Annotated in this window: 54 protein-coding genes and 1 other annotated feature (2 of these 55 only partly in view); of the genes, 15 read left to right on the top strand and 39 right to left on the bottom strand. The window is 28.3% G+C overall.

Translation table 11 applies throughout. The features are described 5' to 3' along the window. Positions 1-567: the 5' end (the start) of an isoleucine--tRNA ligase gene (gene ileS, locus ACZJV1_RS00545; protein WP_463651105.1), read on the bottom strand. It extends 2,544 nt beyond the left edge of the window; the window shows 567 of its 3,111 coding nt (coding positions 1-567); it begins with the start codon at positions 565-567; its stop codon lies off the left edge, out of view. Positions 568-749: 182 nt separating this feature from the next. Continuing rightward, positions 750-1,011: a binding site (T-box leader), on the bottom strand. Between the two features lie 294 nt (positions 1,012-1,305). Between ileS and ACZJV1_RS00540 the strand changes: the two genes are divergently transcribed. Next, positions 1,306-1,524 carry a (2Fe-2S)-binding protein gene (locus tag ACZJV1_RS00540; RefSeq protein ID WP_016206921.1) on the top strand — a complete coding sequence of 73 codons (219 nt, stop codon included), beginning with the start codon at positions 1,306-1,308 and terminating at the stop codon, positions 1,522-1,524. Positions 1,525-1,607: 83 nt separating this feature from the next. Here ACZJV1_RS00540 and ACZJV1_RS00535 read toward each other — a convergent pair whose 3' ends face one another. Beyond that, positions 1,608-1,790 carry a hypothetical protein gene (locus ACZJV1_RS00535; RefSeq protein ID WP_460288524.1) on the bottom strand — a complete coding sequence of 61 codons (183 nt, stop codon included), beginning with the start codon at positions 1,788-1,790 and terminating at the stop codon, positions 1,608-1,610. A gap of 170 nt (positions 1,791-1,960) precedes the next feature. Between ACZJV1_RS00535 and ACZJV1_RS00530 the strand changes: the two genes are divergently transcribed. Then, positions 1,961-3,136 carry a class I SAM-dependent rRNA methyltransferase gene (locus ACZJV1_RS00530; protein ID WP_463651104.1) on the top strand — a complete coding sequence of 392 codons (1,176 nt, stop codon included), beginning with the start codon at positions 1,961-1,963 and terminating at the stop codon, positions 3,134-3,136. 266 nt (positions 3,137-3,402) lie between these two features. Here ACZJV1_RS00530 and ACZJV1_RS00525 read toward each other — a convergent pair whose 3' ends face one another. From ACZJV1_RS00525 to ACZJV1_RS00465, 13 genes are all read right to left on the bottom strand, one after another. Further along, positions 3,403-4,083, bottom strand: coding sequence for a hypothetical protein (locus ACZJV1_RS00525; protein WP_463651103.1), 681 nt, complete (start codon positions 4,081-4,083; stop codon positions 3,403-3,405). Between the two features lie 66 nt (positions 4,084-4,149). Further along, complete coding sequence (locus ACZJV1_RS00520) at positions 4,150-4,341, bottom strand: hypothetical protein (RefSeq protein ID WP_463651102.1); 192 nt, start codon at positions 4,339-4,341, stop codon at positions 4,150-4,152. A 407-nt stretch (positions 4,342-4,748) separates the two neighbouring features. Next, a complete protein-coding gene (locus tag ACZJV1_RS00515; protein WP_463651101.1) occupies positions 4,749-4,871 on the bottom strand; it encodes a hypothetical protein in 123 nt (40 codons plus the stop codon). A 739-nt stretch (positions 4,872-5,610) separates the two neighbouring features. Beyond that, complete coding sequence (locus ACZJV1_RS00510; RefSeq protein WP_463651100.1) at positions 5,611-5,931, bottom strand: hypothetical protein; 321 nt, start codon at positions 5,929-5,931, stop codon at positions 5,611-5,613. 97 nt (positions 5,932-6,028) lie between these two features. After that, on the bottom strand, positions 6,029-6,421 hold the full coding sequence (locus ACZJV1_RS00505) for a hypothetical protein (protein ID WP_463651099.1): 393 nt from the start codon (positions 6,419-6,421) through the stop codon (positions 6,029-6,031). A gap of 206 nt (positions 6,422-6,627) precedes the next feature. Continuing rightward, positions 6,628-7,740, bottom strand: a complete 1,113-nt coding sequence (locus tag ACZJV1_RS00500; RefSeq protein WP_463651098.1) for an HlyD family secretion protein — start codon at positions 7,738-7,740, stop codon at positions 6,628-6,630. After that, positions 7,727-8,224, bottom strand: a complete 498-nt coding sequence (locus tag ACZJV1_RS00495; RefSeq protein ID WP_463651097.1) for a hypothetical protein — start codon at positions 8,222-8,224, stop codon at positions 7,727-7,729. The genes ACZJV1_RS00500 and ACZJV1_RS00495 overlap by 14 nt, the downstream gene beginning before the upstream one ends. Next, positions 8,211-10,478 carry a peptidase domain-containing ABC transporter gene (locus ACZJV1_RS00490; protein WP_463651095.1) on the bottom strand — a complete coding sequence of 756 codons (2,268 nt, stop codon included), beginning with the start codon at positions 10,476-10,478 and terminating at the stop codon, positions 8,211-8,213. The genes ACZJV1_RS00495 and ACZJV1_RS00490 overlap by 14 nt, the downstream gene beginning before the upstream one ends. 274 nt (positions 10,479-10,752) lie before the next feature. Further along, positions 10,753-11,472 (bottom strand): LytR/AlgR family response regulator transcription factor, encoded by a 720-nt coding sequence (locus ACZJV1_RS00485; RefSeq protein ID WP_463651094.1) that lies wholly within the window; start codon positions 11,470-11,472, stop codon positions 10,753-10,755. A gap of 481 nt (positions 11,473-11,953) precedes the next feature. Then, positions 11,954-12,790 (bottom strand): CAP domain-containing protein, encoded by an 837-nt coding sequence (locus ACZJV1_RS00480; RefSeq protein WP_463651093.1) that lies wholly within the window; start codon positions 12,788-12,790, stop codon positions 11,954-11,956. A gap of 581 nt (positions 12,791-13,371) precedes the next feature. Beyond that, on the bottom strand, positions 13,372-14,103 hold the full coding sequence (locus ACZJV1_RS00475; protein WP_463651092.1) for a 2-phosphosulfolactate phosphatase family protein: 732 nt from the start codon (positions 14,101-14,103) through the stop codon (positions 13,372-13,374). 53 nt (positions 14,104-14,156) lie between these two features. After that, positions 14,157-15,080, bottom strand: coding sequence for a tRNA modification radical SAM protein MnmL/YtqA (mnmL, locus tag ACZJV1_RS00470; RefSeq protein ID WP_460288538.1), 924 nt, complete (start codon positions 15,078-15,080; stop codon positions 14,157-14,159). An 82-nt stretch (positions 15,081-15,162) separates the two neighbouring features. Further along, positions 15,163-16,275: a hypothetical protein gene (locus ACZJV1_RS00465; RefSeq protein ID WP_463651091.1), complete on the bottom strand. Its 1,113-nt coding sequence runs from the start codon at positions 16,273-16,275 to the stop codon at positions 15,163-15,165. Positions 16,276-16,407: 132 nt separating this feature from the next. Here ACZJV1_RS00465 and ACZJV1_RS00460 point away from each other — a divergent pair, with 132 nt between their 5' ends. Continuing rightward, positions 16,408-17,466 (top strand): YkvI family membrane protein, encoded by a 1,059-nt coding sequence (locus tag ACZJV1_RS00460; protein WP_463651090.1) that lies wholly within the window; start codon positions 16,408-16,410, stop codon positions 17,464-17,466. A 59-nt stretch (positions 17,467-17,525) separates the two neighbouring features. Here ACZJV1_RS00460 and ACZJV1_RS00455 read toward each other — a convergent pair whose 3' ends face one another. The 8 genes from ACZJV1_RS00455 to murI form a co-directional block, all read right to left on the bottom strand. Beyond that, positions 17,526-19,301, bottom strand: a complete 1,776-nt coding sequence (locus tag ACZJV1_RS00455; RefSeq protein ID WP_463651089.1) for a heme NO-binding domain-containing protein — start codon at positions 19,299-19,301, stop codon at positions 17,526-17,528. 130 nt (positions 19,302-19,431) lie between these two features. Further along, positions 19,432-20,835: a peptidoglycan-binding domain-containing protein gene (locus tag ACZJV1_RS00450; protein WP_463651088.1), complete on the bottom strand. Its 1,404-nt coding sequence runs from the start codon at positions 20,833-20,835 to the stop codon at positions 19,432-19,434. 62 nt (positions 20,836-20,897) lie between these two features. Next, a complete protein-coding gene (locus ACZJV1_RS00445; RefSeq protein ID WP_463651087.1) occupies positions 20,898-22,703 on the bottom strand; it encodes a S8 family peptidase in 1,806 nt (601 codons plus the stop codon). Positions 22,704-22,829: 126 nt separating this feature from the next. Next, positions 22,830-23,510 (bottom strand): helix-turn-helix domain-containing protein, encoded by a 681-nt coding sequence (locus tag ACZJV1_RS00440; protein WP_463651086.1) that lies wholly within the window; start codon positions 23,508-23,510, stop codon positions 22,830-22,832. Beyond that, complete coding sequence (locus ACZJV1_RS00435) at positions 23,503-23,880, bottom strand: DUF3783 domain-containing protein (protein ID WP_411169402.1); 378 nt, start codon at positions 23,878-23,880, stop codon at positions 23,503-23,505. Before ACZJV1_RS00435 ends, ACZJV1_RS00440 begins: the two co-directional genes overlap by 8 nt. A 30-nt stretch (positions 23,881-23,910) precedes the next feature. Next, a complete protein-coding gene (locus ACZJV1_RS00430; protein WP_411169401.1) occupies positions 23,911-24,435 on the bottom strand; it encodes a peptidylprolyl isomerase in 525 nt (174 codons plus the stop codon). Positions 24,436-24,577: 142 nt separating this feature from the next. Then, positions 24,578-24,847 (bottom strand): STAS-like domain-containing protein, encoded by a 270-nt coding sequence (locus ACZJV1_RS00425; protein WP_463651085.1) that lies wholly within the window; start codon positions 24,845-24,847, stop codon positions 24,578-24,580. Positions 24,848-24,996: 149 nt separating this feature from the next. Further along, a complete protein-coding gene (murI, locus tag ACZJV1_RS00420; protein ID WP_411169399.1) occupies positions 24,997-25,770 on the bottom strand; it encodes a glutamate racemase in 774 nt (257 codons plus the stop codon). A gap of 181 nt (positions 25,771-25,951) precedes the next feature. Here murI and ACZJV1_RS00415 point away from each other — a divergent pair, with 181 nt between their 5' ends. The 3 genes from ACZJV1_RS00415 (at position 25,952) to ACZJV1_RS00405 (ending at position 31,067) form a co-directional block, all read left to right on the top strand. Beyond that, entirely contained in the window at positions 25,952-27,709 is a 1,758-nt protein-coding gene (locus ACZJV1_RS00415; protein WP_463651084.1) for a MutS-related protein, read from the top strand. A gap of 236 nt (positions 27,710-27,945) precedes the next feature. Continuing rightward, positions 27,946-29,841 carry a type I glutamate--ammonia ligase gene (locus tag ACZJV1_RS00410; RefSeq protein WP_463651083.1) on the top strand — a complete coding sequence of 632 codons (1,896 nt, stop codon included), beginning with the start codon at positions 27,946-27,948 and terminating at the stop codon, positions 29,839-29,841. 128 nt (positions 29,842-29,969) lie between these two features. Beyond that, positions 29,970-31,067: an HD-GYP domain-containing protein gene (locus ACZJV1_RS00405; RefSeq protein ID WP_463651082.1), complete on the top strand. Its 1,098-nt coding sequence runs from the start codon at positions 29,970-29,972 to the stop codon at positions 31,065-31,067. A gap of 27 nt (positions 31,068-31,094) precedes the next feature. Here ACZJV1_RS00405 and ACZJV1_RS00400 read toward each other — a convergent pair whose 3' ends face one another. From ACZJV1_RS00400 to ACZJV1_RS00390, 3 genes are all read right to left on the bottom strand, one after another. Then, complete coding sequence (locus ACZJV1_RS00400; protein ID WP_463651081.1) at positions 31,095-31,385, bottom strand: hypothetical protein; 291 nt, start codon at positions 31,383-31,385, stop codon at positions 31,095-31,097. 177 nt (positions 31,386-31,562) lie between these two features. After that, a complete protein-coding gene (gene carB, locus ACZJV1_RS00395; protein WP_463651080.1) occupies positions 31,563-34,769 on the bottom strand; it encodes a carbamoyl-phosphate synthase large subunit in 3,207 nt (1,068 codons plus the stop codon). A 13-nt stretch (positions 34,770-34,782) separates the two neighbouring features. Beyond that, positions 34,783-35,832, bottom strand: coding sequence for a carbamoyl phosphate synthase small subunit (locus ACZJV1_RS00390; RefSeq protein WP_463651079.1), 1,050 nt, complete (start codon positions 35,830-35,832; stop codon positions 34,783-34,785). A 507-nt stretch (positions 35,833-36,339) separates the two neighbouring features. Here ACZJV1_RS00390 and ACZJV1_RS00385 point away from each other — a divergent pair. Next, positions 36,340-37,071, top strand: coding sequence for an ABC transporter ATP-binding protein (locus ACZJV1_RS00385; protein ID WP_463651078.1), 732 nt, complete (start codon positions 36,340-36,342; stop codon positions 37,069-37,071). Further along, on the top strand, positions 37,064-38,248 hold the full coding sequence (locus tag ACZJV1_RS00380) for an ABC transporter permease (protein ID WP_411169391.1): 1,185 nt from the start codon (positions 37,064-37,066) through the stop codon (positions 38,246-38,248). The genes ACZJV1_RS00385 and ACZJV1_RS00380 overlap by 8 nt, the downstream gene beginning before the upstream one ends. 123 nt (positions 38,249-38,371) lie before the next feature. Here ACZJV1_RS00380 and ACZJV1_RS00375 read toward each other — a convergent pair whose 3' ends face one another. From ACZJV1_RS00375 to ACZJV1_RS00365, 3 genes are all read right to left on the bottom strand, one after another. After that, positions 38,372-38,650, bottom strand: a complete 279-nt coding sequence (locus tag ACZJV1_RS00375; RefSeq protein WP_463651077.1) for a hypothetical protein — start codon at positions 38,648-38,650, stop codon at positions 38,372-38,374. Positions 38,651-38,664: 14 nt separating this feature from the next. After that, positions 38,665-39,453: an SDR family NAD(P)-dependent oxidoreductase gene (locus tag ACZJV1_RS00370; protein WP_411169389.1), complete on the bottom strand. Its 789-nt coding sequence runs from the start codon at positions 39,451-39,453 to the stop codon at positions 38,665-38,667. A 181-nt stretch (positions 39,454-39,634) separates the two neighbouring features. Next, positions 39,635-41,029: an NCS2 family permease gene (locus ACZJV1_RS00365; protein ID WP_411169388.1), complete on the bottom strand. Its 1,395-nt coding sequence runs from the start codon at positions 41,027-41,029 to the stop codon at positions 39,635-39,637. Between the two features lie 356 nt (positions 41,030-41,385). Between ACZJV1_RS00365 and ACZJV1_RS00360 the strand changes: the two genes are divergently transcribed. Together ACZJV1_RS00360 and ACZJV1_RS00355 are read left to right on the top strand one after the other, a co-directional pair. Continuing rightward, complete coding sequence (locus tag ACZJV1_RS00360) at positions 41,386-41,781, top strand: hypothetical protein (RefSeq protein ID WP_411169387.1); 396 nt, start codon at positions 41,386-41,388, stop codon at positions 41,779-41,781. 14 nt (positions 41,782-41,795) lie between these two features. Then, positions 41,796-42,194 carry a hypothetical protein gene (locus ACZJV1_RS00355; RefSeq protein ID WP_411169386.1) on the top strand — a complete coding sequence of 133 codons (399 nt, stop codon included), beginning with the start codon at positions 41,796-41,798 and terminating at the stop codon, positions 42,192-42,194. Positions 42,195-42,229: 35 nt separating this feature from the next. Here ACZJV1_RS00355 and ACZJV1_RS00350 read toward each other — a convergent pair whose 3' ends face one another. Further along, a complete protein-coding gene (locus ACZJV1_RS00350; RefSeq protein WP_463651076.1) occupies positions 42,230-42,880 on the bottom strand; it encodes a SanA/YdcF family protein in 651 nt (216 codons plus the stop codon). A gap of 52 nt (positions 42,881-42,932) precedes the next feature. Continuing rightward, positions 42,933-43,403 carry a GNAT family N-acetyltransferase gene (locus ACZJV1_RS00345; protein ID WP_460288552.1) on the bottom strand — a complete coding sequence of 157 codons (471 nt, stop codon included), beginning with the start codon at positions 43,401-43,403 and terminating at the stop codon, positions 42,933-42,935. Between the two features lie 280 nt (positions 43,404-43,683). Between ACZJV1_RS00345 and ACZJV1_RS00340 the strand changes: the two genes are divergently transcribed. Genes ACZJV1_RS00340 through ACZJV1_RS00330 form a run of 3 tightly spaced genes read left to right on the top strand, consistent with a single transcriptional unit; the run spans position 43,684 to position 46,664 of the window. After that, positions 43,684-44,433, top strand: coding sequence for an ABC transporter ATP-binding protein (locus ACZJV1_RS00340; protein ID WP_460288605.1), 750 nt, complete (start codon positions 43,684-43,686; stop codon positions 44,431-44,433). 12 nt (positions 44,434-44,445) lie between these two features. Next, positions 44,446-45,564: an ABC transporter permease gene (locus ACZJV1_RS00335; RefSeq protein ID WP_411169384.1), complete on the top strand. Its 1,119-nt coding sequence runs from the start codon at positions 44,446-44,448 to the stop codon at positions 45,562-45,564. Beyond that, positions 45,561-46,664, top strand: a complete 1,104-nt coding sequence (locus ACZJV1_RS00330; RefSeq protein ID WP_463651075.1) for an ABC transporter permease — start codon at positions 45,561-45,563, stop codon at positions 46,662-46,664. Before ACZJV1_RS00335 ends, ACZJV1_RS00330 begins: the two co-directional genes overlap by 4 nt. Positions 46,665-46,713: 49 nt before the next feature. On the opposite strand, the gene ACZJV1_RS00325 is transcribed toward ACZJV1_RS00330, so the two are convergent. From ACZJV1_RS00325 to ACZJV1_RS00315, 3 genes are all read right to left on the bottom strand, one after another. Continuing rightward, the gene (locus ACZJV1_RS00325) at positions 46,714-47,958 is read right to left on the bottom strand and encodes a glutamate-5-semialdehyde dehydrogenase (RefSeq protein WP_463651074.1); all 1,245 of its coding nucleotides are present in this window, start codon (positions 47,956-47,958) and stop codon (positions 46,714-46,716) included. A 26-nt stretch (positions 47,959-47,984) separates the two neighbouring features. After that, entirely contained in the window at positions 47,985-48,794 is an 810-nt protein-coding gene (proB, locus tag ACZJV1_RS00320) for a glutamate 5-kinase (RefSeq protein WP_463651073.1), read from the bottom strand. Between the two features lie 75 nt (positions 48,795-48,869). Next, on the bottom strand, positions 48,870-49,937 hold the full coding sequence (locus ACZJV1_RS00315) for an AI-2E family transporter (protein ID WP_463651072.1): 1,068 nt from the start codon (positions 49,935-49,937) through the stop codon (positions 48,870-48,872). A 215-nt stretch (positions 49,938-50,152) separates the two neighbouring features. On the opposite strand from ACZJV1_RS00315, the gene ACZJV1_RS00310 reads away from it, so the two are divergent. After that, complete coding sequence (locus ACZJV1_RS00310; protein WP_460288558.1) at positions 50,153-51,514, top strand: YjiH family protein; 1,362 nt, start codon at positions 50,153-50,155, stop codon at positions 51,512-51,514. Positions 51,515-51,691: 177 nt separating this feature from the next. Here ACZJV1_RS00310 and ACZJV1_RS00305 read toward each other — a convergent pair whose 3' ends face one another. The 5 genes from ACZJV1_RS00305 to ACZJV1_RS00285 form a co-directional block, all read right to left on the bottom strand. Further along, positions 51,692-53,059, bottom strand: a complete 1,368-nt coding sequence (locus tag ACZJV1_RS00305; RefSeq protein WP_463651071.1) for a DUF4179 domain-containing protein — start codon at positions 53,057-53,059, stop codon at positions 51,692-51,694. Continuing rightward, positions 53,046-53,591: a sigma-70 family RNA polymerase sigma factor gene (locus ACZJV1_RS00300; protein WP_463651070.1), complete on the bottom strand. Its 546-nt coding sequence runs from the start codon at positions 53,589-53,591 to the stop codon at positions 53,046-53,048. The genes ACZJV1_RS00305 and ACZJV1_RS00300 overlap by 14 nt, the downstream gene beginning before the upstream one ends. A 227-nt stretch (positions 53,592-53,818) precedes the next feature. Continuing rightward, entirely contained in the window at positions 53,819-54,589 is a 771-nt protein-coding gene (locus ACZJV1_RS00295) for an ABC transporter ATP-binding protein (protein ID WP_463651069.1), read from the bottom strand. 5 nt (positions 54,590-54,594) lie between these two features. Then, positions 54,595-55,617 (bottom strand): FecCD family ABC transporter permease, encoded by a 1,023-nt coding sequence (locus tag ACZJV1_RS00290; RefSeq protein ID WP_463651068.1) that lies wholly within the window; start codon positions 55,615-55,617, stop codon positions 54,595-54,597. Next, complete coding sequence (locus ACZJV1_RS00285; RefSeq protein WP_463651067.1) at positions 55,617-56,621, bottom strand: FecCD family ABC transporter permease; 1,005 nt, start codon at positions 56,619-56,621, stop codon at positions 55,617-55,619. The genes ACZJV1_RS00290 and ACZJV1_RS00285 overlap by 1 nt, the downstream gene beginning before the upstream one ends. A 141-nt stretch (positions 56,622-56,762) precedes the next feature. On the opposite strand from ACZJV1_RS00285, the gene ACZJV1_RS00280 reads away from it, so the two are divergent. Next, positions 56,763-57,671, top strand: the 5' portion of a protein-coding gene (locus tag ACZJV1_RS00280) for an ABC transporter substrate-binding protein (RefSeq protein ID WP_460288563.1). Its footprint extends 36 nt past the window's final position; 909 of the gene's 945 nt are visible here — the first part of the coding sequence; it begins with the start codon at positions 56,763-56,765; its stop codon lies off the right edge, out of view.

The following is a 57,671-nucleotide window of genomic DNA, read 5'->3' as shown; positions in this document are numbered from 1 at the left end:
AAGACCTGTTCCACATCTTGGGCAATAAGGCATAACCTTATGACCTTTATATAGAAGTCCTTTGTTCCACATTTGACTTAAAGCCCACCAAACTGATTCAATATATGGATTATGATAAGTAACATATGGATCTTCCATATCAACCCAGTATCCAATTTGTTCAGTCATTTTTTCCCACATATTAACGTAAGTAAAAACTGACTCTTTACATTCTGTTACAAATTTTTCTACACCATAATCTTCAATTTGATCTTTTCCTGAAATACCAAGCTTCTTTTCTATTTCAAGTTCAACTGGAAGTCCATGAGTATCCCAACCAGCTTTTCTTATAACCTTATATCCCTTCATTACCTTATATCTTGGGATTATATCCTTCATAACCCTTGTTAAAATGTGACCTACGTGAGGTCTTCCATTTGCTGTTGGAGGACCATCATAAAATGTGAAATATTCTCCATCTTGATTCATATCAAAATTCTTTTTGATAACATTATTTTCTTTCCAAAGGTCTGCTACTTCTTTTTCCATACCAACAAACCCCTTTGGTAATTCAACCTTTTTGTACATATATAAACTCCCTTCTGTTGATTAATTTATATTAAAAGCTACTAAAGCTTTAAGGTTTTACTTAAATAATATAAACTATTCTTAAGTTATATCTTAGATTATTAACTATAGATAGTTAATTATTCACAACCTAGTTGTTAATAGGTAATATAACTATTTAAGTATATAAAAAAAACTTCGCCCAATAGGACGAAGATAATTCGCTATACCACCTAAGGTTAGAGGTTCCCCATAAATATAATTCATATTTGGAAACTCTTTATTTCGAGTACAATCATACTCTATCCTTTAACGCAGGCTAACGTGAAAAACTTAATCAGTAATTTATAACCTTTCAGCCTCAAACTCCTAGGTGATTTTCATTAGTCTTCTCTATGACTTTACACCAACCAGTCACTCTCTTAAAGTATCTAACTAAGTACTTCTCCTAATCATAGCTTTTAAATATTTAATAAAATAATATAAATATAATCATTATGTTAATAATAATTATATTCTACTACAAAGTAAAATAATATAAAAGATTATATTGAAGAATATTTTATATTATTTTTCACAAAATAATAATATAACTATTTGTTTAGATATTAAAAATTAACTAATAATTTTTATCAATTAGTATTGACTTCCTACAAAAGCAGATATATAATGTAAACATAAAGAATAAACATTAAATTTATTTTTTATCCCCTTTATTTTCCTTAGTAAAATTCTTATTAATATTAGGAGGAAAACTAAATGGAAAATAACTTAAACGAACAAGTCCTTGATAAGATTACTAAAGTTTGTACTTGCAAGGCAATACCAAGATCCAAAATAAAAGATGCAATCAAAGCCGGAGCTCACACTGTAGAACAAGTTTCTAAGGCAACAGGAGCTTGTACAGGTGGATGCAGAGGCTACAGATGTACCCCTACAATCCAAAATTTGATTGATAAACATCTGGAAAATAACTAATATAGTTCCCCCAAACTATATTAGCATATAGATTATATCTCCCCTAAAACCACCTGTTATGAAATCAGGTGGTTTTTTACTCTTTAAAAAATTCTAATGGATAATCCACAATTTTTAAAAGTATCTTTACTTATATCAATATGTTCTAATTCCTTATTTTTATAATTATCTTTTGTTATACTTTCACAAGTTAATTTATCTATTGTATTTTCCACATACTTTCTTATTCTTCTTGGAGTTGGTATAACAATTGCCTTAAATATCATATATATCTCCCCAAATAATTGCTTTATACTATAATTATATTTGTGTTTATATTTAATATTCATTTAAATATAACTTTCAGTATTTTTAGTTGCATTTATATAACAAATATATACTAAAATTTTAATTATGCTATAATCTTATAAGAGTTATTATGGAAGGAGCTAATTTAATGGCAAGTAAATTCTATTTACATAAAGGAAAAAATAAAAGAGCTGAACAAGGAAGACCTTGGATATATGTTGATGAAATAAATGAATATGATGGAGATTATGAAAATGGAGATATAGTTGAAGTATATAACCATAAAGGATTCTTCATTGGCAAAGGTTATATAAATGATAGAAGTAAAATAACTATAAGAATAATGACTAATGATATTAATGAAGAAATAGATGAGGAATTTTTTAAAAAGAGATTTTCCAATGCCTTTGAATATAGAAAAACAGTTATAGACACATCATCTTGCAGATTCATCTTTGGAGAAGCTGATTTTTTACCTGGTCTTACAGTAGATAAATTTGAAGATTACTATGTAATTCAAATTTCTACTTTAGGAATGGATCAATATAGAGATATAATAGTAAAAATTTTAGTTGATGAGTATGGTGCTAAAGGTGTTTATGAAAGAAGTGATATTAAGACAAGAGAAATTGAAGGCCTTGAACAGACGAAAGGCTTCTTAACAGAACCATTTGATACAAATATTCAAATAGTAGAAAATGGAGTTAAATACATAGTTGATTTAGAAAACGGACAAAAAACTGGTTTCTTCTTAGACCAAAAAGAAAATAGAGCTGCTATGCATAGAATTTGTAAAGATAAAGAGGTTTTAGATTGCTTTACTCACACAGGTTCCTTTGCTTTAAATGCTGGTATTGCTGGAGCTAAGTCAGTTCTTGGTATAGATGTATCTCAGCACGCAGTAGATTGTGCAAGAAGAAATGCTGAACTTAATAACCTACAAGATACCGTTAAGTTTGAATGTCATAACGCCTTTGATGTCCTTGGAGAATGGTCAAGAGAAGGTAAACAATTTGATGTAGTTATATTAGATCCACCAGCATTTACAAAATCAAGAAATACAATTAAATCTGCCATTAGAGGTTATAAAGAGATAAATCTTAGAGGACTAAAGATGGTTAAGTCAGGTGGATACTTTGCAACATGCTCCTGCTCACATTATATGAGTGAAGAACAACTTAAAAAGACAGTTCTAGAAGCCGCACATGATGCTAGAAGAACATTAAGACAAGTAGAAATTAGAACTCAGTCTGCTGACCATCCAATACTTTGGAATTCAGATGAATCATATTACTTAAAGTTCTTTATATTCCAAGTAATTTAACTTATTTACTATTACTCTAGATAATATTATGTTTATACCGCAACTGGTAGATATCAGCTTATAATTAAAGATACCTTTTAAAATAATAGCTCCTTATTAGTAATAATTTATATTCCAATTATTACTAATAAGGAGCTATTTTAATTAGATAAAAAACTATTTTTTACTCTCTCATTAAATAAATTACCTTTATATTTAAATTGCTTTTAGTGAATAGTTGAAAAATGTATTTCTATAATGTTTTTAATAATTAATTAATGAAATCATTACTTTAATATAGAATTTATTTTTTCATATAAAGGGCCTTCCATTGAGTTATTTAAATTACCATAATATAATTTATTTTCATAAGATAAAATACAACCTATAAACTCTGCATCTTGAGTATTTAGATAATTTCCATAAATATAATAAATTTTATCTACTTTATCAAAATCATCTTTATTATATTTAACTTCACCATATTTTTCTTCCAACTTTATTAAAGTATCTTTATCAATTTGTATCTGTGTTTCTTTACCTACATCGCCTTCACATAAAGCAAAATAAGAATAATTTTCAAAAATATCATTAATCAATTTAGGATTTTCTAAAAATTCTGCTTTTGAATAAAATCTTGAATCATCTCCTAAAGTTTTTATATGGGTGTTACCTGAATCTGTTCTATCTGAAACTATTTGATGGTCCATAATTAAATAAACAAAAAAGCTCATATTTTCAGGTTCTACAGTACCTAAAGGTTCTGATTTTAATTCCTCAGGAAATTTAAATCTTGATGGGAAATATATGTTTCCATTAAACTCCACAGGGGCATACTTCAAACTATTACTTGTCAGCATTTTAGCAACTATTTTTTTACTTTTAAATCTTCCTTCTTTGTTATAATTAAATCCAATTACTACAGCAAAACAAATAATAAAAGCTCCTATGGCTACTATTGACATCATGCCTTTTCTCTTATTAATAATTTTAATCTCCCCCTTATGCTAATTTAATACAAAGCTATCCCCACTTTACTTAAATTTTTCAAATTCTTCTGCATATAGATTTATATATCCACAATCTAAACACATATATTTTCTAATTTTTGAGTTTTTCGGATTTATTGTTATCTTTTTAGGAATTTCTATTGCTGTAAAAGCTCCTTTTAGTACAATTTCTATTTCTTTTAGGTTTTGTGATTTGCAAGCACTACATATTCTCATAATTTTCTCCTTCTCACTATAATTAAATCATATGCAATTTAAATATTAGCTCCTACCTAAGTATTAAACATCATTTTACTTTATTATGATACCAAGTACAAATAGCATTAAATATAATCTTCGGGAGAAATATTATTGCAAATCCAGTAATATTAACTAAATTATAAGTACTAATACTAAGAGCAAAAACAAATGTTATTATAAACAATATCACATAATATTTTTTTATCTTGTTTCATATGCATTTCCCCCTGTACCATGTCACATAAATGGTTGAAACCATAAATCATCTATAGTTCCAGCTGTTCCTAATTTAATTTCAGTTGCAATAGTTATTCCCAAAGCACCTAGGACAACAGCTGATTTTCCATATGCCAATGAAGTACCTACTGCTTATAAAGCTCCAATCATAAAATTTCTAATGTAACAGTTCCTCCATCATCAACATACTCCATTTCATCTCTATAAATTTTCACATAGTTATTTGGTAATTGTAAAGCGTATTCTCTTTTTAAAACAAATGTACTCATTTTCATCTATATTATATATTTATTTTTAAAAGAATTTTAGTTTCTTATAAATAACTAACAAACATTTATATACTTAGTTCGCTATGTTTATTAAATTTCACTTTATCTAATTTTCTTTTAATGAAATTTAAATAAATCTATAATTATATTTGATTAATTAAACCTACTCCTTGGACTTTATATAAGAAGTCATTTAATCTTTAACTAAACCTAACTCCTCTAAGTTCTAAAATGTATTTTATATAAGTTATTTTTTCATAAAGCTCTTCTTTTGTATAGGAAACACTATAAGTAGACCATAAATTTGCCAGGAGATGTGATTCCTATTATCCCTAATATAAATGTAACTAAATAAAATATTTTAGTAAATTTTATTTTATTCTTTAAGCTTTTCTCTATTAATAAGTATATTTTGAATAATGTAAAATATGTAACATAATCCATAGATTTCACCTTTACTAAATTTCCACCGAAGCATTATATACTACATCTAGAGGATCAATATATTTATCAAAAATATTCCCCTTAAAATCTCCTCCGATGCAAGCAACTAAACCACTTGCAAACTTACTCGTTAAAAGATTGCCTCCTTTTATTCCTAAAATTCCAAATCCTTTAACAATAGCAGAAATTAGCTTCATTTTAATGAATATGATGCGCATATGGTTCTTAGATATAGTAAGCCCACCACCTAAAAATGCTCTTAACGTGTTAAATATGCATTTTCCGAGAACTCTCCCTATTTCAATTTCTTTTCTAATAAATATAAACCTATAATTGGAATAATAAAGTATCCCATTATAACTGCTAATGCACTATAGCTAATAACTTTATCAATTAAAATTATTGCTATACAATATACTCCGCCTATTTTACATATTTTTTTTGTATTTTCAATTAATATACCTTCATTCATATTTTCATTGCTATCGTTAAGTTTTTTTAAATCTTTTTTCACAAAATAATTTAACATTTTTTTTGGAGAAATAACCAATATTACTCCAAATATCAAAGTAAAAATTTTAATAACATTATAAATTAAATCCATATTAAATTCCAATATATTACTCCTCCACCCACAATAATATAAATAAATCATTGAAGATTATTTTATAATCTTCAATGATTTATTCTTTTTTATAAATTATATAATATTCTTAATAATATACTGTGTCTAGATAATCTAGTCTTCCATTTCCCGGATCTCTATCTATACTATCTAGATAATTAGCTAAATGATCACCAAAATTCCACCAACTCCCAGTAAAATTACTTGCAACATTTGCTATACCAACTGCTGATAAAACCCCTCCCATTGCTTTAGATGCTGCCTTTCCAACTAGCTCCATACCTTTTCCTACTAATCCTCCAGTAAAATACCAACCAAAAGCATTTACTGGAACTGATACTAATCTCTTATCAATACTTTTTTCAATAACATGTGCTGTAGGTCCACCACCATCAACATACTCCATTTCATCTCTATCAATTTCTACATAACTATTTGGTAATTGTAATGCATATTCTCTTTTTAATTCAAATGCACTCATTTTTTCCCCTCCATTTTATACATATATTTATTTTAAAAGAATTTTAGATTTTTGTAAATAATTAACAAACATTTATATAATTCGCGCGCTATGTCTATTAAATTTTACTCTATTTAATTTTCTTTTAATGCAATTTAATTAAATCTATACTTATATTTGATTAATTAACTTATTCCTTCAATTTTATGCGAGAAGGAATTTCATCTTTAGCTAAATTTAATTCCTATAAGTTCTAAAATATATTTCATATAAGTAATTTTTTCATACTTAACCCTTGTTTCTGTTACCATTCCTATAGTTAAATTAACCCGTTCTCCCTTAGAATCTTCTAAATAGGTTTTATCTGGTTTAACTTTAACTTTAAAAAATATATTTCCTTTTTCGTTATCTATAGTTGCATCTTCATCAATACTAATTACTTTTCCTAGTATTGTTCCGTATTCTGACTGAAGTAGACCACCAACAGCTAAAGAAACTTCATCACCTACATGTATTCTTGGCCTATCACTAGATGGTAACATAGTTTCTACAATTAATTCTTCTTCTTTGCTTGTTATTGTTCCTATTAATGTTCCCCCTTGAAGTACCATCCCTGATGTTAATGGTGTATTTAAATGTACTGTTCCACTTTTTTGTGCAACTACTTGGTATTGACCTTTTCCTTTTTCTAAAGCCTCTTTTTGAGCTATTAGCTTTGAAAGCTCTACTTCATATTGATTTCTTTCGTTTGTAAATTCTGAAATAGTCTTATAATAATGCTCATCAGATTTATTTTTTTGCGTTTTAGCATATTCCTCAATTTGTTTATCTTCAAGTCCTTGTTTTTTTAAATATTCCTTATCTACATTAAACTCTTTTCTAGCTATATAAGCTGCAGTTAATTTATTATAAAATTCACTTTCTACATCACTATATCTATCGAAATAATTTGTTCCATTTGTTGCATTTTCTTCAGCCTTTTTTAAAAGCTCAATTCTTCTACTAAAGGTATCTATTTGTGCATTTATTTGTTCTAATTGAAGCTCTGACTCAACTCCATTAGTTGTAAATAATACATCTCCTTCTTTTATTTGTGTACCTTCACTTATAAAAACATCTTTTATTTCTCCAGACCCTTTAGTCATAATATGAGATTTGTTTTCTGAAACTACTAACCCTTGTCCCTTAACCATATATGTTTTAACAGATTTATTTGCCCAAAATAGCCCTGTTATTATTAACGCTGTAACTATTGAGATAATATAATTCATAAAGGCTGGAGGTTTTCTATCATAAAGTATTTTACTATCAGTAATTTCATTTAGGTTATATACTTTCAAGTAACTCTCCACCTTTCATACATTCCATAAATACATCAGCTACTATATTCTCTTCTTCTTTTTTAACAAAAACTGTATAGGAATCACCATTTAACTTAATATTATTTTCAAAGGCATATACTCCTAACTTTTGATAAGCAAACTGTAAGTTTTCTTCTTTTTCAGTAAACCTTGCAAATAAGCAATTAGTTACTCTTAATTGCGATTGTAATTCATAAGGCTTTTCTACATTATGAATTGGATTTTTTAATTGAACCATTAGCTTTATTATTACTTTGGGTTGTCCATTCTCATTTAATTCCACTGATGAATAATTTATCATTGGCCCAAGAGTAGAATTACCTTTTGATTTTATATGGCTATCCATCATATAAGCAATTTGATTTATATCAATTAATTCATTCTCACTTACTTTTCTAATTAATACATTATTAAGTTTTAAGGTTTTATTTTCCCTTAATGCTATTTTTTCAATTGTATTCATACTCTTCAACATCCTCTAAAATATTTTCTTCTACTTTAATACTTTTAGGTTCTGCAACTGGATTATCTTTAAATATTATTTCCTTTTCTTCTAAAGACCCTACTTGACTTACATAAAGCTTATAATAATAACCTTTTTTCTTTAATAAACTTTCATGGTCTCCTTTTTCAACTACTTTTCCTTTATCCATAACATAAATTATGTCACAGCTTCTTATGGTTGAAAGTCTATGGGCTATAATTAACATTGTTATATTTTTACCTTTTTTAAATAAAGTATCGAATATTTTAGCTTCACTTATAAAGTCTAAGTTACTTGTTGCTTCATCTAATATTAAGAAGCTTGGCTTTTTTATTAATGCCCTTGCTAGTGCAATTCTTTGCTTTTCTCCACCAGAAAGTCCTCCCCCAGCTTCTTCTAGGAAGGTTACATATTTTTCAGGTAACTTTTCAACAAATTCTCTACAACCTGCATTTTCGCAAGCTGCTTTAATTTCCTCATAGCTTGCATTAGCTTTTCCTAAAGTTATATTTTCTTTAATAGAACCTGAAAACAACTCTACATTTTGTGGAACATATGAAATATTTTCTCTTAAGTTATATAAGTCCAATTCTTCTATATTGTATCCATTAATATTTATTTTTCCTTCTTCAGGAGTATAGTATTTTAATAAAAGCTTAGATATAGTTGTCTTACCACTTCCTGATTCTCCAACTAATGCTACCTTTTTTCCTTTAGGTATTTTTATACTTATATCTTTTAACACTGGAGATCTGCTTCCATATCTAAAGGTAATATCATTTAATTCTATATCTCCATCTATTTTTTCTAATTTTACTTTTTCAACCTCATTATCATCTTGTTCTTTTTCAACTTCATATATTTCCGAAATTCTCTTTAATGAAATACTAGCCTCTTGAATACTTAACTGAAGACCTATAAGTCTTCCAATTGGATCCATAAAATATCCTGAAAGAGTTGAAAATGCCATAAGACTACCTAAAGTAATATCTCCATTCATAATCATCCTAGCCCCTATGTACATAAGAACAAGATTTCCTACTGTTGATACGGCTCCTGATATTGAGCCTTGAATATTTGATAAAACTCCTTCTTTAAAAGCAATTTTTAAATTTCTAATATACTCTACTTCTAATTTTTCAATACTTTTTTCCTCTGCTGCATGAACCTTTATAGTTTCTATGCCCTTTAAGCTTTCTATAATATGACTATTTAATCTAGCTCCTGCCTCCATTTGTTCTAAGTTAATTTTTTTATAAGGACCCTTAAAGATGTAAATTAATGCTGCGCTTATTATTGTTAATACTAAAATAACTATAAATAATTTTTCATTCATTACATAAAGTATGGATGCAGAAACAGTTGCCAGTACAATATCCATTATTAAAGATAATGATACTGATGTTAATATATTCTTAATTGTAAACGCATCGCTAAATCTAGTAAGAATATCTCCGACCTTTCTTGCTCCGAAAAATTTCATAGGCAATTTATATACATGCTTAAAGTATCCTAATAATAATGGAATATCTATTTTTTGAGATAGGTATAAAAGCATATGTTGCCTTATTGCCCCTAATCCTATTTGAGTTATTCCTAAAAGTAAGAATCCTATAACGAATATATTTAACTGATTTTTCAAATTATATGGTAATATTTCATCCATAAGTATTTTATTGAAAAATGCAGACGCTATTCCTAAAACTGTAAGTATTACAGAAGCTATTATGCTATATATAAAAAGTGACTTTTGAGGAGTCAATAATTGAATAAACTTAGATAAAATTCCTTGACCCTTTATCTTACCAGGGTTAAATTCATTGTTTGGAATTAATAACAGTAAGACTCCATCAAATGTTTTAAAAAATTCATCTATATTCTTTTTTTCCTTTCCCTTTGCAGGATCTAATATTATTACATCCTCTTTTTTAACTTTATGTACTATAACAAAATGACTTAGTCCTTCTTTTGTAATAATATGAGCAATTGCTGGAAGTGTATATTTACCTTTAAATCCTTCTTTATCAACTCTAATTGCTCTAGTATCAAAGCCTAATCTTTTAGCTCCACTTTCTAACCCAGCTAAAGTTGTCCCCTTTATATCTGTACCAAGTATATCTCTTAATTTTGTTATAGTTATTTCTTTTTTGTAATACATGCAAATTGTAGCTAGACATGCAGCTGCACAATCTGTCATATCATGTTGTTTAACTAAATAATTTTCACCTCTCATAAAAGTAAATTCTCCTTACCGTCGGATTTCCAATAACTATTTTCTTTAATCTCTATAATAGTATTCTACTATACGTTTACAAATTATCTTATATTAGTAAGAAAAACTTATTTTTTTATAAAACCTGTATTATATTTCGTTATAAAATTCACTTTTTATATAAAATTTGTATATAAAACCCACTTATACTTTTGATTATTTTACAAAAAAGCTAGAAGCATCCATTTTTTTGTGCTTCTAGCTTTTAATATTTGCATAATTAATTTTTAGTTTATCATAATAGTTTCAAACATCTTGTTGATACTAAACACTTCTCTCCATTAATCATATGAATTATTCTATCTGCTTTGTTTATGTAGTCTATATTATCTTTATTTACTATATATGATGTATGACACCTACAAAATCTATCATCTAAAGATTCTTGTATCTCTTTCATTTTTCCATAAAATTCTATTTCCCTATTTTTACAATGAATCACTATTTTATGCACTGCTTTAGATGTTTCAAAAAATAATATTTTATCATAGTTAATTCTAATTGTTTTATCTTTAAATTTAATCAAAAACGCTTTCTGTAGATGTGTAAATTTTGTTATATACTTATTATAAGCATTTTCTAAGCAATCCTTAATGCTCTTTTTAATAATTTCATAATCTCCTTTAATAATATAATCCATAGCTTCAATTTTATAAAAGAACGTTAAATACATTAATTCTGGATGTGCAGTTATAAATATTATAAATCCTCTTGGATCATATTTTCTTATTTCATTTGCAAGAATTATTCCATTAATATTACTATTTAAATTAATGTCTAAAATGTAAATACCACTTTCTTTATTATCTTTTATATAATCTATTAATTTGTTAGGATTATCTATTGCCATTTCTAATTTCATATCATAATCCTCTATTAAAATTATATTACTTACTATTTCTTTCAACTTATCTCTATGTTCCTTATTATCTTCGCAAATGTAAACTTTTATCATCGATCCCCCTATTTTTTCCAATAATCATGCATTTTAACATAAAGAACTCTTATTGTCAATTTATTACTAATTATGCAGAATTAATGTTTATAAATCTATTAGTAGTATATTTCTTTTTTTATTTATTAATATTTTGTTATAAACGCTAATAATATTATAATAAAAAAGTCACCAAAGTGAGCTTGCCGAGCTGTCGATTTTTTCGCATATGTACATTTTTGAAGCTTGTCTGAGAAAAATCTTACTCGCACAATTTATTCTATTTTTTACTCTATAGGGCTAACTTTAATAACTTATATGCTATTATGCTATAAATAAATTATCCACAGATTTTGAAAATATAATTTCATATAGAGTAAAAAAACTATTATCTCCCATATATCTATGAGAAATAATAGCTTTTTACTACCTGTAAGTTTCTGTGAGAGTTTTATTTTCAGTGGTTATTTTTTAACTACTTTTAGATTATTTACTATTCTAATTATTTATAGAACTCTTGTGTTGCATAGTAAGTGTTCCCTATTTTATAAACTCCAACCCCTATGCTACTAAAGTTTGATGAAAGTATGTTTGCTCTATGTCCTGGAGAGTTCATCCAGTTGTCCATAAATTGTGTTGCTAAAGTTGAATTACCATTTACACCTTGGATATAGGCAATGTTTTCTCCCCAAGCTCTGTATGATACTCCATCAGCCTTCATTTTTTCTGTTATTAATCTACCTTCTGGGTCTTTATGATCAAAGTATCCTCTGTCTCCCATATCTTTTGATTTAATTCTTGCATAACTTTCCATAGTTCCATTGTAGCTTAATGCTGGAAGTCCTGCTGCTGCTCTTTCTTGGTTTACTCTTTGGAAAATAGCTTGTTCAATTTCCGCTATATAGCTACTGTCAGAAGTACTTGGTTTTTCAGCAGGTGCTTGTCCACCACCTTGAGATGGAGTTTCTACTTGATTTTGTCCTTGAGTATTTTGTCCATCTGTATAGCAGTTTTCACCAGATTGATTATCTCCGCCTGACTTATCAGCTTGTACATTTGTTTCTTTGTTATTATTTAAAGATTCATTATTTGCATTAGTATTTGATTCAGTTGAAGCCTTATTTTCTGAAGCTACAGCATTATTAGCTGTTTCTGTTGGTTTTTTAGCTTCTTCATTTTTTGTTTCTTTCTTTTCAGATGAAGCTTCACTGTTAGATTGAATCTTTACACCATCATTATTAGTTACATTAGTTTTGGAAGGCATAAAGAAACTTCCTACCCCTAAAGCAATTGATAATCCTGTTGATGCTAATAACATTATTAATTTTGATTTTATCATTTGTAAATTCCCCCTTCAGATTTGTAATTCATCTGTCGAAACTATACTAACATATGACCTATAGCTTCTAAATATGAGTTAGTTTCTATTTATTGAATAATGTTCTATCAATAGTAATTGTCTTATTGTAATTGATTTTTTTCCCATAAAACATTTTCATAAAATTCAATTTATTTTTTTATATAATTTTTATTAAATAGATATTATTTAAACTATTGATATCACAAGGATTACAATATGTGTATTTTTATAATAAAATGTATCCTATTCATTAACATCGCTATAATTTTCATATTTTTCCCTAGATATAATTACCAGAATATTTTTATTGCTTTTATGATTTATAATGTATTTAAAAAAATAAAAGATGACTAATCATCATAATTAGTCATCTTTTATTGAAATAAATTCTATAATTATAGGAGTTAAATTTGTTTGTATATAGTTTATATTATTAAAAGTGTGGAGCTATTAATAATATATTTATTCCGTTAATTGATATTGATTATCAATCTATTATTATAATATAATCTTTTTATATTATTGTCAATAGTAAAAAAGTAATTATTTGAAATTTATTATCAATTACCTATTATTTCTATAAATCCAGTGTTTTTATTAACATTAGGAACAATATCTATAGTACTTTTTCTACAACAATATTCTAAATCCTTTTCTAGATTCAACTCTTTTAATACATTGTAGTGTCTTGCATCCTTTATATAATCTAATATATTAGTATTGCTTTCATATATATACTTAGCAGTTTTAGATATATCTGATAAGTTATAAGTATTTTTTTTACATAGTAAACTTATTATATATCCTGAACATATAAAGTCATCCATTGAAAACTCTCCATTTGTACCTGAATTTATAAGAACTATATCTGTGTCTTCTTTACTTAACGAGTTAGCAACAGCCTCTGCATTTATCATTGCACCTATAAGTATCTTTTTTGCTTTCAAACTTAAATTAATTGCTCTTGTTCCATTAGTGGTACTTAATATTATATTTTTTCCTTTTACATTTTCTTCAGTATACTCTAATGGTGAATTTGTGAAATCAAAGCCATCTATTTTTACAGCTTTTCTTTCTCCCCCCAGCAAAGGATCTATTCCTTTTTCTAAAAACTCTTTTTGCTTTTCAAAGGCCTCTTCTACAGTTAACATTGGAATAACTCTTTTCGCTTTATTTGCTAATGCTGTTATAATAACAGAAGTTGCTCTTAGCATATCAATTACTACAACTATCTTATTATTTAAATACTCCTCTTTAATATGGTCTGCAGATATAATAACATCTATATTCATAAGTACTTCCCCCTAACTTTTATAACTCACCCTATATATTGTTTATATTTTCTCTACTTAAAATTCTTACCTTGCCATATATCATTATCTTCTAATGCTTTATCTATAGCATTTAAAACTTCCCACTTTTTTAAACTCCACATAGGTCCTATTAATAACTCTCTTGGAGCATCACCTGTTAATCTATGCACTACCATATCTTCAGGTATCATAGCAACTCCTTTGCATACTAGGTCTATATACTCTTCTTGAGTTAATAACTTTAATTCTCCACTTTCGTATTGTTCAACCATTTTTGTTCCTTCCATTAGGTGAAGTAAGTGGAACTTTATTCCCGTTGCCCCTGAGTGCGCTATATAATCAACAGTTTTTAACATATCTTCTTCTGTTTCACCTGGTAGTCCAAATATAGTGTGAGCTACTACTTCAATGTTTCTTTCCAATAGTCTTTTTAATGTATTATCAAAAACTTCAAAATCATATCCTCTATTAAAATCTCTCGCCGTTTCATCATTTATTGTTTGAAGTCCAAGCTCAACTATTAAATATGTTTCTTTATTTAATTCTGTTAAGAAGTCTAAAACATCATCATCAATACAATCTGGCCTTGTTGCTATTGATATAGCTACTACATTTTTTTGCTCTAAAGCTTCCCTATACTTTCTCCTAAGTTCTTCTACTGGAGCATAGGTATTAGTGTAGGCTTGGAAATATGCAATTAGCTTTCCATCTTTCCATTTTTTCTCCATCATATCTTTTCTATCTTCAAATTGCTTTGTTATAGATAATGTTCTACTACCCGCAAAATCCCCTGATCCTCTTGCACTACAAAATGTGCATCCTCCTTTTGCGACCTTTCCGTCTCTATTTGGACATGTAAACCCTCCATCTAAAGATATTTTATATACTTTTTCATTAAATTTATTTCTAAGATAATAGTTTAAACTATGATATCTTTTTCCATTCCATTCTTTCATGCTTCCTCCTAAAAAAATAAAAGTACCACTTTATTTAAGTTGTACTTTTATTCTACTACAATATTTTTATATGTTAAGTCTTTTAAATATTTTTTTTAACTTCCTCTGCTTCCATATTTACCTTATATTCGCCTGTAACATCACTGTTTATATCATTTCTGCCCTCTTTGCCACTAACTTTAACTGTAATAGTATTTTTATCGAAGCTCTTTAATTCTACATTATACTTGTCTTCTGGAAACATTTCATTAAATTTTATTTTAACAAGATCTCCTTGAGCGCTATTATATATATTTATTCTATTTAATTTATTAGAATTTAAATATTCTACTATTAAATATCCTTCTTCTTTTGAAAAAACTAAATTTTTTACTATTGCATTATCTAATATATCTAAAGGAACAACCTTCTTTACTATAGGTTTATCTAATACTTCTTCTATTGATTTACTTACATCTGCTCCTCCTCCAGCCTTACTACTTCCTTGATCTGCTTGAGTTGGTTGAGCTGCTTGAGTTGCTTTACTTTCTTCTATATATGCAATTGATAAAAAGGTTTTGTTATTTCCTATTGTCGATAATGCTACCTTTTGCCCTTTATATCCCACTGATATAGGTCCAAAAGCTTCTACTGGTGCTTTTTCTTTATATAACATTATTTTATTTTCTTTTATATACACATCTTTAGGCAAGTTATTTAAATTTAATATTAAATCACTCTTTCCTCCTTCTTCACCTATAATCCTTAAGGAGTTATTTCTAACAAAAACTTGTTTTTTATTCATTGATTTAATTTCATCAATTTTATATTCATTACCCACTTTAACTACTTTTATAGCATAATTATCTAAATCACACTTTGCCTCTGTTGGTGAATTTCTAACAACATTAAATGTAGCATATGCTGATCCTGTTGATTCTATTAAGTTATCTGGTTCATAAGATACAATTCTTGATGTTCCAGTAGTTATTTCCTTATTTCTGCTTAATAAACTATCTGTACATAAGCTATTTGCCATATCCATATTATTTTCCTTAACAAAATTCAAATAGGTTTCTGCAACATCAACTGCAGTTTTAGGGCTAAATAAATCTATCTTAGCTTCTCTATTATTTTCTTTTTTTGTACATGCAGATAATAAATAAAAACTCATAATTATTAATAAAAAGCATATTGTTAACTTTCTTCTCCTCACTTTTATTACCTCCTAATATATATTCCTTAAGCTTATTTTCCCTAAGAATATATACCTTATTCATTTTTAAAGAATAAAAGTAATTTAACATATATATATTTGTTAATAGAGAGAATATAGGGGGATATAAAAATGAAACGTGAACTTTCTAAAATTTTTCAGATAGCAGTTGTTTTTATTGGAACAATTGTTGGTGCTGGACTAGCTTCTGGACAAGAAATTAAAGAGTTTTTTACATCTTACGGAATATCAAGTTTTATAGGAGTTATAGCCTGTGGTATATTTTATATAATTATGGGTTCTATAGTTTCAAAAATTAGTATTAAGTATAAACTAAACTCTTATGGTGATGTAATAAAAGTAGTTAGTCCAAATATTCTTGGTAAAATCACAGGTATAATCACAACATTATATCTTATATCCAGTGCATCAATAATCTTAGCAGGTAGTGGTGCTTTAATAAATCAATTTTTCGGCATTCCTAAAATAATCGGTTCTATTATAATGATAGTTTTAGCTGTGTTCTTCCTTTTAAAAGATACTGATGGTTTAATTGAGGTAAACTCATTTATAGTCCCAACTCTAGTAATAACTATTACTACAATAACCATACTGTACTTTATGTTTTGTAAAGATATGATGTCATTAGAATTTTTAACTAAATTTGAACCAAAAAAAACAGGCATAGCATTATCAACAACATTGTATGCAGGATATAACACTCTTTGCTGCTTAGGTGTATTAGTTCCTTTAAGTAACCAAGTTGGAAAACCTAAAACTATGTTTTATGGTGTTGCATTAGGCGCAATAGGATTGGCTCTATTGAGTTTTGCAATAAACTTCTTGCTAATGATAAATCAACCTTATATACATCAATACGAAATACCTTTATTATTTGTAGCACAACGTTTTGGAAATATAATACAGGCATTATTGTTAATTGTGATTTGGCTAGAGATGTTTTCAACTGAAGTCTCTGATGTTTATTCTATAAGTAAGACTCTCGACAATAGCTTTCATATAGAATTTAAAAAAGCAATTTTTATAGTTCTTATTATAGCTCTGCCTATATCCAGAATAGGATTTTCAAAACTTATTGGATCACTATATCCTCTTTTTGGATTGCTTAGCCTAGTTTTCATAGGTCAAACAATTTACTTTTATTTTAAACATAAAGAAGAATTAAATTAATTCTTCTTATAAAAATACCCCTATTGAAATATTACAATAGGGGTATTTTCATATATAAATTAAGAATTTACATCATTTACAAAATTTTCTCCAACAGCTTTAACCTTTTGAAGAGTTTCTATCATATCTTGAATATTTCTAGTAAATTCTTCTATATCCTGATTAACCTGTTGTGATGATGCAGCATTTTCTGCTGCAATAGCTGCTAATGAATCTATTGTTTTAAACATTTCTTCCACAGATTGAACTTCATTATTTAATTGAGCTATTGATTTATTAGTTTCATTTGATACAACTTCAATTAAGTCATTTGCTTCTGAACTTATATTTCTTACATTTTCTAAATTAGTTGTTTCTAGCTCTAATATAGTGTATTGACTTTCTATACTTTTAACTAATGAATTTATTTCTCCTGCAAAGAATGATAAATTACTATTAATATCCTTAACTGCTTGCTGAGATTGCTCAGCTAGCTTTCTAACTTCTTCTGCAACAACTGCAAATCCTCTTCCTTGTTCTCCAGCTCTTGCAGCTTCTATAGATGCATTTAGTGCCAAAAGATTAGTTTGTTCAGAAATCCCTGAAACTAATGATACTATATTAGTAATATCCTGAGCTTTATTTTGAAGATTTTTACCTTTTTCTTTTACATCCATAAATGATTTTAATGATTCTTTTATTGCTTCACTTGATTTATCTACATTGGTATGACTCTGATTAATTTTTTCTACTGATTTATCAAGTTCATTTTTATTTCTATCTTCAGACTTTACAAGTTCTTTTAATGCTAATATATTTTCATTTATTTGTTTTACAAGAACTTCTGTGCTTATTTCTTGTTGTGTTGCAAGCTGAGAAACTTGTTCCGAGTAGCTAGCTATTTCTTCTGTTGTTTCTCTCATTTTTTCTGTTGTATTATACATAGCCTGAGTAAACACTGCTAATTCATTTATTGCAAGGTTAGCAGATGTTGAGTCTTTACCTATATTATCCTTAAGCTTTGATATCCCTAAGTATATTTTCTCAAGTTTATCATTAGTAGAAATATTTTTATCTATCGCTTCAAAATTATTATTCTCTATATTTTCTACTATGTCATTTAAAGGCTTAATTGTCATATAAGTTATAAAAGCTGATATAACCCCAGAGACTCCCCCAATTATCAATCCCTTAGTTAATCCTGCAAGCGGTATCCCTACTAAAGTCATAATTAGAAATATAGGTATTGAAATCTTTAATTCTAAGCTTCTCAAACCTACAACAGATAAACTTCTGCTTAACATATACTTCTTACTATAATGGATAGTATTTTCAAATTTTATATGTACCTTTAATTCTCCCTTTTTTCTTTCTACCTCTTTTATTTCTATTTTTTCACCAAAATACTTAGCACTTCCCTTTAATAGTCCTAAAAAATAATCAAATAACTCTCTTTCAGATCTATAAGTAAAATGAATACTATCTTCTGAAACTGGCTCTAAAACCATTTTAGGAGGCTTTGCACCTTTTATTTTTTTCATTATTATTGAGTGTATAAAGTTAAGAGAATTTAAAAACTTAAATAAGTTTACTCTTTTGAAGAATACTGGATAGTCCTCTGCAAATTTATTTAAATTATTCTCTCCAATTACTTGCCACAAATCATTAACTGAAGTGTTTACATTATTTGCTATTATTTGTATCAGCTTAAATATATGATTATCATCTACATCTTCAAGAGGTGTAAAGACTATGTCTTCTGACCAATTTACTGATTTTAAGCTTTTGTTTATAACTTCATTTCCGTACAAATCTCTACAAGTTCTTATCCATGTAGATACAACTGTACCCTTCATATTTTATTCCCCCTATTTTGAATTTTAATATTTATACTAAAAAATATAACTTATATAGATAGCCACATATATTATATATCTATTAACATAGAAAATATAGATGGATTGGAAAATTTCCAATCCATCTGTATTATAGTATATCATCTATATAATTAAATTTCGGAACTGTAGAATCATAGTAATTGTCAAAGGATCTAGGTGGTATAAATATTCTTTGTACAGTTTCAGCACTACCTCTTAGTTCTGCTATTCTTGTTACTCCTACATAAACATCTGATATCTTATACCAAGTTGCATAATCAACTATACCTGTTTGAGGTAAATTGAAAACTCCCTGAAATACTTTAACAGCTTCTGCAGTGCTAGTTCCATACACACCATCTTGTGCTACTTTTGGAATTAATGGATAGTTCTGAGCTATTCTATTTAAATATTCTTGTATACTTCTAACTTCTGGCCCTGCTGATCCTATTATTAGATCATATCCAGGATATGATTTAGGAATTCCTTTAACTTGCTCTGCTGTTACTAGCTCTAAATCACTACCATAAAAGCTTCTTAATATTTCGAATGGAGCCTTTCCTTGATCTCCTAAATACTTACTTCCCCACTGAGTCATCCACCCTGGGCATTGCACATTTTTTCCATCACAATATTGAGCTAATAAAGGCTGCTTTCTTCCAATTCTTCTTATATAAGTGGCAAAAATATCATCTACTACTGCACTTATACTTTCAAATATATTTCTTCCATAAGTAAATGCATGATCATAAGCTGTTGAGTTAGTTATGTCAAAGTTTTTGCCTTTTCCTCTATACCATTCTGTATATATCCTATTTAAGGTAAATGAAATTATGGCATATATATTCGCTCTAATTGTATTTTCTGACCAAGTTGAATAAATTTCACAAGATGCAACATTCTTTATATAATCCTTATATGAAACTCTATAATTTGGTGCTGATGTATTGTTAGGTCCTCCTGCATGTACAATTATGAATTCAGGAACTACCGGCTTTGGTAAAACTACTCCACTTGTTGGTGGTGGTAGTGGCTTATCTTCTTCTTCAGGAATTTTCTCTGGGTAATTGCCATTTAATGTATTAGGCCCAACATTTATTATTTCATTTACATTTCCACCTTGTTGATTTTGTGGTGTATTAGCTGTATTTGGTGGTATATTTATATTTTCCATTCTAGTTAATATTCCTGAAGATTCTATAAGATTGCACTGTTGTATTGCTAGTTCATCTGGGAAAACCTGACACCTATTTATTAAAATACTTTGAAACCCATCTCTCTCAACTCTTATATCATACATACTATAAGGAACTTGTCCCGTTGGCTGTTGAGAATATTCTAGTGGTGGCGCTTCTAAATCAATAATTTGAGACTCCCCCATAGAATTTGTAGATAATGATATTACTTGCGCACTTGGGCCACCTGTTGACGGTCTTACAGTTATTTTTGTATTATCAACAGGTATATAAGTTTCATTAACAAAACATTGAACCTTTAATCTGCCTTGAGCCATATAATACTCCTTTAATATTTCTCCTTTAATTAATATATGTCTTTAATATGAATTTTGTTCTTTCATATATCTTTTGGCTTACTTATAAATAAGTTTCCAACTCTATATTTTTCAACTTCACTTCTATCATTTCTCATTCCAATAAATCCTATATTACTTATAATGCTTTCTATTGCGTTATTTAAACATACTTCTCCATACCCCCAACTAGGATCTGGGTAGGTTATATCTGTTCTAGGTCTTTTAGCTGAAACAACTAAATAATATTTTAACCTCTCAGCATATAAATAGGGATCATTTCTTTTAACTATTCCCCACTCCATCATTAACCCAGCAATTCCTGACACATGTGGTGTAGCCATAGATGTACCACTTTTAGTATCGAAAGACCTATTAGGGGTTGTTGAAGATATATTTTCTCCTGGTGCAACCAAATCTGGTCTTATTCTTTGAAATACAACTGGCCTTCCTCTTCCACTAAAGGATGATATATTATTTGTAACATAATTATAGCTTCCTACTGCAATTACATTATAAACTGTTGCAGGTATACCCAATGTATTTAAAACTGTAGGCTGAAGAAACTTAGTATTTGTATTTAATCCTTCTGAGATAGGTAACCACATATCAAATATACCTTTATATTCATTTAATAAAGATAACCTAATTTCCCATTGTCCAGATGATATATACTGAGCATTTGTAATTAATGCAATTGATATTTCTCCTATTATATCAAAAGGCTTAGGCCCTGTATAAAAAATTTGATATCTATCTCTTCCTATTATTCCTTCAGTGTAGCCTTCTCTTATTACTATTTCACCACTGGTAAATGCACTAGGCGTAGTAATTCTTATAGATATATTAGACAACACTGGTTTATATAGATTTAATATTACTATAGCCTCATCTTCAGCTACATTTATAGCGATTCTTTTTTCTCCTTCTAAGTCTCCACCAACATGATGTGCCGCATCCCCCTCATTTCCAGCTGCAATAACAATAGATATTCTCTCTAGTGTGGAAACGGTTGATATATATTGCTCTAAAAGACTTGTTCCATTATGTGCCCCATCATTTGTACTTAAGCTTATATTTACTACCAATGGTTTTTTAAGTTCTTTACCTCTGTCAACTAAAAATTTAAGCCCTCTCATTATATTAGTACTAAGAGCAAATTGACCTCTAGTGCATTTAACCATAGCAATAGAACTTTTAGGTGCAACACCATAGAAAGACGGGTTTATATTTCCTCCTGCACAAGCAATTCCTGCCACATGTGTTCCATGCTCAGTACTATCATAAGAAGGAACTACTGAAAAAGGATCTGGATTCTGGAGTGCAGTATTTATAGTTTCTCTGTTATAAATTTTACCATTGTCACTTAAATCGTATATATAATCTATTCTTGTTGTTCCGTCTTGATTTCTAAAACCTGGATGAGTATAGTCTATTCCTGAATCTATAAATCCTATTAACACACCTTCACCTAGAAGGTTAAAATTTTCTCTAGCTGTAGTTACACAAGCTGCCCTATTACTTTGAGAATCTGTTGTATATAGGCTTTTGGGTAACTCTATATATCGTATTGAATCACTACTTGCTAATTTTCCTAAATTACCTATGGGTATAGTAACTATTCCAAATCCAAAACCTAAATCTTCATATTTCCCACCTAAACTTTCTACGATTTTTGTAACATTTTCAGGAGTATCTCCAGATATTATAGTAACTTCTATTAAGTTAGTCTCTGTAAATTTAGTTCCATAGTTTATTCCTAATTTGCTTAATATATTCTTTGGTACATTTTGTATAAGTCCTAACCCGGCATCTACTTTATTTGGATTTATGTTTTCTATAGTTATCACCTCATGTACTTTGTTTATATTTAATATATGTACCTTTTAAAAAAAGTGAGAACCTAATTTTAAATTTGTTTTGTATATAAAAAAAGTTATTTTAAAATGAATACATTTTAAAATAACTTTTATCTTTTATAATGATATCTCTAACTTTTCTAATTTAGCCAGTACAGTTACTTCCTTAAGCTCCATAGTTTCTGTTAATAAACTTCCTCCATTGCTTACTAATAGGATTTTTGAATTTCCTAGACTCTTTATTTGTCTTATAGCTCTTTTACCTTTGTACTCAACTAAAAATATTCCATTATTACTTATTTCTTTAACTAAATAAGCAAATGCTAAATCACCTTTTAAAATTCTAAACCCAGACATTTCATCATCTTGAATTTCTAAGTATAAAACCTTATCTTGAGGATGACCTTCTATTTTATTAGAATGTATAGGCAATTCCTTAAATCCTTTTTTATTTTGAAGTGAATAATCGAAAATAAGAACATTCTTTAATACTGATGAAAAAGCATTAGTCCAAACCTCATCATTTTCAATTTTGTTCTTAGGTTTTTTAGATAATGATTCTTTTATAGCTTTTCTCTCTTCTAATAAAGCCTCATCTGTAACAACCATACTTACATCATTAAAATCAGTATTTAATACTTTTGCTGCCTTATCTATAAAAGACTCTTGAGCTACCTTTCTCCCTAATTCAACTTCATTTATAAACTTCTCTGCTACACCTAGCTTTTTTGCTAGTATCTTTTGACTCATACCACTTTTAAGTCTTGCCTCTTTTATCTTTTCCCCAACTCTACTCATTTTGAGATCTTCCCTTCTGATGTTTTAAATACCATTCCCTTTCTTCAACTAAGTGTTCAACTAAATAATTAAATTTCCACTCCATTGAAGTTGGTGTTACTGTAGCTAATATTCCGCCTTTAAATTTTTGTCTAATACTTTTTATGGTTTTGTTAAGTTCATCATCTGAAAAATTATTGAAAAGAATAACAGATTCCATTCTTATATTTTGATTAAATGTTTCAAACTTTAATCCATTTAATATATCCCTAATAGTCATTTCTACCATGTCATGTGAAATAACTATTAATTTAAATCCTTCTTCCTTTAATATATTTAACTCTTTTTCTGGAATATTATAAGCTAAAATACACTTATTATTATCAAGCATATAACTATAACCCCTCCTAATAACCCTTTATTAATCTTCTATTATTTCTGGTGCATCATAAGTTTCACCAAAAGTATCTACTGTTACCTTTAGCATTTTTTGATCTTCGTATGGTCTATCACTATAATCTCTTTTTGAGCTTACTATCTTATCTGCAACTTCCATTCCCTCTATAACTTTTCCAAAAGAAGCATATTGTCCATCTAAGTGTGGTGAATCTTGAACCATTATAAAGATTTGACTTCCAGCTGAATCAGGTATCATAGTTCTGGCCATTGAAAGTACTCCTCTTGAATGCTTTAAATCATTCTTAAAGCCATTTCTACTAAACTCTCCCTTAATGCTATATCCAGGGCCTCCTATTCCAGTACCTTCTGGGCAGCCTCCTTGTATCATAAAACCTGGTATTACTCTATGAAATATAATTCCATCATAAAAACCTCTGTTAATTAAATCTATAAAATTTCTTACTGTATTTGGTGCTATTTCTGGATATAATTCCGCTTTTATAACTCCTCCATTTTCCATGTTTATAGTTACTATTGGATTTTTCATAATAAATCTCCCTTCAAAATTTAATTTTTTATTAGTATTATCATATTTTGATTTATGAATTCAAAATCCTATTATAATACTAAATTATTTCTTATGATAATTATATATTATTTAATAGAAAAAGCATAGATTTCTCTATGCTTTATTGAAAAGTAGTTCCTAGTACCACTCTATAATAATCCGTATTATTTGATAAATTTTTAACATCTATTTGTTTAAAAATAAGTTCTCTTCCAAACTTATTTATTAAGTCTCCAAGTAACAAGTTTAAAAAAGTTGTTGGAATTCTATTAAATCCCTCAAAATTAAGAGATACACCTAAGTTTATATTATTCCTAATCATTTCTCTTAATAAAATAGCATCTTCTATAGTCATATTTGCTCCAAATACCTCTTTTATTTTAATTTCCATAAATATACCTCCGTTTCACTTTTTGAATTTTCTGAAAATTTACCCTTTACTATAATATATCAACTTACCTATTTTTTGTCAACAATTTAACAAATATTTTTATAAAAAATTAAGCTTAGAAGATCTTTAATCCTCTAAGCTCAATTTAATTATATACCTAATAATTCTTTACTTAACTCTATAACTTCTATTTTGTTAGATGAATTAATAATTTCTATAGATCCCTTTTTATTGGACCCTGTTAATAAACCTTTATCATTTAGTCTTCGTCTTAATTCTTTTACTGTTCCTAAACTTCCATCTATTATAGTAATATCACTACCTATAACTTTAATTAAGCTTTCTTTTATAAATGGATAATGTGTGCACCCTAAAACAATAGAAGCTATCTTTCCCTTATTGTATGTATTTATCTTATTAAATAGGTACTCTTCAACCTCTTCTCCTTCAAGTTTACCTTCTTCAATAAATTCCATGAGTCCAGGACATGGAACAGGAACTATAGATGATCTATCACTGTATTTATTCATTAATCTATTAAATTTCTCTTCTTTTAACGTCATTGCAGTTGCCATAATTAATATATTTCCTTCATTATTTAACTCAACTGCTGGCTTTAAAGCAGGCTCTATCCCCACCAAAGGTAAATCTGGATATACTTTCCTTAAGTCGGCTACAGCTGCACTAGTTGCTGTGTTGCAAGCAATTGCTATTCCCTTTACCCCTTTGCTTAATAGAAATTCTACTGCCTTAAAAGTTAAATCTCTAACTTCATCTACACTTTTCATACCATAAGGTACATTTTTAGAATCTCCAAAATATATATAGTTTTCATTAGGCATTATTTTTATTGCCTCTTTCATTACACTTAATCCGCCTAATCCTGAATCAAAAAAACCTATTGGCCTATTTTTGTTGTCCAACTCTCTCACTCCATTTTCTTTAATTCTATAATTTATTTTATACCTTTCTTTAGTATAAGTCCATAAATTTATAATGTTACTTGTATGGCGCCAATATTAACAAATTATTCTTATAAATCTATTTTTTAGCTTTATGTTATATTATAATAAAATATACAAATTATGTAATAGGGGTGGTATTTTGAAAAAAAATTTATTAATTTACAGGCTTTTTACTTACTTTTTTATATTCTTATCGATACTTACAATTTACTTTACATTTAATATGGGGCCTCATTTAGGTGGACGAATATATCAAATAGGAATAATATTATTTATTATATTTGTACTCATATCCTCTAAACTTTTTGACAAGTTAAAAAAGATGCAAGAAATAAACTATTTAATTTCTTCTTGGCCAGATGCTTATGATGCTAAATTTGATTTTAAAAAAATACATAAATTCTATGAGGAATACGGCCCAGAATCATTAAATGAGTCTAACTTTCATAATATAGATGATCAAACAGCTCATGATTTAAATATAGATGAATTAATAAAAAATATAAGTATCTGCTCATCTACTCCTGGTGAGCAAATGTTATATTACATCTTAAGAACTCCTAAAACAAATATAGAAGAATTAGAGAAAAGAAATAAAATAATCGAAAAACTTAAAAACGACAAAAATTTAAGGGGTAATATTCAGCAAATATACTCTAACTTAGGAAGACAAAAAAAAGGTGAAATTTTCAACCTATTTAATACTGATGCAATTGTTAATAGATTAAAAATATTATTGTACAATTTTATAGCCTTATCTGCTGTTGCAGTATTAATTTGGTTTTTAATTGATGGCTCTGATAAGATTGCAATGTTTTTTGGTATATTTGTTATGTACATGTTAATTTCAATGAAGACAGCTTCTGAAATAGAATACGAGCTTACCTCTCTTCAGTACTTAGGAAATTTTATTAGGACTGCTAAAGAACTATATAAAATAGAAGATCCTGCATTAAATGAAGATATAAATATAATAAAGGAAAAATTAGCTCCTTTTTCAAAAATAGATAGAAAAACATTATTTATATATACCCAAGGGGAACTAGATATATTTCTTGAAACTATAAATGCATTATTTTTAACTAAAATAAGATCTTATTACTCTATAATCAATATAATAAAAGAAAATAGACAATCTTTAATAGAAATTTATGCACTTGTTGGAAAAATAGAAGCTTATATTTCTATAGCTTCATATAGAAGTAGAGTTAAAAATTATTGTTTACCTACATTTGTAAATAATGAAGATAAATTTTTTGAAGTAAAAAATGCACTTCACCCTTTATTAGAGAAAGGAGTGCCTAATAGTATATATCTAAATAAAAAAGGGGTAATTTTAACTGGCTCTAATATGTCAGGTAAATCTACATTTATGAGAACTTTAGCTTTAAATATACTACTATCTCAATCTATTTATACATGCTTATGTGATGAATATAAAGCATCTTTCTTTAGAGTAATTTCTTCTCTTAGTATTTCTGATGATGTTTTATCAGGGACTAGCTACTATTTAGAAGAATGTAATGCAGTGCTTAGAATTCTAAATTCATTAGAAGATGAAATCCCTGCATTTTGTATAATTGATGAAATTTTTAAAGGAACAAATCCAATTGAAAGAATTGCAACATCTAAGCAAATATTAAAATATATTATGAATAGAAATGCACTTTCAATTGTTGCAACCCATGATTTAGAATTAGCTGAAACTTGCGATGATAAGTATTTAAGGTATTACTTCTGTGAGAATGTTGATAAAAAAGAAGGCTTGGTTTTTGATTTTAAACTAAAAGAAGGTATTTGTAATACAGGCAATGCTATAAAATTATTAGAATTTTTAGGATATCCAGATGAAATAATAAAAAGTTCAATTAAAAATATTTCTTTAAATAAAATATAAATGAAATAGAGAGAGTTTTATGTTTAAAACTCTCTCTATTTCTCTTTCTATTTTTAGTGAAATATTTTTGCTCACTTTATAAAATTAATTATTGACATCATACGGTGTATATAATAGAATTTCTTTATAAATTAAAGAAATTCACGAATGTTATGATGTCTATACCAGTTGAATATTCGAATTAAAACAGAAAGGAAGTGAATTTTCCTTGTTATATTTCGGCAAGGAAGCTTTTTATGAAAGATTTAATTTTTACAATTCCCAAAGCAAAACACAATAAAGAAGACTTATTTAAAATCTTTAAAGACCATCCTGAAATAAAATTTGTATCTATTGTTGGAATAGATTTATCAGGTAATGATACCGACGAAAAAATTCCTGCAAGATTATTTTTAGACGACATTGACTCATTTTTAAATGGAGTTGCAATTCAAACAGATGGTTCTTCAGTTGTACTTCCTGGAATCGCAACACTAAATGATGCAAAAGTAGATATGGTTGCAGATCTTAATGCTAATTGGTTTGTTGACTATAATTTCGACCACATTGACACTTCTACTAACAAGCCTGTTGGTACTCTTAGAATCCCTTCATTTCTAATTCATAATAATAAAGCAGTATGTTCAAGAAACACCCTTACTTCAGTAGTAAACACCTTTAAATCAACTCTTTTAGATATCTTTAAAAATAAACCAGAAACTTTGGAACCATTTAAAATTAAATTTGATGATATTGATCAAATCGTGATTACTTCAGCTTCAGAATTGGAATTTTGGGTTAATACTCCAAATGAAAAAGCACATATTGAGGAGCTATCTACATCTGAAGTATTACAAGAACAATATTGGACTAGAACTAAAGGAGCTGTAAGAACTTCTCTTGAAGAAACCTTATTGCTTATGGAAGAATACGGATTTGAACCTGAAATGGGTCATAAAGAAGTTGGTGGAGTTAAATCCAAACTTGATGCTAATGGACAATTTAATCATATAATGGAGCAACTTGAAGTTGACTGGAAGTATAGTGATGCTATTCAAGCTGCTGATAATGAAATATTTGTTAAAATCCTTATTCAAGAAACATTTAGAAGACATGGATTAGATGTTACATTCAAAGCAAAACCTATAGATGATGTTGCAGGATCAGGTATGCATATTCACCTAGGAGTTAGTTTAAAACTTAAGAATGGAAAGAGAATAAATCTATTCCATGCGACTAAGGAGGATTTCTTAAGCTGCATAGGTTATGGAGCAATAATGGGAGTATTAAAAAATTATGAAATTATGAACCCATTTATTTCTTCTACTAATGGGGCCTTTAAAAGATTAAAGCCTGGTTTTGAAGCTCCTATATGTATAGTAACATCACTTGGGGTATCTCCTGATAACCCTTCAAGAAATAGAACTATATTAATAGGGTTAATAAGAGATTTAATGAACCCATTAGCAACTAGATTTGAGCTTAGATCACCTAATCCTCATACAAATATTTACCTTGCTCTTTCAGTGTCATATATGGCAATGCTTGATGGAATAATGTATGCTCTTGAAAATGATAGAACGGAAGAAGAACTTTTAGCTGAATTATCTAAAAAACCTGGCGAAGAAGCTAAATACCTAGAAAAATCTAGAGCTTATAGAAGTGAGGAAGATGTATTTGAATTCTATTCTGATGAGGAAAGAAATGAATATTTTGGTAAGGCACCTGCCACTGTATATGAGAATTTACTTCAATTGGATAAATATCATGAAAAGTTAAATATATTAAAAAGAAATGATGTTTTTAGTGATAAACTAATAAATAGCTTTAAGCTTGCTATAATCCAAAGATGGATGACTGACATAGTTCATAGAGTTATATTAAACCACTCATCTGAAATCAGGAGCTTTAAAAAACTTCATTCTAATGCTGCTTTAGATTTAGATGTATCAAATTGGATGACTATAAATGATCTAAGACACTATATAATGAAGGATACTTATACAAATAAAAGCTTATTCTCTCGTATAAAAGAAGCTTTAGCCAATGAAAACTACTCTCTAGCTTCTGATTTATATCTTGAACTAGAGGATAAAATGAAAACTTTAAGAAATCTTTATGATAACTATACAAAAAATTTATTAGATATATAAATTAAATCTATAAAAAAGTTAAGCAATGAGCTTAACTTTTTTTATGCAGTAATATCATTATGTAAATGCTAGTAATATATTACTAAAATTGATATAATATATACAAATATGAAATAGAGGTGTAAAATATGAGGCTTATTCCTTTAGAAAGTATTAGGGCTAATTCATACATTGGTAAAACTCTATATGATATTGAAGGAAGAGTTTTATTAAATTCAGGATCTATACTAACGAATAGTTTAATAAGAAAGCTTAGAAGCTTAAATATAACTTCATTATATGTTATTGATGATGTAAGTAATGAAGAAATAGAAAATATAATAAAACCGGAACTTAGAAAAAAGGCTTCAGAACTAATAAAAAGCACCTTTGATAATGTTAGTTGCATAGATTCCATAAAAGCTGATTCAGAAAAGGATGATTCTTATTTAAAATCTATTCACCTACTGGCTGAGGATCTTTTAAACAGTATTTTATCTAATGAAAACGTAATATATTATTTAGTAGATATTAAAAATTTACATTTAAATACTTATTCGCATTCTATAAATGTTGCTCTTATATCATTAGTTGTTGGAATAAGTTTAAATCTAAATAGAGATGAGCTTTTAAATTTATGCATTGGAGCATTGTTGCATGATATAGGTAAGGCCTTTATAGAAAAAGAAATTGTAGCCAAGGAAGATCCTTTAACTTATGATGAATTTGAGTTAATGAAAAGTCACTGTGAAAAAGGTTATTGTTATTTAAAAGATAAAGATTTTTTGCATAATGATAGTAAAATGATAATTTTACAACATCACGAAAGAATCGATGGTTTAGGATACCCTAAAGGCTTAATTGGAAATCAAATAAATAAATTAGCTAGAATAGTTTCAATTGCTGATGTGTACGACACATTAACATCTGAGAAATATTATATTCAACCTATGTGCGCTAGTGATGCACTAGAGTATATAATGAGTCACGCTAACACAATATTTGATTTCGAAATGGTTAAAGTATTTTCTAGAGTCATTGTTCCATTTCCAAATGGAACAGTCATTAGATTAAGTAATGGCGATTTAGGTGTAGTTCAACAAACCTTCCGTAATTTCCCTTTAAGACCAAATGTTAAAATAGTAAAAAGTAGCCTAAAGGATAAAGAAGGAGTTACTATAAGTTTAATAGATGAATTATCTTTAGTTATATGTGGTGTAGAAAAAAACATATCAAAATCATATTAAGGTAGAGGTTTTACTCTGCCTTATTTTTTATATCCATGCTGGTATATGAACTTTTTCCCTATCTATTATAGTTATATTATTATTTAAAACATTTTTAATACTATTTCTTTTTGCTCTTAATGAATTATTATTTATAAAATCTTCAGCTTCTTTTATACTATTTGCTTTGAATATAAAAGTCCATCCATTTTTATCATATTTTCCTGTGCACATTAAGTACTTTGCACTTTCTTTATCTATATGCTGTCTATCTATAATTAAGCTCTTAAATTCTCCCATTGTCTTATAATTTAATTTTACAAAAATATCATTATTCATAATTACCCTCCAACCAAACATAAGTTCTATAATCATATTATACGAACGTACGTTTTATGTCAATACTTGTAGAAAACTTTCTATATAAATTTCGAAATTTTTATTTTTTGTAATTATGATACTAATTTCATAATAATTTTACACAAAAAAGTGGTGAATAAATTCACCACTTTTTAACTATTCTACTATATTAAATACTTCTAAGTCCTTCTTATCAATTCCAGCTACTTTAACCTCAGCTATTGCTTTTAAAGTATCTAAAGCTGTTATAACTCCTATATTACGCTCCACAGCAGCTCTTCTAATTAAGAATCCATCTCTCTTAGAGTCATTTCCCTTTGTAGGTGTATTAACTACTAAATCTACCTCTTTATTCTTAACCATATCTAGTATATTTGGAGTTTCTTCATTTAGCTTTCTAACTTCTTCAGCATCTATTCCTGCATCTCTTAATAGCCTAGCTGTTCCTTTTGTTGCTACAAATTTATATCCTACATCTGATAACATTTTAGCTATTGGTAAAAACTCTTCTTTATCATGCTTATTTATAGTTGCTAATATTTTACCCTCTCTATTTGAAGGATACATACTTCCACCTACAAAACCTTTATAAAGTGCTTCTAATACATTTCTACCTACACCTAAAACTTCTCCTGTAGATTTCATTTCTGGTCCTAATGACACTTCAACCTTAGGTAATTTTTGAGTTGAGAATACAGGAACCTTAGCTGATACTAATTCTGGCTCTGGATATATATCGACACCGTATCCTAAATCTCTTAATTTATTACCAAGCATTACCTTAGTAGCTAAATCTACTATTGGCACCTTACTTACCTTGCTAATGTATGGAACTGTTCTTGAAGCTCTTGGATTTACTTCTATTATATAAAGCTCTCCTTCAAATTCGATGAACTGAATATTTATCATACCCTTAATTCCTATAGCTACTGCTAATTTTTTTGTGTAATCTAAAACCTTAGCTTTTATATCATCACTAATATTTTGACTTGGGTACATTGTAACTGAGTCTCCAGAGTGAACTCCTGCTCTTTCTAAGTGTTCCATTACTCCAGGTATTAGTATTTCTTCTCCATCTGATATGGCATCTACTTCAATTTCTCTACCCATTAAGTATTTATCTACTAATATAGGATTTTTTCTATCTTTTATAAATGCATTTTTTAGATAGTATGTTAATTCTTCTTCATCAAAAGTTATTTCCATCCCTTGACCACCTAAAACATATGAAGGTCTTACTAGTACTGGGAATCCTAATCTTCTTGCTTCTTCTAATCCTTCTTCTATAGTCCAAACTCCCTTACCTTTTGGTCTGTCAATTGCTAACTCCTCTAATAAAGCATCAAATTTTTCTCTATCTTCAGCCATATCTATTTGATCTGCTGTAGTTCCTAAAGTTTTAATTCCTTTTTCCTTTAAGAAATTAGCAAGCTTAATAGCTGTTTGACCACCAAATTGAAGTATAACTCCATACGGATTTTCTTTTTCTATTATGTTTAATACATCTTCCTCTGTTAGTGGTTCAAAGTATAGCTTATCTGAAATATTAAAATCAGTACTCACTGTTTCTGGGTTATTATTTACTATTATAGTTTCAATTCCCATCTTCTTTAATGCCATTACACAGTGAACTGAAGCATAGTCAAACTCTATTCCTTGTCCTATTCTAATAGGACCTGATCCTATAACTATTACCTTCTTTTTATCTGATACTTCTACTTCGTCAAATTGCTCATATGTTGAGTAATAATATGGTGATAAAGCTTCAAATTCTCCTCCACAAGTATCAACCATCTTATATGCAGGCTTTATGTTCCAAATGCTTCTTAATCTATATACATCATCTGGACTAACTCTAAGCATATCTGCTATAGCTTTATCTGAGAATCCTTTTTTCTTTAAATTTAATAACCATTCTTTATCTAAATCTTCTATCTTACTTAACTTTAATCTTGTTTCTTCCTCAACAATCCATTTAAACTTTTCTAAGAAGAATATATCTATTCCTGTAATTTTTGCTATACTTTCGATTCTATAATCTCTTCTTATCATTTCTGCTAAAGCAAATAATCTTTCATCGTCTGGCTTAACTACTATTGATTTTAATTCTTGGATACTTAATTCTTTAAACTTTGGATGATCTAAAGAATACTTTCCTATTTCTAAGCTTCTTATTCCTTTTAATAGTGCTGCTTCTAGGTTTGCGCCTATAGCCATTATTTCTCCAGTTGCCATCATCTTAGTTCCTAAGGCTCTATCAGCAGTAAAGAACTTATCAAAAGGCCATTTTGGAATTTTAACTACTACGTAATCTAATGTTGGCTCAAAACAAGCATATGTTTTTTGAGTTACAGCATTTTTTATTTCATCTAATCCATAACCTAAAGCTATTTTAGCTGCAAGTTTTGCTATTGGATATCCTGTCGCCTTAGATGCAAGAGCTGATGACCTTGAAACTCTTGGATTTATTTCTATTACTGCATACTCAAATGAATTTGGATTTAATGCAAACTGTACGTTACATCCACCTTCTATTCCTACTGCATTTATTATATTTATTGCTGATGTTCTAAGCATTTGGTATTCTTTATCTGATAAAGTTTGTGATGGTGCTACTACTATACTATCTCCTGTATGTATTCCAACTGGGTCTATGTTTTCCATGTTACATACAGTTATGCAGTTTCCATAAGAGTCTCTCATAACTTCGTACTCTACTTCTTTCCATCCCTTAACTGACTTTTCTAAAAGAACTTGTCCTATTGTACTTAATTGTAATCCTGAAGCTAATATTTCTCTAAGCTCCGCTTCATTCTCAGCTATTCCGCCACCTGTTCCCCCTAGTGTATAAGCCGGTCTAACTATTACTGGATATCCTATAATTGAAGCATACGCTACTCCTGCTTCCATTTCAGTTATTATTTCACTTTGTATAACTGGTTCATTTATTCTATTCATCATATTTCTAAAAAGCTCTCTATCTTCGCCTTCTTTTATTGATTGAATAGATGTACCAATTACTTTTACATTATACTTTTCAAGTATTCCTGCTTCATGTAAATCTACTGCAAGGTTAAGTCCTGTTTGACCACCCATTCCTGTAAGTAAACTATCTGGTCTTTCCTTATCTATAACTTTTTCTAAAAATTCTACAGTTAATGGTTCTATATATATCTTGTCAGCAATTTCTGCATCAGTCATAATAGTCGCTGGGTTTGAATTAACTAAAACTACTTCTATTCCTTCCTCTTTAAGTGCTTGGCAAGCCTGAGTTCCTGAATAATCAAACTCTGCAGCTTGACCTATAACTATTGGACCCGATCCTATAACTAAAACTTTTTTTATATCTTTATTTAATGGCATATCTAAAATCCTCCTATAGTGCATATTTCATAAATTTATCAAATATATATTCGCTATCCTTTGGGCCTGCTGCTGCTTCTGGATGAAATTGAACTGAGAATATTTGAAGTGTTGCATGCTTCATTCCTTCAATTGTTCCATCATTTATATTTAAATGTGTTGCTACAACATTATTTGGTAGAGTCTCTACTACATATCCATGATTTTGTGATGTAATATGAACTTTATTTTCTTCTAAATCTTTAACTGGATGGTTACATCCTCTGTGTCCAAACTTCAACTTAGTAGTTTTACCACCTAAAGTTAATGCTAAAAGCTGATGTCCTAAACATATACCTACTATAGGTTTCTTTCCTACTAATTTTTTAATATTTTCTATTACATCTCCTAAGTCCTCTGGATCCCCTGGTCCATTTGATAAAAACACTAAGTCTGGATTTACTTCTAAAATTTCTTCTGCTGTTGCATTCATAGGAAAAACTGTTAATTTACAGCCTCTATTTTTGAAATTTCTTATTATATTTTCTTTTATTCCAAAGTCAACTATTGCAACATGCTTTCCTTCACCTTCTATTGAATACTTTTCTTTAGTGCTTACTATACTAACAGCGTCTTTATTTGAAAAAGAAGTTATTCTTTCTTTTACATCTTCTAAAGTAACCTCTTCTAAAGAAATCATCCCTTTCATAGTTCCGTAATTCCTTAATACCTTTGTTAATGCTCTCGTATCTATACCTTCTAATCCAATTATCTTATTTTGCTTTAAGTAATTTTCAAGATCCATTTCACATCTAAAATTATTTGGAAAATTACATTTTTCTCTAACTATGAAACCCTTAACCTTTGGTGATTTTGATTCCATATCCTCTAAATTGATTCCATAGTTTCCTATAAGAGGATAAGTCATTGTAACTATTTGTCCATAATATGATGGATCTGTTAAAACTTCTTGATAGCCTGTCATTCCTGTAGTAAATACTACTTCTCCTATGCTGTCTTTTAAATATCCAAAGGCTTTACCTTCAAAAGTCATTCCATTCTCTAATATTAGTTTTGCTTTCATATTTAGTCCTCCTCAAAATTAAATATGTTTAGCTAAAAATACACTTTACAAAAGCTCTACTTATCTAAAAATAAAAGGATACTAAGGAGAAATTTAACTATATTTTCTCCCTACTATCCTTATATACTTAATATCAGCATTAGAAAACGTCCTTACTGACATAGCTATGCAATTATTTTGTAAATATAAATATAACATAATTATATACTCCCTTTCTGGCCTCACAGGACCAATTTAAAGTGTACTTTTTAACTTTATTTAAAAATTATTTATCTTTTTGATAATATTCTATATTTTATATAAATATATGTCAAGAAAATTTAATATGGTTATTATAAACATACTTTTTAAAATATTAATAGCTTTGCTTATACCTAACATTAAATATACCTTTTGTAAAAATATTCTATATTTATATTGAAAACAATAATTCTCAGTGCTATAATATTGTACATTATAACTCTTAAAGTTATATAAAATACCGCAAACTTATGGGGAGGTAATATTTTGCTTAAACTAAATAATGTTAGTAAGAAATTTAAGAAGTCTAAGGTAGTTGATAGTTTATCCTTTTCTGTTGATAAAGGAGAAATTGTTGGCCTACTTGGAGAAAATGGAGCAGGAAAAACAACAACACTAAGAATGATTTCAACTATGTTAGAAATAACAGAGGGAGAAATTAAAGTAAATGAAATTGATGTAAAATCAAATCCTGAAAAAGTTAGAAAAGAAATAGGTATTTTATTCGGTGGAGATGTAGGCTTGTATGATAGATTAAGTGGTAGAGAAAATATTAGATACTTTGCTAATCTTTATGGAATGAATAAAAAAGAAGCTGATGATAGAATAAATGCTCTAGCTAGAAGCTTTAGTATGGAGGAATATATAGACAAGCCTGTTGGAAAATATTCTAGAGGTATGAAACAAAAAATATCAATTGCTCGTTCAATAGTTCATAACCCATCAGTTATGCTATTTGATGAACCAACTACTGGTTTAGATGTTAGTGCTGCTAGAATAGTACAAGACTTTATACTTCAATGTAAAGCTGAAAATAAAATAATATTATTTTCCAGTCACTCAATGAAAGAAGTTGAAAAGCTATGTGATAGAGTTGTAATAATAAATAAAGGAAAGCTAATAGAAAATTGTACTTTAAGTCATTTAAAGGAAGAATATAATAATGAAGATTTAGAAGAAACATTCTTAAAACTTATAGGAGGTAAATCTAATGAGTAATTTTTTAACAGTTTTAAAGAAAGAATTGACGGACATTATAAGAGATAAAAAAACATTAGTATTTACTCTAATACTTCCTATTCTTATTTATCCTATAATGTTCAAATTTATGTCTTCTGCAATGGAAAAAACTCAATCAGATGTTCAAAAAGAAATTAATATATTCATAGATGGTGATAAAAATTCATCTATGGCTAAGGCTATAACATCATTAGATAATATCAAAACTCCTGAAGTTTCTTCACCAAGTGAAGCTCTAAAAAATGGAGATATTCAGATTATAGTAAAAATACCTGAAAACTTTGATAAAAATATATCTTTAGGAAAAAATGACACTATAGAGCTTTTAATAGATGAAGAGTCAAATAAATCTATGATTGCAAGTGGCATGATAAGTGAGGTCTATGAAGGCTATAAAAAGTCTATAGTTGAACAAAGATTATCAGATAAAGGCATAGATTCATCTATATTAACTCCATTTGAAGTCTCTGTGAAATCTGGAATAAACACTGATAGTGAAGATGTTAATGGTGGGGCTGCAATGCTTCTTACAATGATTCCAACCTTAATAGTAATTCTTATGGTATCTTCTACTGTTGGTATGGCTGCTGACCTTGGTGCTGGTGAAAAGGAAAGATTTACTTTTGAACCACTTCTTTCAACCTCTGCTAAGAGATATTCTTTGCTTTGGGGTAAAATAGCAGCTTTATGTACAGTTTCCTTTATAGCTTTAATGGCAAACCTTACAGCAATGGTTATTTCAATGCAGAAATTTATGACATTTGGTGAAGAGGTTAACTTTACGATTACTCCAAAAACTGTACTTGGAATGCTTATAGTTGGAGCTTTAGTTTTAGTTACTTTAGCTGCATTACAAATTTCAGTAAGTATATATGCAAGATCAACTAAAGAAGCAAACTCATATTTAGCTGCTATTACTATGCCAACTATGATTTTAGCCTTCTTGCCTTATATGATGGACGCTAAGGGAATAAATCCAGCATTTTTCAATATACCTATAACAAATGCAATTTGTTTAATGAAGGAATTTACCGTTGGAATATTTGATATTAAACATATAGCTATAGTTGTTACTTGGCATATAGTTTATATAGTAGCATCTATATTATTTGCTAAGTTTATGTTCTCTAAAGAAGAAGTTATCTTTAGAAATTAGAAAAATATATTAGTTAATTATAAAATTGTTATAAAATTAAAAAATGCTAAAAACTTAGATAGTTTTTAGCATTTTTTAATTGATTTTACTTAATCTTTTTTAAAATTCTCTCATTATTAATTCTTAATTATTTATCTCTTGTATTTTCAAATCAAACTTTCTTATATCAGGCCAATTATGATAATTCGCGCCTTCCTTTGAATGACATTCTTGAAATTCATCTAATGTAATTTCATATGTTTCAAATCCATCTACTTCTATATTAATGATTCCTTCATCATTTATGTCAAAGCTTGTTATCTCTCCTGTAGGTATAACTTCGCTTCCATAGTAAAATACAACTCCATTTTCTATAAGTGTTTCGTATAAACTCAAAATTTCTTCTTTGTGTTTTTTATACATAAAAATTAATTCACCTATCCCTTATTCATCATTAAAATTATCTTTCTCGATAAGCTTCTAGGTATAACCTTATTTAAGGTAACTATTAACTTGTTTTTAAAACCAGGAATTATTATTAACTTTCCCTTTTTAAAGTCCTTATAAGCAATTTCTGCTACCTTTCTTGGTGTCATTAAAGCTTTTTTAGCACTTTCTTTTTTTCTTATTCCAGCTTTATCTTGAAAAGCAGTACTTACAGGGCCTGGACATAAACAGCTAATTTTTATTCCAGTTCCTTTAAGTTCTTCATATATAGCCTCTGTGAAATTAAGTACATATGCTTTAGATGCATAATAATTTGCCATTTTAGGCCCTGCACAAAAAGCTGCTGTAGATGAAACATTCATTATTGAACCTTCTCCATGGCTTATCATTATTGGTAAAAATAATTTGGTTAACTCTGTTAAAGCTCTTATATTTACATCTATTAATTTAAGTTCTTTTTCAATTTCTATTTCACTTAGGTAACCAAAGGATCCTAATCCTGCATTATTAATTAAAATATCCACAGTTAAATTTTTTTTATCAACAAAATTTAATAGTTTTTCACAAGAGTTATCCTCAGCTAAATCTAAAGATATACTATAAACATTAATATTATATAATAATATTAATTCCTCTTTAACTACCTCTAGCCTCTCCTCATCTCTTGCAACTAGAATTAAGTTGTTTCCATCATTAGCATATAACTTTGCTAACTCATATCCAATCCCAGCAGTAGCTCCTGTTATTAATACGCAGCTCCTACCATACGGCTTACCCATAAAAAATCCTCCATAAAATTTATTAAAATTTATATTTAAATATACCATATAGCTTCCAATATATAAATATTAAATAAAGGGAGAATATATTATATAATTAGCCATTTGACATAAAAAAATGGAGAAAGGTTACCCCCTCTCCATTTTACTAAGTTTATCTAATATATAATGAAAATAATATTTACTTTATCCCATTTATTATAAAGTTTATTAAGAATAATGCACTTACAATATACATTATTGGATGAACATCTTTCATTTCCTTTTTTACTATTTTAGCTATGCAATAAGATACAAATCCAGCTGCCACTCCATTTGAAATACTATAAGTAAATGGCATAAATGTTACTATAAAGAATGCTGGCATAGCTACCTCAAATATACTCCAATCAATATTTTTGAATGATTCCATCATTAATATCCCAACAACTATTAAAGCTGGTGCTGTTGCTGCAGCAGGAACCATACCCATTATTGGAGCTATAAATAATGATAATAAGAAAAGAATTGCAACTGTTACTGATGTTAATCCAGTCCTTCCACCTTCACTTATTCCTGATGCACTTTCTACATAAGTTGTCGTATTACTTGTACCCAATAATGCTCCAATTGAAGTTGCAGTTGCATCTGCAAACAATGCTCTTTCAAGCTTTGATGAGAAATTATTCCCTTCTGCAAATAACTTTTCATCATTGTCATCAAATATTCCTGCTTTTCTTCCTGTTCCTAAGAATGTTCCTATAGTGTCAAATGTATCTGATAAAGAAAAAGCAAATACAGTTGTAAAAACTAAAAATATCTTAGCTGGATCACTAAATAATCCTGCAAAATCTAGTTTTAAAAATGTTGGTGCTATACTTGGAATGCTGAAGCTAATTTGAGAAAAGTCTGGAACTTGAGTAACTCCCATAAATATACCTATTACCGTTGTTGAAAGTATCCCTACTAAAATTGCACTTTTAAGTTTTAATAGCATCAAAACAATTGTTATTATAAGTCCAATTAATGCTAATTGAGCTACTGGATCTTTAAAACTGGTTAATGATGGTAATATATCGCTGTAACCTGATGAATTTTGGGAAGCAAATATTTGATTTACACCTTCGCCAGTGAAGTTTAAGAAATGGGCTTGTTTAATTCCTATATAAGCAATAAATAAACCTATTCCACCTGATATAGCATATTGAAGTGATTCTGGAATAGCTTGAATAATCATTTTTCTTATCTTAGTAGTAGTAATTATTATATTTATAATTCCGCAAATAAAAACCATAGCTAAAGCTTGTTGCCATGTGAAACCAAGACCTAATACTACAGTAAATGTAAAGAATGCATTTAATCCCATTCCAGGTGCTTGAGCAAAAGGAACATTTGCTACTAGCCCCATAACTAAAGTTCCTATAGCTGCTGCAATAATCGTTGCTACAAAAACTGCTCCCTTATCCATTCCCGTTAAAGATAGAATTGATGGATTTACAAATAATATATATGCCATAGTTAAAAAAGTAGTTAATCCAGCAACTAATTCTGTTTTTACATCAGTTCCATTTTCTTTTAGTTTAAAAAACTTTTCCATAAAGAGCCCCCTTAATTATAATTCGAATATTGTATTATTATAATATCATTTTATTCGTATTTTGACAATTATATTTTTTGTTTTTTATAAATTTCGCTAAAATTTTATCTTAATAAAAACTTTTAAGCTATATATATGTGCTGTTTTTTAATTCCCTTTCTAAAAACACGAATATTATGTTGAGTCTTTAAATTTTGAAACCTATTCAACATACTACTTTTAATACTATAATTTAAATTAAAACTATAAACCTCCGATATAATATTTCAAATCTAATTATAATGTTTGCAATACAATTTTAAGATGGTATAATATGTATATAATGTAAAATATTTTACCATTTAGGAGGAATTACTATGAAACGAGAAGCACAAAAAATACCAGTGCCTATATTGATTTGGGGAACTGGCCTTAGTATGGATAACACAATTATTTATATAAAAAACTACACTTCTAACAATTTAGAGGAAGCAACTATTGAACGAACCGGTATCGGTGGGCATCCTATTAAGTTAGGAACTATAAAGGCAATGAGTAATGATATTAATGAAGAAATATGCCCTTCACGAGTGATGGAAAAATCAGATTTAATTTTTAATTATGTGTTAAATGGAACAAATTATAGCTCCGTTATACACGGTAATATAACTCTTACTGATATAAGACCTTTAGTTATTGATATAACTGAAGAAAATGGAGAGTTAGTATTTACTGCAACACGTATAACTCATAATGATATTGATCAAATTTAGTTAGGAGGATTAATATGAAAAGAGAAGTGCAAAAAATACCAGTACCAAACTTAATTTGGGCAAGTGGTCTTAATAAGCGTAATACAATTGTTTATATAAAAAATCATACTTCTAAAAAGTTAGAGGAAGCAACTATTGAACACACTGGTATAGGTGGGCATCCTATTAAGTTAGGAACTATAAATGCAATGAGTAATAATACTAGTGAAGAAGTATGTCCTCCACCAGTAATGGAAAAATCAGATTTAATTTTTAATTATGTGTTAAATGGAACAAATTATAGCTCTGTTATACAGGGTAATATAACTCTTACTGATATAAGACCTTTAGTTATTGATATAACTGAAGAAAATGAACAGTTAATCTTTTCTGCAACACGTATAACACATGATGATCCTATTAATTACAGATAATAAAGAATAAACTCGGTAAAAAATACTTACCGAGTTTATTTGTTATCATCAGTAATTCTTCCATCAGAATTATTTATAGGCATAGCTTCTCCTAAAAATTTAGGCTTTGGCTTTAATATATTTACATAAATAAAATCCTTTAATTGAGCTAGTAATTCTCTTTTTCTATATTTATCCATTAACTCATATTCTCTTATATCTGATGCCACTCCATATGCATCTATCCCCAATTTTCTTGCTATATATATTGCTCTTGGCAAATGATACTCATTAGTTACTATTACTGCTTTATTTATTTTAAATATTTTCTTTGCTCTATACATGGTATCATATGTGCTAAAGCCCGCATGATCCATAAATATTCTTTTTTCATCTAAATTATACTTCATAACATAATCTTTCATAACTCTTACTTCATTATAACCGTCTTCTTCATGGTCTCCAGATAAAAGTAAGATTTTATCCATATCTTTACTATATACATCCACTGATGTTTCCAATCTATCAGCTAGTATATCTGAAGGAGTACCATCAGCTCTTACTCCAGCTCCTAAAACTATAATAACATCATGTTTCTTAGGAATGTCTTCTATATTATATATATACTTTTTATAACTTCGTACTCTAAAAATGGTAGCTAATGTAGTTATTATACATATTATTATAAATACTAAAATAGTAATCATAACTTTTACCTATTTACCTCTTTTAAATTTTCTCATACTACTCTCTAAAATATTATATTCCAAACTTCATTTTTATGTGAGAAATTCCTGCTTCATCATACTCATCAGATACTTGCTTAAAGCCTACCCTCTCATACATCCCTTTTATGTAACTCTGAGCCGATATAGTTATTTTATCTTTACCATAATGAGTTTCTATTTCCTTAATTGCAACTCTCATCATTTCAGCTCCAATATTCTTCCCTCTATATTCTTTTAAAACTAATACTCTTCCTATAGAAGCTTCTTTATAAGCCAACCCTGGAGGTAATAACCTACAATACCCAACTATCTTTTCCTTATTACCTTCATTATCTATAGCAAATAAATGTACACATTCTTTATCCTTATCATCAAAATCATTTTCACAAGTTATTTTTTGCTCACAAGCAAATACTTCATATCTAACTTTAGCTATTTCGTATAGCTCTTCTATAGTAAGATCACTGAATCTTTTTGATTTATATAAATATTTTTTTCTCATAATAAACTCCTTTAATAAAAATTTTATATAATACTATTATAATATTATAAAACTATATTTTATAGAAAGAACTTTATCTATAAATTTTTATTTTAATTAAGCCCACTTTTGATTATAGTTATTAATCTAAATCAGATATTATAAGGAAATGGACACTAATCTGCCATGTAACTGTTTTAATAGCGAAAATTTCTTATTTTTAATGAATTTTCAGCTTTGTAACAATTATAATATAGTATTAATATATTTTTAAATGAACAATGTTCATAAGGAGGATTAAATTATGTTAGTTGAAATAAAAAATTTAACAAAAAGCTATAAAGATTTTAAAGCTGTAGATATTAACTCTCTAAATATAAAAGAGGGGGAAATTTTTGGCTTTTTAGGACCAAATGGTGCTGGTAAAACAACTACTATTAGCATTCTAAGTGGCCTTTATTCAAAATATGATGGTGATGTAAAAATTTTTGGTAAAGGCATAAAAAATGATCCTATTTTTATAAAAAAGAATATGGGAGTAGTTCCTCAAGATTTAGCTCTTATAGATGATTTAACCGCTGAAGAAAATGTAAAGTTCTTTGGTGAATTATATGGTTTAAAGGGTCAGAAACTTAAGGATGCTGTACAAGAAACCTTAGAGTTTGTTGGTTTATGGGATAGAAAGAAGGATTTCCCACCTAAATTTTCTGGTGGAATGAAAAGAAGACTGAACATAGCTTGTGCTATTGTTCATAAACCTAAATTAATCATATTTGATGAACCAACAGTTGGAATTGATCCACAATCAAGAAACAATATACTTGAAACAATTAAGAAATTAAATGAACAAGGCTCAACTGTTATATATACTTCTCATTATATGGAAGAAGTTGAAGCCATCTGTACTGATATCTGTATAGTAGATCATGGTAATATTATTGCAAGAGGTACTAAGGAAGAACTTAAAGATTTAGTAAAAACTGAAGATGGCAGAAGAGCATCCCTAGAAGAAGTATTCCTTCAATTAACTGGCAGAAGCCTTAGAGATTAAGGGGGATGTGTTATGAAATTCCTAACAATAGCCAAATATAGATTACTACAATCTTGGAGGGATAAGCAAAGTCTTGTTTTCATGACTTTAATACCTATATTTTTAATATTAATTCTTGGAAATGCATTGAAAAATAATGAAGATTTTTCAGCTAGAACAATAGATAAGGTCAATGTTCTATATGTAAATAATGAAGCTTCCCAAGGAGGAGCTGCTTTTGAAGACTTCATAAATCGAAAAGAGCTTAATGACATTATAGAACCTAAAAAGATAGATACTGTAGATGAAGGTAAAAAGTTAATTCAAAATAGAAAATATGATGCATTGGTTATATATGATGAAGAATTAGATGGAAAACTTCAAGTTGTTGGATCTGATTATAACCAACTAGGTGTATCTATAGTTAAAAGTATTATAGATACTTATAGTTCTTCTGCTAACTCTTTTGAAGCTTTAGGAAAGATACATGCTAAAGACTTTTCATTTACAAAGTATGATAATTTAAAGGAAGAGATTATTACTGTATCAGGTAAAAAACCTTCTGCTATAGATTATTATTCAGTTACTATGCTAGTTATGATAATAATGTATGGTTCAATTTATGCTAACTTTGCTATAGATAAATCCTACTACAGTACAGTAGGAAATAAGATAAAGTCATCTCCTGTAAGACTTGCAGATATGTTTATTGGAGAAGGAATTGGTGTAGTTATTACCATAATGCTACAAGTTATAATATTGCTTTTAGTTTCTAACTTTGCCTTTGGTGTTAATTTTGGTAGTAGCATACCTGTTATACTATTAACAGCTTTCTCTCTTTCTGTTGTATCAACAATTCTTGGAATATTTGCATGTATGGCTACTAAAAAAGGTCTAATAGGACTTGCACTTTTAAATGTACTAGTTCCTATATTTACTTTCTTAAGTGGAGGTTTTGTTAAGGTAAACTTTAGTGGAGTATTAGGTTTCTTATCAAAATTAACTCCTAACTATTTAGCTACAAATGCTATATTCAAAGATATATATGGTGGAGCTGCTAAAGAAGTGTACTTAAGTATCCTTGGTCTTTGGATTATAGCTGCATTATTATTCTTCGGTGCGAATGTAATCGGAAGGAGGGAGAGAATATGACAATTTTTAAGACAACATTGAAAAGGCTATTTAGAGCAAAATCTAATATATTATTTTTAATATTATTACCTCTTATCTTTATGTTGATTGCCTTTTCAGGATCAAATGGAACACCTCCATTAAAAGTTACTGTAATAGATAATGATAAGACAGCTGTTACAGAAGGTATTATTAATAATATTACCTCCAAAGCAGAAGTTAATTTTAATGATGAAGATACAATACAAAGCGCTCTAATAAACAATGAAATTGATTATGCTATTATTATACCTGAAGGCTATACTAATGATTTAATATCAGGTAAGAACCCTGAAATAACAAGTTTTGAAGCTAAAGAGGGTAACAGCTCTATGGCAATTAAAACTTCTTTAGATAGTTATATTAACACCTTAAAATCCTTTGCTAAAAATGCTAATGGAAATGAAGATGAATTTTATAAAGCTTTAAATTATTATTCTGAAGGCTCATATAAAGTTTCATATGTTAGTGTAGATAAGGGTGAAGGAAATAAGGCTAAGACTTCTGCAGCTATGGGATTTATAGTTTTAAATATGCTATTCTCAGCTACATCAGCTACTAACATTATTTTAAAAGATAAAGAGAAAAACATATTTACTAGACTATTCACTACTCCTTTAAGCAGATTTAAATATATACTTCAAAGTTTAGCATCATTTTTAGTAATTACTTTTACTCAAGTAACTTTATACTTCTTAATGTTCAAATTTATATTTAAATTTAACTTAGGAGATAACCCATTAAATCTTTACTTATTATTCTTAATCTTTGGTGTATTTACAGTTTCACTTGGAGTATTTATTACTACTCACTCAAAAGATTTAAGAATTTCTGGAACAATAAGTACACTTATAATTTTACCTTTTGCAATGCTTGGTGGTTGTTTCTGGCCAAGAGATATTATGCCTAGCATATTAAAAACTATATCTGAGTTTGTACCAACAACTTGGATAAATGTAACTAATAATAATGTTTTATATGGTGCTCCATTAAGTGAAGCAATTACAACAATTTCTTTATTAATTAGTATTGCTGTAATACTTCTTGGATTATCATCTTATAGATTAAAGAATAGAGCATAATACAAAAAAATTAAAAGGTCGTAGATTTTAATTCTACGACCTTTTAATACTATCTAATTTGTCCATTACCATAAATTATATATTTTATAGTAGTAAGCTCTTTAAGACCCATAGGACCCCTTGCATGTAGTTTTTGAGTGCTTATTCCTATTTCTGCTCCAAATCCAAATTCACTACCATCAGTAAATCTTGTTGATGCATTTACATAAACTGCAGCTGCATTTACTTTATTTAAAAACTTTTGAGAATTTTTATAGCTATTTGTAACTATTGCTTCTGAGTGCCCTGATCCATACTTATTTATATGATTTATTGCTTCATCAACATTTTTAACTATTTTAGCACTTATTATATAATCTAAGTATTCCTTGCTCCAATCTTCCTCATTAGCTTCTTTAATGTCTTCTATTAAAGCTGTTACTTTTTCATCTCCTCTAATTTCAACATTCTTTTCTCTTAATGATTTTACTATAATAGGTAAAAATTCCTTAGCTACATTTTCATTTATAATCATCTTTTCTGCTGCATTACAAACTGCTGGTCTTGAAGTCTTAGCATTTATTATTATATTCTTAGCCATATCAAAGTCGCAATCTTCGTCAACGTATATATGACAGTTTCCAACTCCTGTTTCTATTACAGGAACAGTTGCATTTTTCACTACTGTTTGAATAAGCCCTGCTCCCCCTCTTGGAATTAAAACATCAATAAACTCATTTAATTTCATCATTTCTAATGCAATTTCTCTACTTGTATCTTCGACTAACTGTATAGAAAACTCAGGTAATCCAGACTCCTTTACTGCATTAGATAATATTTTTACTATTGCCTTGTTGGAATTTATTGCTTCACTTCCACCTCTAAGTATTACAGCATTTCCTGTTTTTAAGCATAGACCAGCAGCATCACACGTAACATTTGGTCTTGCTTCATATATTATACCTATTACCCCCATAGGAACTCTTTGTTTTCCTATTTGAAGTCCGTTTGGTCTTTTCCACATTTCAACAACTTCACCAATAGGATCTTCTAACATTATAAGCTCTCTTAATCCCTTTGCCATACCCTCTATTCTTGTATCATTTAATGATAATCTATCTAGCATGGCTTTAGAAGTTCCTTTTTCTTCTGCTAATTTTAAATCTTCTTGATTTGCTTTTAATATTTCATCTTTATTATAAATTAAAGCATTTGCCATTGAATCCAATGCTTTGTTTTTTTCTGTAGTTGAAGCTATTCCTAAATCATAAGATGCTTCTTTAGCTCTTTTACCTAAAACTTCTAGGCCCTCCATTAAAGTTCCACTCCTTTTGATTCAATTTAATTATTTGAAATAAATAAAGTCCCTATTTCTTCTCCGTTTAATATATTTAAAATTATTCTTGGATCCTCTCCATTAGCTAACACCATATCCACACCAGATTCAGTAGAAGTTTTTGCAGCTGTAAGTTTAGTTATCATACCACCAGTGCCTAGATTACTTCCAGCACCTCCACAACACTCTTCAAGTTCTGGAGTTATCTCTTTTATTTCTCTTATTAATTTTGAATGTGGATTTTTCCTAGGATCTGAGTCATAGAACCCATCTATATCGGATAATATTATTAAAAGATCAGCTTTAACTAATTTAGCTACTATAGCTGATAAGTTATCGTTGTCTCCAAATCTAACTATATTTTCTATTTCATCTATTGATACTGTATCATTCTCATTAACTATAGGTATTATTTTATTTTCCATTAAAGTTTCAAAGGTGTTACATACATTTTCTCTTATATGATCATCCTCAACTACATCTCTAGTTAAAAGAACTTGCCCAACAGTATGACTATACTCTCCAAAAAACTTGCTATATATGTGCATTAATTCACATTGCCCAACTGCAGCAACAGCTTGTTTTTCCCTTATAGTTTTAGGCTTTTCTTTTAATTTTAATTTTGATACTCCAACTCCAATTGCTCCTGAGGTTACTAGAATAACTTCCTTTCCTGAATTCATTACATCTGATAATATCCTAGTTAGTTTTTCAATTCTCGTTAAGTTAATACTCCCATTTTCATAAGTTAATGTTGAAGTTCCTACTTTAACTACTATTCTCTTAGAATCTTTTATTTTACATCTAAAACTCACCCTGCTATCCTCCCAGTTTATTAATTCTTTTTTAATTATAATTTTTTTTATATACTTTTTCTACACTATTTCTCTTTATTCCTTAAACTCTCTTAATTTTTCTTCTAGTTCTTCATCAAAATATTTGAAAACCACTTTTAGTAAAGCATAAGTAGGTACAACAACAAATGCGCCTATAGGCCCAACTAGACTGGCTGCTCCAACAACTAAGAATATATCTGTAATAGGATGTATCTTCATCGTTTTTCCCATTATTAACGGAACTATAAACCTTCCTTTAAGTGTTTGAGCTATAACAATTAATATAGATAATTTTATTATCATATTCCAACCTAACGCTATTGCTATTATAAAAGGAATTATCATTGATATAAAAAAACCTACAAATGGTATAAATGCAAGTACAAATGTAAAAGAGGCTAACAATAAGGGTGTTGCCATTCCTATAATTTTATATCCTATATATACCATAGAAGCCAAGGAAAAAGCTACTTTAGCTTGCCCTAAAATATATGATGATAGAACTTCATCACCTTCTTTTATAATGCAATTTATCTTATTTTTATATTTCCTAGGAAATATATTAACTATATTTTCTTTTATTTCCTTTTCATCTCTAAGTAAATAAAAAACTATCAAAACAACAAGTAGTATATTAGAAAATAATTGCATTCCCTTATCAAAGGCGCCTCTTAAAATAGTTACTAATAAATTTGAATACTTCTGTATGTCAAATAAAAACTTATTATAATAATCTAATTTAAACAAACCTCCATTAAATATATCTCTTATTCCATCGTCTATTCCCCTATATTTTATTATCGTAAGAAAGATTGATTTTAAATTAGTAAATTGTTCAATAAAATAATCTCCAAAGTATTTAGCTACTCCAGAAGCAATAAAGAAAAATATTAATAAAGTTAAAGCAGCTGCTTTACCTCCTTCTATTTTTTTCTTTATAAATATGTTATTTAAAGGTTTTAATATATAAAACAAGAATACTCCAAATATTATAGGAACAATAACAACAGCAAACACTACACCTATAAAATTTTTTAATATTGATATTTTTCCTAACAATATTATTAGTACTGCTAAAAGATTGAAGATTATTAGATATGTAATTACATTTTTCTTATGCATAAACTTACTCCTCTTATTAAATTAATTAAAGTTAGTTTATCCTCTAAGATACTTTTTATTATATTTATAAAATATAGAATTACTACCTAATATTTAATATTATGCATAAAATATAATTGTTTTTGTATAAAATTCTATTGATTTTATGTATGAAAATGTATTAAAATAAAATTCGCTGTATAAATATTAAAATTTTGGACATAAAGGAGATCGGAATGAATAAATTAAAAAAAGGTGACTTTTCAATAAAATCATCATTATTCTTTATTATTCCATCGTTAATAGGAATACTTTTATTCATGATTCCTGTTAATTTTAATGGAGAAATAACAATACCCGTAGCTATATTATCTAAGTTTCTAGCTAAAGCTCTTGGAGAATGGCTAACACCAATAATAGCTACCTCTGTTTGTATATCAGTAATAATAAGCATAATAACAAAAGTATTTAAACCCAATTTTATTATAAATAATGAATTTTTAAATACTTTATTCAATATAAAGCCAATATGGTTTGTTACTAGAATTATAGGTGCTGTGTTTTGTGTTTTAGCACTATTTAAAGTTGGACCTGAGGCTATAATAAGTGACTCAACTGGAGCTTTTGTATTAAATGGTCTGCTAACAATTTTATTTACTATATTCTTTTTTGCAGGATTATTATTGCCTTTATTGTTAAACTTTGGTCTTTTAGAGTTTTTTGGTGCCTTACTAACTAAAGTAATGAGACCTATTTTTACATTGCCAGGTCGTTCATCCATAGATTGTATAACTTCTTGGCTTGGAGACGGTACACTTGGAGTAATGTTAACAAACAAACAATACGAAGAAGGGTTTTACTCTAAAAGAGAGGCAGCCATAATAAGTACAACATTCTCAGCTGTTTCAATAACTTTTAGTTTGATAGTAATAGATACTGTAGGGCTATCACATTTATTTATTCCATTTTACTTAACAGTTAGTCTATCTGGAGTAATTGCAGCAATTATAATTCCTAGAATTTATCCATTATGCAAAGTTCCAGATACATATTATAACAATCAAGAAAATAAAGATAATGAATCAATACCAGAAGGATATACCCCTCTTTCTTGGGGATATAAAAAGGCCTTAATTAAGGCTTCTGAGAACTCTGATATAAAACAATTTTTAATAGATGGAATTAAAAATGTAGTAGATATGTGGTTAGGTGTGCTTCCTGTCGTTATGGCACTTGCTACTACAGCTTTAATGATAGCTGAGTACACATCTGTATTTCAAATTTTAGGGCTACCTTTCATTCCATACCTTAAGCTATTACAAGTTCCTGAGGCTGTTGCAGCATCTCAAACTTTAGTTGTAGGATTTGCCGATATGCTACTTCCATCTGTTTTAGCTGCTAACACTATAACTAGTGACATGACAAAATTTATAGTTGCTTGTACTTCTGTCTCTCAGCTAATATATATGTCTGAAGTAGGTGGTGTATTGCTTGGATCAAAAATCCCTGTATCTCTAAAGCAACTATTAATAATCTTTGTAGAGAGAACCTTAATTACATTACCTGTAATTGTTATTGTTGCTAACATATTATTTTAGACATTATTTAATAAAATGATAATACATAAGATTTTATAATTTTCTATACTATAAACAAAGCTTAAACAGTTATAAACAAATGTTTAAGCTTTGTTTTTTATAAATTTATTTATTATAAAGGGAAATGCCTCCACAAATTATTTTTAATCATCTATGGAGACATCTCCTTCCATAAGACTATTTATTTAAATTAACAGTAAAGGCATTATCATTATATACCGTTACTTTTTCTGATATATCATAATATTTCACCTCATAACTTTCTCCAGTCAACTCTCCATTAAACTCTACCATAACTTCGCCTGTCTCATTTAAATATCTTGCTGTAGTTACTTCAATAAAATTTAAAGTATCCACAGATGATATTACTTCATTAGTTTTTCCATCACTAATTTCTATTCTTGTAATTGTGCTATAATCATTTCCATCTTTATTCTTTAATTTTGTTTCTCCACTAAGATTTAATGTCTCACTTAAATTAAAATCTTCTATTACATTATTATCAGTTGATGTTATTTCTTTCGGTATTTTTACATAATTTCTCTCATAGGGTATAAATGTTAATGATTTAGTGTCTTCAAATATTTGCTTAAAGTTAGTATTAAAATACATTTTATAATTGTTTTCCTTATTGATAGATCCTAGAGCACTTCCATCTTTCTCTGCTATATATCTACCTTTATCATCAATAACTATAAAATATAAGTCCATATCACTTAATCCTAAATATCCTTGAATAGTTGTATTTATAGGCGTTAATATAAGCTTATTTACTACCGACCCATTGTAAATACCATCTAAACTAGCATTTAAATCATATTCTTTAACCATATCTTTTAACTTTTCATTACTAACTGGTATATCAAAATTCCACTCTCCAGAAGTAACATTAGTTTCTTTAATATCTCCTATTTTGTTAAATTTTATAGAAAGCAAAAATTCATCTGGTATTTCTACATATCCTCCATAGTAGTTTTTTGCTTGTTCTTCTTTAGGAACAATAGAATCTATCCCTACTCTATAACTTATAACCCCTGCATATACTTTATTATTATCTAAAAACTCTCCGCCACTTCCCTGTCCAAAGAATGTTGCTTCACCATTTATTTTTATTTCTTTTTCTAAGAAGTATGGGACATTAACCATTGGAGTTTCACTTTCAATTGTATAAAAAATAGATAATTCTATTCCATCATATATAACTTTATTTATAGTTGTTTTTATTCCATTGCTTTCTTTCGTTATATTTAAATCAGAGGAATACTTATCATAATTTTCATATCGATTTGATTTAAATATTTCTAATATATTTGCTATAATAGGCAATTTACTTGCATAGGTAGTTATAGTACTTCCAAATATCATAGCTATTACAAGTAAAGATGCACATATTCCTGCAACATTCTTAAATTTATTTTTTTTCTTTCTTTTTGCTTTATTTATAGCTTTATCAAAGACTTCATCAATATTTTGTGGAATATATGAATTTTCAGCATTTATTTTTTCTCTAATTTTTTTATCTAAAATATCATCAGACATTTTCATTTAAATCTACCTCCTCAATAACTTTCCTCAATTGTTGTCTAGCTCTTGAAAGTCTTGATCTAACAGTTCCTTCAGGTATTTCTAAAATCACAGCTATATCTTTAGTTGTCATGTCTTCAAAATAAAATAGTACTGTTACTATTCTTAATTCTTCACATAGCAAATTTATAGCTCTAGTTAAATCTATATCTTCATATACATCGTTATATGTCTCTTGATTTATACCTTCATCTAATGATATTATCCTTTTATTTTTTCTTATTATTTCATTACATTCATTTATTAAAATTCTTATTATCCATGTTCTAAATAAATTATCATTTTTTAAGGTATTGATCTTTTCATAAGCTTTTATAATAGTGTTTTGTATAGCATCTTCTATATCATATTGATTACTTAGAATTCCCTTAGCAACTCTATAAATGCTCAATCTATTCTCATTTATTAATGCTAAAAAATCTTCCTTATTACCACTTTTAGCTCTTGCTACATTTGATTTTCTCTTATAATTCAAAATTGAAATAAGCTCCATCTTCCTCCTCCTAATTTTTACTTAGCTAAGTATTTCACTTATTAGATGGATATAACCACTATAATGTTCAGGAATCTTTATACTTTTTTATTAATTATATCAAGTAATTTTATTTCTACTAACTACTAAAGCTATTCTAGTTTTAATTTGATATTAGGTATCGCTTATTAGACAATAAAAAATAGTAGCTTTCTGCATAATAGAAAGCTACTATTTATCTATAAAATTTATATAAATGGTATACACAATTTACAATTATCTATAGGAGAGTCAATAAGTTTACACTCAACATCAAATACATCTTTTATAAGCTCTTCATTTATTATCTCATCTTTCGATCCTTGAGTTAATATATTGCCATCCTTTATAGCAACAATATTATCAGCATATTTTAATGCATGATTTATATCATGAATAACCATTACTATTGTTCTATTTTCTTTTTCATTTAAATCTTTTAAAATATTTAAAATTTCTAACTGATACTTTATATCTAGGTGATTTGTAGGTTCATCTAGAAGTATGATATCTGTATCTTGTGCTAGAGCTAATGCAATCCATGCTCTTTGTTTTTGTCCTCCAGATAAATTATTTAATGTTCTGTCCTTTTCATCTATAAGTCCTACTTTTTTTATAGACTCTAAAACTATATCCTCATCTCTTTTGCTCCAAAATGATAGTAAGGTATGATACGGGTATCTTCCTTGCTTTACTAAATCATAAATAGTAATATCTTCTGGGGCATTACTGCTTTGAGGAAGCATTGCTAATAACTTAGCCACTTCTTTTGAAGGCATTTTAAGTATATCCCTATCCTCCATTGATATGGTACCACTTTTAGGAGCAAGTATTCTTGCTATAGCCTTTATTAATGTAGATTTTCCACATCCGTTTGAACCTATTAACGCTGTAATCTTTCCTTTTTCTATATCTAAATTAATATTATCTAATATAATTTTTTCGTCATAACATAACTTTAAATCTTTCGCTTTTATCATCTCTATCATCCCCTCTTATAATTTCTTTTCTTAATTAAAAGGTATATAAAGTAAGGTGCTCCTATAAAGGCTGTAAATATACCTATAGGTAAATCCTGTGGATAAAATAACCATTTGGATGCAAAATCAGCTAGTAATGTTATTATTCCACCTATGAATATTGAAAGAGGTATTATATTTTCAAATTTAGAATCTACCAGCTTTCTTGCAATATGTGGAGCTATTAAACCTACGAAAGATATACCTCCTCCAATAGTTACAGCTCCAGCGGCTAATGCAGCAGAAAGACCTAAGAGTATTATCCTACTTTTATGTACACTATTACCAAGTACTGTTATAACATCATCTTCAAGCTGATGAAGATTTAAATCCTTAATAAATATTACAGTTAATATTGTAAAAATACTGAATATAACTATAATTATTGCTGCATGAGTCCAATTGGCACCATATATACTTCCAGTTATCCATGTAGTAGCTTCCTTTATAAAAACTACTGGTCCATTTACTATAAGAATATTAGTTATAGCCTTACAAATAGCAGAAATCCCAATTCCTATTATAATTAACTTATTTGTTGAAGAAGATTTCCCAATTATAAGTAAAATAGATATTAAAGCTATAAATGAAAATGCAAAAATAAAGATTGGCATATAAAATATAGATGTTGTTAATGAATTATTCTTAGGATCTGTAAAAATAGTTAAAAACACTAATGCTCCAACAGATCCCCCATTAACTACTCCTAATATATCAGGAGATGCTAAATCATTTTTAACTACTCCCTGAAGTATAGCTCCTGATAATGCTAAAGATGCACCTACAAAAAACGCAACAAGTATTCTCGGTAACCTTATATTCATTACTAAAACAGATGAAAACCCAGTATTCATACCTAATATACTTTTTAAAGCATCTAGTGGGCTTACCATTACTTCACCTATACATAAAGAAAATATAAATATTAGAATAGTAACAATTAATAAAATTATACTTAATTTGATAGTCTTTTTGCTTACATTTATCATTATCTATTCCTCCTTTTTGCAATGTATATGAAGAATGGTCCTCCTATAAGTGCGGTTAAAGCACCTACTGGAACCTCTTTAGGATATACTATAAATCTTGACATTATATCTGCAAGCAATAATATAGATGCTCCTGTTAATATTGAAAATGGTATTAACCATCTATAATCCGCTCCAACAAACTTATGTACTATATGTGGAGTTATAAGCCCAATAAATGCAATTGGGCCTGCTAAAGCTACAGATACCCCAGATAAAACTGCAACTATAGCTATTATGGCTATCTTTAAATACATTGTTTTCATTCCTAGTGATCTTGCCATTTCTTCTCCTAATGAAAATACATTAAGTTTTTTTCCAATAAATAATGTAGCTATCATTACTACAAGTATTACTGGCATAAATTCAATAATTACCTCTAACTTTTTACCTTCAACAGAGCCTGTCATCCAATAAATAACTTGCTCTAAAGCAACTTCATTTTTATATAAAATTCCTTGTGCTAAGGAAAAAAACAATGCACCTAATGCTGTCCCACCTAATGTTAAATCCATAGGCTTTATATCTCCTGAAAGGCCTCCACATAATAAATAAACTAATATAGATGCCCCTAATGCACCTAAGAATGCTAACCATGCAATGCCTAAAGAAGAGATATTAGGAAAGTATGTAAGGGCTATAACTAAGGTAAGTACTGCTCCTGAGTTTATACCCAATATACTTGGTGATGCTAATTTATTTCTAGTTAACCCTTGGGTTAAAAGTCCTGATACGCCAAGAGCTCCCCCCACAAGAAGAGAATTTAATGTTCTTGGCACCCTAGAAGCTTTTATGATTATATGTTCTTGAGAATTGTTAAAATTCTTGTATGCATCTATTAACGTATCATAAGAAGTATGTATGAATCCTTTAGTAATGCTTAAGTAGCACAATATAACAGTTGTTATTATGAGCAATAAAAAAAGTATCAATTTACTACTATTACTTTTTAGTATATTTTTCATATAAATTCCTCCGCCTACATCTGAAAAATATTATCATTTGTTATTGATAATCTCTATCAGTTATGATATCATAAACACGTATTAAAATCCATATTAAATTTAATTTTGTATTATTTAATAAATTGTATAGGAGGCATAATTATGCAAAAGAAATTATTATCTGTAATTTTATCAAGTGTTTTAGCTGTAAGTATATTTGTAGGTTGCTCTAATAAAAAAGAAGATACAGCAACAAACTCCAGTACTATAACTATAGAAGATGCGATGGGAAAAGCTGAAATCCCTACAAACCCAAAGAAGGTTGTCGTATTAACTAATGAGGGTTTAGAAGCACTTCTTACTCTTGGTATAAAACCAGTTGGTGCTGTAACCGGTGTTGCTGGCGAATGGTATGAACATACTAAAGGTGAACTTGAAGGTGTAAAGCCTCTTGGAAAAGAAACTTCTGTAAATATAGAAGCTGTCGCTGCATTAAAACCTGATTTAATAATTGGTAATAAAATGAGACATGAGAAAATATATGATCAATTAAAATCAATAGCACCAACTGTTTTTTCAGATACAATAAGAGGAGCATGGAAAGATAATTTTAACTTCTATGCTAAGGTTTTAAACAAAGAAACTGAAGGAAATAAGGCTATAAAGGAATATGAAAATAAAGTTGCTTATATACAAGAAAATTTTAAAGATAAATTAGATACGGAGATATCACTTGTTAGATTCATGGATGGAAAGACTAGAATATATCTTGGAGATACTTTTGCAGGAACTATTCTTAAGGAAATAGGATTTAAAAGGCCTGCAGCACAACAAGGAACAGAGTTCGTTAATGAAATCGGTAAAGAAAGATTAAATGAAGCTGATGGAGATGTAATGTTCTACTTTACTTATGAATTAGGAGATGGTAAGGGATTAGCTAGGGAAGAAGAGTGGTTAAATGATCCTATGTTTAAATCTCTAAATGTTGTAAAAAATAATAAAGCTTATAAAGTTGACGATATTATATGGAATACTGCTGGTGGTATAAAAGCTGCTAATTTAATGCTTGAT

This window comes from Clostridium sp. LS3 (genome assembly GCF_055330225.1).
Note: the sequence above shows the minus strand (reverse complement) of the source record. Positions and strands in the feature narration are given on the sequence as shown.

Coding starts and splice junctions, on each gene's coding strand:
- ACZJV1_RS00540 (WP_016206921.1), top strand. CDS start 1,306: ATGGAAAATAACTTAAACGAACAAGTCCTTGATAAGATTACTAAAGTT.
- ACZJV1_RS00535 (WP_460288524.1), bottom strand. CDS start 1,790: ATGATATTTAAGGCAATTGTTATACCAACTCCAAGAAGAATAAGAAAG.
- ACZJV1_RS00530 (WP_463651104.1), top strand. CDS start 1,961: ATGGCAAGTAAATTCTATTTACATAAAGGAAAAAATAAAAGAGCTGAA.
- ACZJV1_RS00525 (WP_463651103.1), bottom strand. CDS start 4,083: ATGATGTCAATAGTAGCCATAGGAGCTTTTATTATTTGTTTTGCTGTA.
- ACZJV1_RS00520 (WP_463651102.1), bottom strand. CDS start 4,341: ATGAGAATATGTAGTGCTTGCAAATCACAAAACCTAAAAGAAATAGAA.
- ACZJV1_RS00515 (WP_463651101.1), bottom strand. CDS start 4,871: ATGAGTACATTTGTTTTAAAAAGAGAATACGCTTTACAATTACCAAAT.
- ACZJV1_RS00505 (WP_463651099.1), bottom strand. CDS start 6,421: ATGAGTGCATTTGAATTAAAAAGAGAATATGCATTACAATTACCAAAT.
- ACZJV1_RS00495 (WP_463651097.1), bottom strand. CDS start 8,224: ATGAATACAATTGAAAAAATAGCATTAAGGGAAAATAAAACCTTAAAA.
- ACZJV1_RS00490 (WP_463651095.1), bottom strand. CDS start 10,478: ATGAGAGGTGAAAATTATTTAGTTAAACAACATGATATGACAGATTGT.
- ACZJV1_RS00485 (WP_463651094.1), bottom strand. CDS start 11,472: ATGATAAAAGTTTACATTTGCGAAGATAATAAGGAACATAGAGATAAG.
- ACZJV1_RS00480 (WP_463651093.1), bottom strand. CDS start 12,790: ATGATAAAATCAAAATTAATAATGTTATTAGCATCAACAGGATTATCA.
- ACZJV1_RS00475 (WP_463651092.1), bottom strand. CDS start 14,103: ATGAATATAGATGTTATTATATCTGCAGACCATATTAAAGAGGAGTAT.
- mnmL (WP_460288538.1), bottom strand. CDS start 15,080: ATGAAAGAATGGAATGGAAAAAGATATCATAGTTTAAACTATTATCTT.
- ACZJV1_RS00460 (WP_463651090.1), top strand. CDS start 16,408: ATGAAACGTGAACTTTCTAAAATTTTTCAGATAGCAGTTGTTTTTATT.
- ACZJV1_RS00455 (WP_463651089.1), bottom strand. CDS start 19,301: ATGAAGGGTACAGTTGTATCTACATGGATAAGAACTTGTAGAGATTTG.
- ACZJV1_RS00450 (WP_463651088.1), bottom strand. CDS start 20,835: ATGGCTCAAGGCAGATTAAAGGTTCAATGTTTTGTTAATGAAACTTAT.
- ACZJV1_RS00440 (WP_463651086.1), bottom strand. CDS start 23,510: ATGAGTAGAGTTGGGGAAAAGATAAAAGAGGCAAGACTTAAAAGTGGT.
- ACZJV1_RS00435 (WP_411169402.1), bottom strand. CDS start 23,880: ATGCTTGATAATAATAAGTGTATTTTAGCTTATAATATTCCAGAAAAA.
- ACZJV1_RS00430 (WP_411169401.1), bottom strand. CDS start 24,435: ATGAAAAATCCAATAGTAACTATAAACATGGAAAATGGAGGAGTTATA.
- ACZJV1_RS00425 (WP_463651085.1), bottom strand. CDS start 24,847: ATGGAAATTAAAATAAAAGAGGTATTTGGAGCAAATATGACTATAGAA.
- ACZJV1_RS00410 (WP_463651083.1), top strand. CDS start 27,946: ATGAAAGATTTAATTTTTACAATTCCCAAAGCAAAACACAATAAAGAA.
- ACZJV1_RS00405 (WP_463651082.1), top strand. CDS start 29,970: ATGAGGCTTATTCCTTTAGAAAGTATTAGGGCTAATTCATACATTGGT.
- ACZJV1_RS00400 (WP_463651081.1), bottom strand. CDS start 31,385: ATGAATAATGATATTTTTGTAAAATTAAATTATAAGACAATGGGAGAA.
- carB (WP_463651080.1), bottom strand. CDS start 34,769: ATGCCATTAAATAAAGATATAAAAAAAGTTTTAGTTATAGGATCGGGT.
- ACZJV1_RS00390 (WP_463651079.1), bottom strand. CDS start 35,832: ATGAAAGCAAAACTAATATTAGAGAATGGAATGACTTTTGAAGGTAAA.
- ACZJV1_RS00380 (WP_411169391.1), top strand. CDS start 37,064: ATGAGTAATTTTTTAACAGTTTTAAAGAAAGAATTGACGGACATTATA.
- ACZJV1_RS00375 (WP_463651077.1), bottom strand. CDS start 38,650: ATGTATAAAAAACACAAAGAAGAAATTTTGAGTTTATACGAAACACTT.
- ACZJV1_RS00370 (WP_411169389.1), bottom strand. CDS start 39,453: ATGGGTAAGCCGTATGGTAGGAGCTGCGTATTAATAACAGGAGCTACT.
- ACZJV1_RS00365 (WP_411169388.1), bottom strand. CDS start 41,029: ATGGAAAAGTTTTTTAAACTAAAAGAAAATGGAACTGATGTAAAAACA.
- ACZJV1_RS00360 (WP_411169387.1), top strand. CDS start 41,386: ATGAAACGAGAAGCACAAAAAATACCAGTGCCTATATTGATTTGGGGA.
- ACZJV1_RS00355 (WP_411169386.1), top strand. CDS start 41,796: ATGAAAAGAGAAGTGCAAAAAATACCAGTACCAAACTTAATTTGGGCA.
- ACZJV1_RS00350 (WP_463651076.1), bottom strand. CDS start 42,880: ATGATTACTATTTTAGTATTTATAATAATATGTATAATAACTACATTA.
- ACZJV1_RS00345 (WP_460288552.1), bottom strand. CDS start 43,403: ATGAGAAAAAAATATTTATATAAATCAAAAAGATTCAGTGATCTTACT.
- ACZJV1_RS00335 (WP_411169384.1), top strand. CDS start 44,446: ATGAAATTCCTAACAATAGCCAAATATAGATTACTACAATCTTGGAGG.
- ACZJV1_RS00330 (WP_463651075.1), top strand. CDS start 45,561: ATGACAATTTTTAAGACAACATTGAAAAGGCTATTTAGAGCAAAATCT.
- ACZJV1_RS00325 (WP_463651074.1), bottom strand. CDS start 47,958: ATGGAGGGCCTAGAAGTTTTAGGTAAAAGAGCTAAAGAAGCATCTTAT.
- ACZJV1_RS00315 (WP_463651072.1), bottom strand. CDS start 49,937: ATGCATAAGAAAAATGTAATTACATATCTAATAATCTTCAATCTTTTA.
- ACZJV1_RS00310 (WP_460288558.1), top strand. CDS start 50,153: ATGAATAAATTAAAAAAAGGTGACTTTTCAATAAAATCATCATTATTC.
- ACZJV1_RS00305 (WP_463651071.1), bottom strand. CDS start 53,059: ATGAAAATGTCTGATGATATTTTAGATAAAAAAATTAGAGAAAAAATA.
- ACZJV1_RS00300 (WP_463651070.1), bottom strand. CDS start 53,591: ATGGAGCTTATTTCAATTTTGAATTATAAGAGAAAATCAAATGTAGCA.
- ACZJV1_RS00295 (WP_463651069.1), bottom strand. CDS start 54,589: ATGATAAAAGCGAAAGATTTAAAGTTATGTTATGACGAAAAAATTATA.
- ACZJV1_RS00290 (WP_463651068.1), bottom strand. CDS start 55,617: ATGATAAATGTAAGCAAAAAGACTATCAAATTAAGTATAATTTTATTA.
- ACZJV1_RS00285 (WP_463651067.1), bottom strand. CDS start 56,621: ATGAAAAATATACTAAAAAGTAATAGTAGTAAATTGATACTTTTTTTA.